Annotated in this window: 55 protein-coding genes (2 of these 55 only partly in view); 11 read left to right on the top strand and 44 right to left on the bottom strand. The window is 30.6% G+C overall.

The features are described from left to right. Positions 1-8 carry the 3' portion of a peptide-methionine (S)-S-oxide reductase MsrA gene (gene msrA, locus AC1RRN_RS13410; protein ID WP_492967768.1) on the top strand. 601 nt of this gene lie to the left of the window's left edge, so 8 of the gene's 609 nt are visible here — the last part of the coding sequence; the start codon falls outside the window, past its left edge; the stop codon is at positions 6-8. Positions 9-69: 61 nt separating this feature from the next. Here msrA and AC1RRN_RS13405 read toward each other — a convergent pair whose 3' ends face one another. Further along, positions 70-507: an META domain-containing protein gene (locus tag AC1RRN_RS13405; RefSeq protein ID WP_492967767.1), complete on the bottom strand. Its 438-nt coding sequence runs from the start codon at positions 505-507 to the stop codon at positions 70-72. A 281-nt stretch (positions 508-788) separates the two neighbouring features. Between AC1RRN_RS13405 and AC1RRN_RS13400 the strand changes: the two genes are divergently transcribed. Then, positions 789-2,195 carry an aminopeptidase P N-terminal domain-containing protein gene (locus AC1RRN_RS13400; RefSeq protein ID WP_492967766.1) on the top strand — a complete coding sequence of 469 codons (1,407 nt, stop codon included), beginning with the start codon at positions 789-791 and terminating at the stop codon, positions 2,193-2,195. 127 nt (positions 2,196-2,322) lie between these two features. Beyond that, positions 2,323-3,282 carry a quinone oxidoreductase family protein gene (locus tag AC1RRN_RS13395; RefSeq protein ID WP_492967765.1) on the top strand — a complete coding sequence of 320 codons (960 nt, stop codon included), beginning with the start codon at positions 2,323-2,325 and terminating at the stop codon, positions 3,280-3,282. 81 nt (positions 3,283-3,363) lie between these two features. Here AC1RRN_RS13395 and AC1RRN_RS13390 read toward each other — a convergent pair whose 3' ends face one another. Then, positions 3,364-4,923, bottom strand: a complete 1,560-nt coding sequence (locus AC1RRN_RS13390; RefSeq protein ID WP_492967764.1) for an NAD(P)/FAD-dependent oxidoreductase — start codon at positions 4,921-4,923, stop codon at positions 3,364-3,366. A gap of 294 nt (positions 4,924-5,217) precedes the next feature. Here AC1RRN_RS13390 and AC1RRN_RS13385 point away from each other — a divergent pair, with 294 nt between their 5' ends. Further along, entirely contained in the window at positions 5,218-5,469 is a 252-nt protein-coding gene (locus AC1RRN_RS13385; protein WP_492967763.1) for a hypothetical protein, read from the top strand. Between the two features lie 61 nt (positions 5,470-5,530). On the opposite strand, the gene recQ is transcribed toward AC1RRN_RS13385, so the two are convergent. Beyond that, a complete protein-coding gene (gene recQ / locus AC1RRN_RS13380; protein WP_492967762.1) occupies positions 5,531-7,726 on the bottom strand; it encodes a DNA helicase RecQ in 2,196 nt (731 codons plus the stop codon). A gap of 87 nt (positions 7,727-7,813) precedes the next feature. On the opposite strand from recQ, the gene AC1RRN_RS13375 reads away from it, so the two are divergent. From AC1RRN_RS13375 to lptB, 4 genes are all read left to right on the top strand, one after another. Continuing rightward, on the top strand, positions 7,814-8,779 hold the full coding sequence (locus AC1RRN_RS13375; protein WP_492967761.1) for a KpsF/GutQ family sugar-phosphate isomerase: 966 nt from the start codon (positions 7,814-7,816) through the stop codon (positions 8,777-8,779). Continuing rightward, positions 8,779-9,597, top strand: coding sequence for a twin-arginine translocase subunit TatC (gene tatC / locus AC1RRN_RS13370; protein WP_492967760.1), 819 nt, complete (start codon positions 8,779-8,781; stop codon positions 9,595-9,597). The genes AC1RRN_RS13375 and tatC overlap by 1 nt, the downstream gene beginning before the upstream one ends. Continuing rightward, positions 9,590-9,943 (top strand): carboxymuconolactone decarboxylase family protein, encoded by a 354-nt coding sequence (locus tag AC1RRN_RS13365; protein WP_492967759.1) that lies wholly within the window; start codon positions 9,590-9,592, stop codon positions 9,941-9,943. The genes tatC and AC1RRN_RS13365 overlap by 8 nt, the downstream gene beginning before the upstream one ends. A 166-nt stretch (positions 9,944-10,109) precedes the next feature. Continuing rightward, on the top strand, positions 10,110-10,850 hold the full coding sequence (gene lptB, locus AC1RRN_RS13360) for an LPS export ABC transporter ATP-binding protein (RefSeq protein ID WP_026982881.1): 741 nt from the start codon (positions 10,110-10,112) through the stop codon (positions 10,848-10,850). 75 nt (positions 10,851-10,925) lie between these two features. Here lptB and AC1RRN_RS13355 read toward each other — a convergent pair whose 3' ends face one another. Together AC1RRN_RS13355 and AC1RRN_RS13350 are read right to left on the bottom strand one after the other, a co-directional pair. Beyond that, a complete protein-coding gene (locus AC1RRN_RS13355; protein ID WP_492967758.1) occupies positions 10,926-11,780 on the bottom strand; it encodes a glycoside hydrolase family 25 protein in 855 nt (284 codons plus the stop codon). Positions 11,781-11,791: 11 nt separating this feature from the next. Then, a complete protein-coding gene (locus AC1RRN_RS13350) occupies positions 11,792-12,502 on the bottom strand; it encodes a CDP-alcohol phosphatidyltransferase family protein (protein ID WP_492967757.1) in 711 nt (236 codons plus the stop codon). Positions 12,503-12,692: 190 nt separating this feature from the next. Here AC1RRN_RS13350 and AC1RRN_RS13345 point away from each other — a divergent pair, with 190 nt between their 5' ends. Together AC1RRN_RS13345 and AC1RRN_RS13340 are read left to right on the top strand one after the other, a co-directional pair. Further along, a complete protein-coding gene (locus AC1RRN_RS13345; RefSeq protein ID WP_492967756.1) occupies positions 12,693-13,760 on the top strand; it encodes a putative type IX sorting system protein PorV2 in 1,068 nt (355 codons plus the stop codon). 37 nt (positions 13,761-13,797) lie between these two features. Further along, on the top strand, positions 13,798-14,934 hold the full coding sequence (locus AC1RRN_RS13340; protein ID WP_492967755.1) for a lipoprotein N-acyltransferase Lnb domain-containing protein: 1,137 nt from the start codon (positions 13,798-13,800) through the stop codon (positions 14,932-14,934). Positions 14,935-14,939: 5 nt separating this feature from the next. Here the strand turns inward: AC1RRN_RS13340 and AC1RRN_RS13335 are convergent, their stop codons facing one another. The 24 genes from AC1RRN_RS13335 to AC1RRN_RS13220 all read right to left on the bottom strand — a co-directional run bounded on the left by AC1RRN_RS13335 (position 14,940) and on the right by AC1RRN_RS13220 (position 41,697). Continuing rightward, complete coding sequence (locus tag AC1RRN_RS13335) at positions 14,940-16,328, bottom strand: exopolysaccharide biosynthesis polyprenyl glycosylphosphotransferase (protein ID WP_492967754.1); 1,389 nt, start codon at positions 16,326-16,328, stop codon at positions 14,940-14,942. 61 nt (positions 16,329-16,389) lie between these two features. Continuing rightward, entirely contained in the window at positions 16,390-17,739 is a 1,350-nt protein-coding gene (locus AC1RRN_RS13330; RefSeq protein ID WP_492967753.1) for an O-antigen ligase family protein, read from the bottom strand. Beyond that, positions 17,739-18,821 (bottom strand): glycosyltransferase, encoded by a 1,083-nt coding sequence (locus AC1RRN_RS13325; protein ID WP_492967752.1) that lies wholly within the window; start codon positions 18,819-18,821, stop codon positions 17,739-17,741. Before AC1RRN_RS13325 ends, AC1RRN_RS13330 begins: the two co-directional genes overlap by 1 nt. Next, on the bottom strand, positions 18,818-19,936 hold the full coding sequence (locus tag AC1RRN_RS13320) for a glycosyltransferase (protein WP_492967751.1): 1,119 nt from the start codon (positions 19,934-19,936) through the stop codon (positions 18,818-18,820). Before AC1RRN_RS13320 ends, AC1RRN_RS13325 begins: the two co-directional genes overlap by 4 nt. Before the next feature lies 1 nt (position 19,937). Continuing rightward, on the bottom strand, positions 19,938-20,921 hold the full coding sequence (locus tag AC1RRN_RS13315; RefSeq protein WP_492967750.1) for a glycosyltransferase: 984 nt from the start codon (positions 20,919-20,921) through the stop codon (positions 19,938-19,940). Beyond that, positions 20,918-21,916, bottom strand: coding sequence for a glycosyltransferase family 2 protein (locus AC1RRN_RS13310; protein WP_492967749.1), 999 nt, complete (start codon positions 21,914-21,916; stop codon positions 20,918-20,920). Before AC1RRN_RS13310 ends, AC1RRN_RS13315 begins: the two co-directional genes overlap by 4 nt. After that, the gene (locus tag AC1RRN_RS13305; RefSeq protein ID WP_492967748.1) at positions 21,913-23,457 is read right to left on the bottom strand and encodes a glycosyltransferase family 2 protein; all 1,545 of its coding nucleotides are present in this window, start codon (positions 23,455-23,457) and stop codon (positions 21,913-21,915) included. Before AC1RRN_RS13305 ends, AC1RRN_RS13310 begins: the two co-directional genes overlap by 4 nt. Positions 23,458-23,460: 3 nt before the next feature. Beyond that, positions 23,461-24,615 (bottom strand): glycosyltransferase family 4 protein, encoded by a 1,155-nt coding sequence (locus AC1RRN_RS13300; RefSeq protein ID WP_492967747.1) that lies wholly within the window; start codon positions 24,613-24,615, stop codon positions 23,461-23,463. 4 nt (positions 24,616-24,619) lie between these two features. Continuing rightward, positions 24,620-25,501, bottom strand: a complete 882-nt coding sequence (locus AC1RRN_RS13295; protein WP_492967746.1) for a hypothetical protein — start codon at positions 25,499-25,501, stop codon at positions 24,620-24,622. Continuing rightward, entirely contained in the window at positions 25,501-26,934 is a 1,434-nt protein-coding gene (locus tag AC1RRN_RS13290; RefSeq protein WP_492967745.1) for an MBOAT family O-acyltransferase, read from the bottom strand. Before AC1RRN_RS13290 ends, AC1RRN_RS13295 begins: the two co-directional genes overlap by 1 nt. 25 nt (positions 26,935-26,959) lie before the next feature. Beyond that, positions 26,960-28,048, bottom strand: a complete 1,089-nt coding sequence (locus AC1RRN_RS13285; RefSeq protein WP_492967744.1) for a glycosyltransferase family 4 protein — start codon at positions 28,046-28,048, stop codon at positions 26,960-26,962. Then, positions 28,030-29,430 (bottom strand): hypothetical protein, encoded by a 1,401-nt coding sequence (locus AC1RRN_RS13280; protein ID WP_492967743.1) that lies wholly within the window; start codon positions 29,428-29,430, stop codon positions 28,030-28,032. Before AC1RRN_RS13280 ends, AC1RRN_RS13285 begins: the two co-directional genes overlap by 19 nt. Position 29,431: 1 nt before the next feature. Next, entirely contained in the window at positions 29,432-30,382 is a 951-nt protein-coding gene (locus AC1RRN_RS13275; RefSeq protein WP_492967742.1) for an NAD(P)-dependent oxidoreductase, read from the bottom strand. Further along, a complete protein-coding gene (locus AC1RRN_RS13270) occupies positions 30,363-31,061 on the bottom strand; it encodes an acylneuraminate cytidylyltransferase family protein (RefSeq protein ID WP_492967741.1) in 699 nt (232 codons plus the stop codon). Before AC1RRN_RS13270 ends, AC1RRN_RS13275 begins: the two co-directional genes overlap by 20 nt. Then, the gene (gene neuC / locus AC1RRN_RS13265; RefSeq protein ID WP_492967740.1) at positions 31,061-32,218 is read right to left on the bottom strand and encodes a UDP-N-acetylglucosamine 2-epimerase; all 1,158 of its coding nucleotides are present in this window, start codon (positions 32,216-32,218) and stop codon (positions 31,061-31,063) included. Before neuC ends, AC1RRN_RS13270 begins: the two co-directional genes overlap by 1 nt. 107 nt (positions 32,219-32,325) lie before the next feature. Then, entirely contained in the window at positions 32,326-33,342 is a 1,017-nt protein-coding gene (locus tag AC1RRN_RS13260) for an N-acetylneuraminate synthase family protein (protein ID WP_492967739.1), read from the bottom strand. An 80-nt stretch (positions 33,343-33,422) separates the two neighbouring features. Then, entirely contained in the window at positions 33,423-34,307 is an 885-nt protein-coding gene (locus AC1RRN_RS13255) for a glycosyltransferase family 2 protein (RefSeq protein ID WP_492967738.1), read from the bottom strand. A gap of 133 nt (positions 34,308-34,440) precedes the next feature. Next, complete coding sequence (locus AC1RRN_RS13250; protein WP_492967737.1) at positions 34,441-35,697, bottom strand: glycosyltransferase family protein; 1,257 nt, start codon at positions 35,695-35,697, stop codon at positions 34,441-34,443. Positions 35,698-35,699: 2 nt separating this feature from the next. Further along, positions 35,700-36,233, bottom strand: a complete 534-nt coding sequence (locus tag AC1RRN_RS13245) for an acyltransferase (protein WP_492967736.1) — start codon at positions 36,231-36,233, stop codon at positions 35,700-35,702. Between the two features lie 83 nt (positions 36,234-36,316). Further along, the gene (gene wecB / locus AC1RRN_RS13240) at positions 36,317-37,417 is read right to left on the bottom strand and encodes a non-hydrolyzing UDP-N-acetylglucosamine 2-epimerase (protein WP_492967735.1); all 1,101 of its coding nucleotides are present in this window, start codon (positions 37,415-37,417) and stop codon (positions 36,317-36,319) included. Further along, positions 37,417-38,340 (bottom strand): glycosyltransferase family 2 protein, encoded by a 924-nt coding sequence (locus AC1RRN_RS13235; protein WP_492967734.1) that lies wholly within the window; start codon positions 38,338-38,340, stop codon positions 37,417-37,419. The genes wecB and AC1RRN_RS13235 overlap by 1 nt, the downstream gene beginning before the upstream one ends. Then, on the bottom strand, positions 38,337-39,344 hold the full coding sequence (locus AC1RRN_RS13230; protein WP_492967733.1) for a glycosyltransferase family 2 protein: 1,008 nt from the start codon (positions 39,342-39,344) through the stop codon (positions 38,337-38,339). Before AC1RRN_RS13230 ends, AC1RRN_RS13235 begins: the two co-directional genes overlap by 4 nt. Further along, positions 39,344-40,585, bottom strand: a complete 1,242-nt coding sequence (locus AC1RRN_RS13225) for a glycosyltransferase (protein ID WP_492967732.1) — start codon at positions 40,583-40,585, stop codon at positions 39,344-39,346. Before AC1RRN_RS13225 ends, AC1RRN_RS13230 begins: the two co-directional genes overlap by 1 nt. After that, the gene (locus AC1RRN_RS13220; protein WP_492967731.1) at positions 40,582-41,697 is read right to left on the bottom strand and encodes a glycosyltransferase family 2 protein; all 1,116 of its coding nucleotides are present in this window, start codon (positions 41,695-41,697) and stop codon (positions 40,582-40,584) included. Before AC1RRN_RS13220 ends, AC1RRN_RS13225 begins: the two co-directional genes overlap by 4 nt. Positions 41,698-41,721: 24 nt before the next feature. Here AC1RRN_RS13220 and AC1RRN_RS13215 point away from each other — a divergent pair, with 24 nt between their 5' ends. Further along, positions 41,722-42,675 (top strand): beta-1,6-N-acetylglucosaminyltransferase, encoded by a 954-nt coding sequence (locus tag AC1RRN_RS13215; protein ID WP_492967730.1) that lies wholly within the window; start codon positions 41,722-41,724, stop codon positions 42,673-42,675. Here AC1RRN_RS13215 and AC1RRN_RS13210 read toward each other — a convergent pair. The 15 genes from AC1RRN_RS13210 to rfbC form a co-directional block, all read right to left on the bottom strand. Continuing rightward, the gene (locus tag AC1RRN_RS13210) at positions 42,668-43,606 is read right to left on the bottom strand and encodes a glycosyltransferase family 2 protein (RefSeq protein WP_492967729.1); all 939 of its coding nucleotides are present in this window, start codon (positions 43,604-43,606) and stop codon (positions 42,668-42,670) included. The two genes, AC1RRN_RS13215 and AC1RRN_RS13210, sit on opposite strands and share 8 nt — an antisense overlap. A gap of 2 nt (positions 43,607-43,608) precedes the next feature. Continuing rightward, a complete protein-coding gene (locus AC1RRN_RS13205; protein WP_492967728.1) occupies positions 43,609-44,724 on the bottom strand; it encodes a glycosyltransferase in 1,116 nt (371 codons plus the stop codon). Between the two features lie 5 nt (positions 44,725-44,729). After that, a complete protein-coding gene (locus AC1RRN_RS13200; protein ID WP_492967727.1) occupies positions 44,730-45,689 on the bottom strand; it encodes a glycosyltransferase family 2 protein in 960 nt (319 codons plus the stop codon). A 211-nt stretch (positions 45,690-45,900) separates the two neighbouring features. Next, positions 45,901-47,031, bottom strand: coding sequence for a dTDP-4-amino-4,6-dideoxygalactose transaminase (gene rffA / locus AC1RRN_RS13195; protein WP_492967726.1), 1,131 nt, complete (start codon positions 47,029-47,031; stop codon positions 45,901-45,903). 8 nt (positions 47,032-47,039) lie between these two features. After that, positions 47,040-48,047 carry a ketoacyl-ACP synthase III gene (locus AC1RRN_RS13190; RefSeq protein WP_492967725.1) on the bottom strand — a complete coding sequence of 336 codons (1,008 nt, stop codon included), beginning with the start codon at positions 48,045-48,047 and terminating at the stop codon, positions 47,040-47,042. 181 nt (positions 48,048-48,228) lie between these two features. After that, positions 48,229-49,287 carry a 3-oxoacyl-ACP synthase III family protein gene (locus tag AC1RRN_RS13185; protein ID WP_492967724.1) on the bottom strand — a complete coding sequence of 353 codons (1,059 nt, stop codon included), beginning with the start codon at positions 49,285-49,287 and terminating at the stop codon, positions 48,229-48,231. Positions 49,288-49,296: 9 nt separating this feature from the next. After that, a complete protein-coding gene (locus AC1RRN_RS13180; protein ID WP_492967723.1) occupies positions 49,297-49,842 on the bottom strand; it encodes a hypothetical protein in 546 nt (181 codons plus the stop codon). Between the two features lies 1 nt (position 49,843). Further along, positions 49,844-50,077, bottom strand: coding sequence for a phosphopantetheine-binding protein (locus tag AC1RRN_RS13175; protein ID WP_492967722.1), 234 nt, complete (start codon positions 50,075-50,077; stop codon positions 49,844-49,846). A gap of 10 nt (positions 50,078-50,087) precedes the next feature. Continuing rightward, positions 50,088-51,410, bottom strand: a complete 1,323-nt coding sequence (locus AC1RRN_RS13170; RefSeq protein ID WP_492967721.1) for a glycosyltransferase — start codon at positions 51,408-51,410, stop codon at positions 50,088-50,090. Then, positions 51,398-52,651, bottom strand: a complete 1,254-nt coding sequence (locus tag AC1RRN_RS13165; protein WP_492967720.1) for an ABC transporter ATP-binding protein — start codon at positions 52,649-52,651, stop codon at positions 51,398-51,400. The genes AC1RRN_RS13170 and AC1RRN_RS13165 overlap by 13 nt, the downstream gene beginning before the upstream one ends. Before the next feature lie 49 nt (positions 52,652-52,700). Further along, entirely contained in the window at positions 52,701-53,567 is an 867-nt protein-coding gene (locus tag AC1RRN_RS13160; protein ID WP_492967798.1) for an ABC transporter permease, read from the bottom strand. A 184-nt stretch (positions 53,568-53,751) separates the two neighbouring features. Next, positions 53,752-55,719 (bottom strand): polysaccharide biosynthesis protein, encoded by a 1,968-nt coding sequence (locus AC1RRN_RS13155; RefSeq protein ID WP_492967719.1) that lies wholly within the window; start codon positions 55,717-55,719, stop codon positions 53,752-53,754. Positions 55,720-55,803: 84 nt separating this feature from the next. Next, positions 55,804-56,688, bottom strand: a complete 885-nt coding sequence (gene rfbA, locus AC1RRN_RS13150) for a glucose-1-phosphate thymidylyltransferase RfbA (protein WP_492967718.1) — start codon at positions 56,686-56,688, stop codon at positions 55,804-55,806. 52 nt (positions 56,689-56,740) lie between these two features. Beyond that, positions 56,741-57,586 (bottom strand): dTDP-4-dehydrorhamnose reductase, encoded by an 846-nt coding sequence (gene rfbD / locus AC1RRN_RS13145; RefSeq protein WP_492967717.1) that lies wholly within the window; start codon positions 57,584-57,586, stop codon positions 56,741-56,743. Then, positions 57,586-57,671, bottom strand: partial view of a dTDP-4-dehydrorhamnose 3,5-epimerase gene (rfbC, locus tag AC1RRN_RS13140; RefSeq protein WP_492967716.1) — the final stretch only. Its footprint extends 463 nt past the window's final position; the window shows 86 of its 549 coding nt (coding positions 464-549); its start codon lies beyond the right edge, outside the window; it ends in the stop codon at positions 57,586-57,588. The genes rfbD and rfbC overlap by 1 nt, the downstream gene beginning before the upstream one ends.

Below are 57,671 nucleotides of genomic sequence, written 5' to 3'. Positions count from 1 at the left end.
AGAAATAAAACCACAAAAAAAGGGAAATGACTAAATTCATTTCCCTTTTCTTTTATATTGATTTTAAAACTATTGTTTTGCCACTTTTTTAAATCTCATCATAGGCACATCGCCCTGGATTAAATTTAGTTTTCCATCTTTATCAATAGAATAACTTGTTATTTTTTTCATTTGCTGCAAAAACTGTTGCTCTCCTCCACCATCGCAAAACATCATTGTTGCTGGTCCCGGTTCTCCAAAAGTTAAAGATTTTCCATTTAGGGTATATGGCGCACTATAACCGTTACATCCATTATTACCATACACTTTTGTTTCTTTCTGATCAAAAGTAATTTGTGGTTTTTTATTTGGATACAATCCTTCAAAAGCAATTCTTGGTCCGGAAATATATTCTAATTCCCAAGTTGTATCGTAAACATTTGCTGTGTTTTTGGCTTCTTTTGATGCCATACATGAAGTAATTAATAAAGTTAAAACTGAAACGACTGCGATTGTATATTTTTTCATAAAATTTACTTTTTAAGATTAATGTCTATTTTTTTTAGATTAAAATTGTTTTACAATCTATTCTCTTCTCAATATTCGTGCCCCACAGCCAGTTTTATAAAATTTAATATTCCATAAAAAGTCTCAGATTTCATTATTAATTTGCAATTTCTGATCTCTAAGTTACATTATTTTACTTAAAAAACTACAAATCAAATACTTAAATTAAAACACACGATTACATTTTTTTTGTAATTTGCGATGATCAAAAAACTAAAATCATCAATAAAAAACTAAAAAAAATGAAGCAATTTCTTTTATTGTTTACTTTATTTATTACCGCTATTCATATTCAGGCACAAGAAAATTTGCCAACAGATTATCTTTCAAAAGAATTCCATAAAGGCCGCCGTGAAGCTTTCAGGAATCTAATGCCCGCTAATTCGGTTGCCGTAGTTTTTTCTTATCCGGAAAGAGTTTTTTCTAAAGATGTTAGCTATAATTTTCATCAAAATCCTGACATGTATTATCTAACTGGCTACAAAGAACCAGATGCTGTTTTACTAATTTTCAAAGAAGCTCAGGGAACAGGCGAAACTTATAATGAAGTATTATTCGTTAGAGAAAGAAATGCCTCCAGAGAAATTTGGACAGGAAGACGTTTAGGTGTTGAAGGAGCGAAATCAAAATTAGGTTTCACAACTGTTTATAACGGAAAAGATTTTAAAGATTTTGCTATCGATTTCAAAAAATTTGATAAAATAATTTACGACAAAATTCCAACAGATCTTGAAAATAATCAAAGCGACTTTGATCTTTTAGGTCTACTTCAATCTTTTAAAACAAAGGCAGGAATTACTAACGGAGACAAAAATTCATTAGAAACTTTTACCAATATTACCAACTCTCTTCGAGAAATCAAAACTCCCGAAGAAATGGAATTAATGCGTAAAACCGTTAAACTTTCCTGTGTTGCCCACAACGAAGTCATGAAAGCCGTTGGTCCTGATATGAGTGAGAATGAAGCTGACGGAATTCATGCTTACATCCATAGAAAATACGGTGCTGAAGGCGAAGGTTATCCTCCAATTGTTGGTGTTGGAGCAAACGGCTGTATTTTGCATTATGGCGAAAACAACAGTACAAAAATGGACAATCAATTATTATTGATGGACGTTGGTTCTGAATATCATGGTTATTCTGCCGATGTTACAAGAACAATTCCGGCAAACGGAAAATTTACCGAAGAACAAAAAGCCATTTATCAATTGGTTTATGAGGCTCAGGAAGAAGTTTTTAAAATTTGCAAAGAAGGAACTCGTATTCAGGATTTACATACAAAATCAAGAGACGTTATCGCTGCCGGATTAATCAAACTCGGAATTATTACAGATCCTAAAGATGTTAGAATATATTATCCGCACGGCTGCTCACATTTTCTTGGTTTAGATGTTCATGACAAAGGAAATTATATGGGTAACCTAAAAGAAAATATGATTCTGACTGTAGAACCGGGGATTTATATTCCTGCAAATAGTAAATGCGATAAAAAATGGTGGAATATAGGTGTTAGAATCGAAGATGATATTGCGATTAAAAAAGATTCATACGAAAATCTATCTGCAGAGTCACCAAGAAAATGGGAAGATGTCGAAAAAATGGCGGCACAGAAAAGCAGCTTTAATGATATGAAATTCCCAAAAATATAATTTCAAAACAAATAGAATTCAAGACCTCGTTTAAAATAAAAACGAGGTTTTTTTATGCATTTTTAAGAAAAGCTTTTCAAACTTCAACTGAATTTTACCGTACTTTGTATCCTCAAAATTTAAAAAAATGAAAGCACTTACCTTCTCTTCTTTCGGAAATTCAGATGTTTTAGAATATATCGAAATTCCGAATCCGCAATTAAAAAACGATGAAATTTTAGTCGAAATGAAAGCCATCGGATTAAATTTTGCCGATGTTTACAGACGAAAGGGAAATTATCATTTAAAAGGAAATCCGCCTTTTATTGCTGGTTATGAGGGTGCCGGAATTGTAGTTGATACTAATAATCATCCTGAATATAAAGTTGGAGATCGTGTGGCTTTCGCCGATGTTCCTTTTGCAAATGCAGAATTGGTTGCTGTAAATATAAATCACGTTTTGCCTTTGCCGGAAAACATTTCTTTTGAAACCGCAGCTTCGATTTTATTGCAAGGTTTAACCGCGCATTATTTAGCAACTGACAGTCATAAAACTCAAAAAGGCGAAACCGTATTAATTCACGCAGTTGCCGGTGGAGTTGGGCAAACTCTGACACAAATCAGTAAACTTTTAGGCGCCAATGTTATTGGCTTAACATCTTCTGCAGACAAAGCAAAAGTTGCCATCGAGCAAGGTGCAGATCAAGTTTTTCTATATAATGAAGATTGGAAAGCACAAATTTTCAAAACAATCCCAAATGGTGTTGATGTTGTTTACGACAGTATCGGAAGCACTTTAGCAGAAAGTTTCGAAGTCACTAAAGAATGTGGACAAGTCGTTTTCTTCGGAATGGCGGGTGGTGATCCCGCACCAGTAGACCCAAGAATGTTAATGGACGGTTCTAAAACTTTAACCGGAGGAGATTTATGGAGTTATTTAAATTCAAAAGAAGAACGAATTAAACGTGCAACTCAATTATTCAATTGGATTTCAGCAGGAAAAATTACACTTTCAACTCCAACTTCTTTCAAATTGTCCGAAGGTAAATTAGCACACGATTTTCTGGAAAGTCGAAAAAGTACAGGAAAAATAATCTTGATTCCGTAATTTTTTTTCGCCACGAATTCACAAATTATTAAAAATAAAATTCGTGAATTCGTGGCGATTATTTTCACAACACAAATCTCTTTATTTCAAAGTCTCCGCAATCATAAGGGCACATTTTTCTCCATCAATTGCTGCAGATATAATTCCGCCAGCATAACCTGCTCCTTCTCCGCAAGGATACAAACCTTTTATTTGTAAATGCTCATAAGTAATTGGATCTCTCGGAATTCTAACCGGCGATGAAGTTCGACTTTCCGGCGCGTGCAAAATTGCTTCATTAGTCAAATAACCACGCATCGATTTTCCAAATTCTTTAAAACCTTCGCGTAAAATCTGCGATAAAAATCCTGGAAAAACTTGTCCCATTTCAACCGAAGTTGTTCCGGGAACATAAGAAGTTTTTGGAATATCAGCAGAAACTTTATTTTGTGTAAAATCGACCATTCTTTGTGCCGGAACCTTTTGAGTTTGTCCCGCCAAATGCCACGCTTTTTGTTCAATACTTTTTTGAAATTCCATTCCGGCCAAAGCACCAAATCTGGCAAAAGGTTTAAAATCTTCCAATTTCAATTCAATCACAATTCCGGAATTTGCTGTAACCTGATCTCTTTTTGATGGTGACCAGCCGTTTGTAACCACTTCACCCGGACTTGTAGCACAAGGCGCAATTACACCACCCGGACACATACAGAAAGAGTACATTCCACGACCGTTAACTTGTTTTACGATTGAGTATGGCGCCGGTGGTAAATGTTCGCCACGATAATCGCAACTGTATTGAATACTATCAATTAATTGTTGTGAATGCTCTGCACGAACACCTAATGCAAAAGGTTTTGCTTCTATAAAAATCTTCTTCTTATCTAATAATTCAAAAATATCGCGCGCCGAATGTCCCGTCGCTAATATTAATTTATTTGCCAGAATCTTGTCTCCCGTTTGCGTAACAATCCCTTCAACTTCATTATTTTTTACTAAAATATCTGTTACTCGGGTATCAAACAAAACCTGACCACCAAATTCGATGATTTTGTTTCGAATGTCTTCAATGATTTTAGGCAATTTGTTGGTTCCAATATGTGGATGCGCTTCAACCAAAATATCTTCAGAAGCACCAAAAGCAACTAAAAGTTCTAAAATTCTGGTAACATCGCCACGTTTTTTAGAACGCGTATATAATTTTCCGTCAGAATAAGTTCCTGCTCCGCCTTCTCCAAAACAATAATTCGAATCTTCATTAACCAAATGATCCACATTTATTGCTTTTAAGTCACGTCGGCGTCCGCGAACGTCTTTTCCTCGTTCAATTACTATTGGCTTTAAGCCTAATTCAATTAATTGCAATGCTGCAAAAAGTCCGGCCGGTCCAGCGCCAACAACTATTACTTCTTGTGCTGAAGAAACATCTTTATATAGAGGAAGTTCGATTTTAGTTTCCTGAAAAGGTTCTCCTTTTAAATATATAATAACTTTCAAATTGATTTTTATCGCTTTTTGGCGGGCATCAATCGAACGTTTCAAAATTGTAATATGCTGAATTTCGTTTGAAGAAACCTTAATTTGTTTAGACAAATAATCTTTAAGCAACACTTCGTTTGCAGCAGTTTCTGGAGTTACCTGAAGTAAAAGTTCTCTTGGCATTGTATCTTAATATTAGCTTTTCTTTCTATGAAAAGAAGACGCAAAAATAACATTTTAAACTGACTTTATATAATTAACCGCAAAGTACGCTAAGATTTTTAGGCTATTGTTTTACAAAAACACAAAGTTCGCAAAGCTTAATGTTGATCTAGCTTTGCGAACTTTGTGTTTTCTATGCGTAAAGTAAAATTAAATCTTAGCGTACTTTGTGGTTAATTATGTGGCAACTTTTCTCTTCTTCGTAAAATAGACTTTGTACCTTTGCTACTTTGAACCTTTGCACCTATAAAAATAATGTCTAGAAAAATAAAATTGATTTGGGATTTTCGTGGTCCGGCTTCGGCAAAAACAGCTGAACATCACGAAATTCATCTGAAAGAATATATCGCTATAGAAAAAATTCCGCTAAATATTACGGGTTTTAAAGTTATAAACGACATGCACGCAACTGCTTTTATGGTTGTAAACGAAGAAAACATGATTCCGGTAAGAGATGCTTTGAAACCGCATCGAGGAGAGATTTATGTCGAAAGTCAAAAGTCTTAAAGTCAAAAGTTTTTAGCATAAACTTCAGACTTTAAGACTTTCGACTTTTTAACTTTAAGACTTAATTAGCTACTTCACTAATAAATTTGATTCTCATCAAACGCAATTCATCAATATCATAATCGCCATCGAATTCTTTTAATGCATCTTCGATTTTATCTGATTCTGATTCCATGAAATAATCGTGAATTTCTTCCTGTTGATCATCATCAAGCATATCATCAACCCAATATTTGATGTTTAATTTGGTACCGGCATAAACAATCTGCTCCATTTCTTTGATTAAAGCATCCATTGAAAGCCCTTTTGCAGAAGCGATATCACTTAAAGGCAATTTTCTGTCAATATTTTGAATGATATATAATTTATTAGCAGAATTTACTCCGGTAGATTTTACCACCAAATCATCTGGACGAATAATATCATTATCTTCAACATAACGGCTGATTAGTGCGACGAATTCTCCACCGTATTTTTTAGCTTTTCCTTCTCCAACACCGTGAATATTAAACAATTCAGTTAACGTAATTGGATATTTTAAAGCCATATCTTCAAGGGAAGGATCCTGAAAAACAACAAACGGAGGAACGCCTAGTTTTTTGGCCACTTTTTTACGCAGTTCACGCAACATTCCCATTAAAACTTCATCAGCAGTTCCGGATGATTTTGAAGCTGTTACAATTGCTTCATCTTCAGATTCATTGTATTCATGATCTTCAGACATCATAAAGGATTCTGGTTTTTTAATAAAGTTCAAACCTTCTTTCGTGATTTTCACCACTCCATAAGTTTCAATATCTTTAGATAAATAGCCTGCCACTAAAACTTGTCGAAGCAATGCCATCCAATATTTTTCATCATGATCTGAACCTGAACCAAAAAACGACTGAGTATCTGTTTTGTGTGCTTTAATAACGGCATTAATACGACCAATTAAAGTAAACACAATTTCTTTTGATTTATAAATATGTTTGGTGTCGCGAACGATTTCCAATAATTTAACAACCTGATCTTTGGCTTCAACTTTATGTTTAGGATTACGAACGTTGTCGTCCATATCTGCGCCTTCTCCAGTTTCGCTGTCAAATTCTTCTCCGAAATAATGAAGAAGAAACTTTCTTCGTGACATTGAGGTTTCGGCGTAAGCCACAACTTCCTGCAAAAGAGCAAAACCAATTTCCTGTTCCGCAACTGGTTTTCCCGACATGAATTTTTCCAGCTTTTCTACATCTTTATAAGAGTAATAAGCTAGGCAATGTCCTTCTCCTCCATCACGACCGGCACGACCAGTTTCCTGGTAATAACTTTCTAATGATTTTGGAATATCATGATGAATTACAAATCTAACATCCGGTTTATCGATTCCCATTCCAAAGGCGATTGTTGCCACAACGACATCAACATCTTCCATAAGAAACATATCCTGATGTTTAGCTCTCGTTTTTGCATCTAAACCTGCATGATAAGGAACAGCACTGATTCCGTTAACTTGTAAAACTTCGGCAATAGATTCGACTTTTTTACGGCTTAAGCAGTAAATAATTCCGGATTTGCCTTTATGTTGTTTGATAAATCGAATGATATCCGATTCAATATTTTTCGTTTTTGTGCGAACTTCGTAGTATAGGTTCGGTCTGTTGAATGATGCTTTGAAGGTATTTGCATCAGACATATCAAGGTTTTTCAGAATATCTTCCTGAACTTTTGGGGTTGCAGTAGCGGTAAGTCCTATAATAGGAACCTGTCCTAATTGTTTAATTATATTTTTCAGATTACGGTATTCCGGCCTAAAGTCGTGTCCCCATTCTGAAATACAGTGCGCTTCATCAATAGCGACAAACGAAATGGGCACACTCTGTAGAAAAGCCACATATTCTTCTTTAGTCAAAGATTCCGGTGCTACATACAAAAGTTTGGTTAAGCCAGAAGTGATGTCTTTTTTAACCTGAGCAATTTCTGTTTTGGTGAGAGAGGAATTTAGCACATGGGCAATTCCGTTTTCTGAAGAAAGGCTTCGAATCGCATCAACCTGGTTTTTCATCAAAGCAATCAAAGGAGAAACAACGATAGCTGTTCCGTCCTGAATTAAAGCGGGTAATTGATAACAAAGAGACTTTCCACCGCCTGTTGGCATAATTACAAAAGTATTCCCTTTACCTAAAATACTCGTAATGACTTGCTCCTGCAAGCCCTTAAATTGGCTAAAGCCGAAATACTTCTTTAATTCCTTGTGTATTTCAATTTCGTTTGAATTCATTCTTTATATTAATGGATATTTTGTATAAATTTGCAACACATAAAGATACAACTTTCTTTTATACATACAAATTTTAAATATTCTGTTTTGATTTCAAAAGAAAATATATTGGCGATCGCCAAAAAAACTATACTGTCTGAAAGTGAAGCAATTATAAAGTTAATTGATTTTCTTGACGAAAATTTCTACGAAGCTGTTCAACGCATTTACGAAACCAAAGGCCGACTGATCGTTACCGGGATAGGAAAAAGCGCCATTATTGCTCAAAAAATGGTTGCTACTTTTAACTCAACCGGAACACCTTCTATGTTTCTACATGCCTCAGAAGCTATTCATGGCGACTTAGGAATGATTCAAAAAGAAGATGTCATTATTTGTATTTCAAAAAGCGGAAACAGTCCTGAAATAAAAGTCCTTGTTCCTTTATTAAAACGTTTCGGAAACATTTTAATTGCCATCACAGGAAACATAACTTCTGCTTTAGCTAAAGGTTCTGATTACGTTCTGAACACCACAGTTAAGATGGAAGCCTGTCCAATAAACCTCGCTCCAACAAACAGCACAACGGCACAACTTGTAATGGGTGATGCATTAGCCGTTTGCCTGATGGAAATGCGAGATTTTAAACCAGAAGATTTTGCCGTATATCATCCAGGTGGTGCTTTAGGAAAAAAACTATTGCTTCGTGTGAAAGACATGATTGAACATTCGTTAAAACCGATGGTAAGTCCGGATACTTCAATAAAAAAGGCGATTTTTGAAATCTCAGAAAAAAGATTGGGCGTAACAGCTGTTATTGAAAATGATAAAATTATCGGAATTATTACTGATGGAGACATCCGAAGAATGCTAAATGACGTAGATACTATTGCTGACTTAACTGCAAGAGATATTATGTCTAAAAATCCTAAATTAGTTTCTTCGGAAACCATGGCAGTTGATGCCCTGAACATTTTAGAAGATTTCTCAATAACGCAACTAATTGTTGCTGATAACGGCGAGTACAAAGGAGTATTACATTTACATGACATTTTAAAAGAAGGAATCGTATAATGGCAAAAAAGAACCTTGGCGAGATGTCATTTTTAGATCATCTTGAAGAATTAAGATGGTTATTAGTTAGAAGTACAACTGCAACAATGATAATGGCACTTGTTACTTATTTCATTAGTGATTATTTATTTGACAAAATCATTTTAGGTCCAACCAGACCTAGTTTTTTTACTTACAGATGGTTTTGTGATTTATCACATCAATTGGGTTTTGCGGATAGCATCTGTATTACCGAACTGAATTTCATTATTCAAAACACAGAAATGGAAGGTCAGGTAAACATCTTTGTATGGATGTGTATTTTGGCCGGTTTCATCTTAAGCTTTCCTTATATTTTATGGGAAATCTGGAAATTTATCAGCCCTGCATTATATGAGAAAGAAAGAAAAAATGCGAAAGTATTCATATTCACATCCTCTTTACTTTTCTTTTTAGGGGTATTATTTGGCTATTTTGTTGTTATTCCAATGTCGGTGAATTTCGTTGCGACCTTCTCTGTGAGTGATGTTGTAAAGAACCAATTTACACTTGACTCTTATATGGGAATGGTAAAAACAAGTATCCTGGGTAGTGCCATCTTTTTTGAATTGCCAATCGCTATTTATTTCTTAACCAAATTAGGATTAGTAACACCTGATTTCTTAAGAAAATATTGGAAGTATGCCGTGATTATCATTTTGATTATTGCCGCAATCGTAACTCCTCCGGACGTAGTAAGCCAGACCATTGTAGCAATACCAATGTTACTTATCTACGAAGTGAGTATCCTGATTTCAAGGATTGTTTATAGAAATAAATTAAAAGAAAAAAATGTCTGAATTAATTCAAGAATTTAACGACTATCGTTCTAAAATGAACGAAAAATTATTAGCTGACAACAACAAAATTGTTAAGCGAATTTTTAATCTTGATACCAACGCGTATGCGGCGGGAGCTCTTGATGTAAAAACAAAAGAACTTTTAGGATTAGTGGCATCAACCGTTTTGCGTTGTGATGACTGTGTAAAATATCACTTGGAAACTAGCCATAAAGAAGGCGTTACAAAAGAAGAAATGATGGAAGCAATGGGAATCGCAACTTTGGTTGGAGGAACAATTGTAATTCCGCATTTAAGAAGAGCTTACGAATTTTGGGAAGCTTTAGAAGAAGAAGCTTCTAATTAGAAAATGAGATAATTAGTCAATTAGATAATTTCAATAGGATATGTTAATTCCTTTACTTGATTGATTAATTTTAACTTATTTTGCCTTTCTGAAAGCTAAAAGATAAATTTTCCCATAAAGTCAATTATCTAATTTTCTAATTGACACATTATCTAATTAAACAAAAATGAAGCTAAGAGCCGATAATTTAATCAAAACCTATAAAGGACGTAGTGTTGTTAAAGGAATTTCTGTCGAAGTAAATCAGGGAGAAATCGTGGGGCTTTTGGGTCCGAATGGTGCTGGAAAAACAACTTCGTTTTATATGATTGTGGGATTGGTAAAACCAAATCAGGGAAACATTTATTTAGATGATTTGAATATTACCGATTACCCAATGTACAAACGTGCACAACAAGGAATTGGTTATTTGGCACAAGAGGCTTCCGTTTTTAGAAAATTAAGCATTGAAGATAATATTCTGAGTGTTTTGCAATTGACTAAACTTTCAAAAGAAGAGCAGATTGCTAAGATGGAAAGTTTAATTGAAGAATTCAGTTTAGAACATATTCGTACGAACCGAGGCGATTTACTTTCGGGAGGAGAACGCCGTCGTACTGAAATCGCACGCGCTTTGGCAACAGATCCAAAATTTATTTTGTTGGATGAACCTTTTGCAGGAGTTGATCCGGTTGCGGTTGAAGATATTCAAAGAATTGTAGCACAGCTAAAAAATAAAAACATCGGAATTCTAATTACCGATCACAACGTACAGGAAACTCTCGCGATTACGGATAAAACATATCTAATGTTTGAAGGAGGAATTCTGAAAGCAGGAATTCCGGAAGAATTAGTAGAAGATGAAATGGTTCGCCGTGTTTATCTTGGACAAAACTTTGAATTGCGTAAAAAGAAACTTGAATTCTAAAAAAAAGTGGTCAGTGTTCAGTTTTCCAGTAATCAGTTTTTTACTGAACACTAAAAAACTGAACACTGAATACTATTATTCTACTGTAATAAACTGTAATTGTTCTAAATCGCCATTATAAATATTTACATCAACACGATGTTTTATTCCTGGCAAAGAAGCTTTTTCTGTAAACTGCCAGAAAAGCCAATCGTCTTCAATTTTTTCTCTGTAGAAATTGTAATTGGCTATCCAAAACAAATATTCGCTAAATTCTTCTTTTAGGAAATCAGCATAATATCTTTCTCCTGAATAAATTATTGGACGAACCTGATAATGTTTTTCAACTTTAGTCAACCAGCGTTTTAATCCCTTTTTTAAACTATCTAAAGGTTGGTTTTTTGGTAATTTTTCGATATCTAAAACCGGAGGCAAATCGCCTTTTTGCAATTTTACGGTTTTAATAAAAAGATTCGCCTGCTCAATAGAATTTTCGTTTGGACGATAATAATGATAAGCGCCGCGCATAATTTTATTTTCTTTTGCGCCTTCCCAATTCTTTTTAAATTGTCCATCAACGCGGTCATTTCCGGCAGTTGCTCTTATAAAAACAAATTGCACCGGATATTTTTCGTCCAGAATTTCAACTTCTTCCCAATCTACTTTTCCCTGAAATTCAGAAACATCGATTCCGACAACTTTTCCTTTATGATTTTCAAGAACACGGATATTTCGAACATCTGACAAATGTTTATCGACCTCATCTTCATCTAAAACTTTTTCTGATTTAAATCCTAAATAGTACGCCAGTCCTTTTCTGTAATGATAGACGATTCCGATAAATAAAAGCGAAAAAAATAGTACTAAAAGTCCTCGAAAAACCTTGCTTAGAAAAGATTTTCCAGCTGGTTTTCTTGAATATGTTTTACGATAAGTTGTTTTTCTTGCCATTACAATAGGAACTACTTCTTCAAAAACAAATTATTAATAATAGACAATAAAACATAAAAGACAATAATCAAAGGAATCGCAATATAATGAAGCAAAATAACCATCAATACCGAAATAATCAAAAACACGATTTGAAGTGCATTTTCCTTAAAACTAAATTTCTTGATTTTTAAAGAAAATAACGGAATTTCGGCATTCAAAATATAAGCACTACATAAAGTAATTGCCAATAAAACCCACTGATTGGTTAGAATCTCTAACATCAATAGCGAATCAGAATATTTTAAAACCAAAGGCAAACTCAAAATAAACAATGCATTTGCAGGTGTTGGTAAACCAATAAACGAATCTGTTTGACGAGTGTCAATATTGAAATTTGCTAATCTGTAACAAGAACCTAAAGTCACGATAAATCCTAAAAAAGGAATTGCAGGATTGTTTCCCAATTCATGAGCACTGTTCGTAAACAAACTATACATAACATAACCGGGCGCAACGCCACTGGTTACCATATCTGCCAAAGAATCCAGCTGTAATCCCAGCGGACTTGAAACTTTGAATAATCTGGCAAAAAAACCATCAAAAAAATCAAAAAAGATTCCTAAACAAACCATATAAAAAGCCATTTCGTAATTGGCTTCAGAAATAAAAACAACTGCAATACAACCGCAGAAAAGGTTGATTAATGTAATTAAATTAGGAATGTGTTTTTTAATATTCATCTTTATAAAATTTGATAATGGTGAGGAACAAATTTAGTATAATAACTGCATGTACAAGTCGTTTTTATAAGAGTTTTTTATTTGAAATTTTGACTTATGCAATATTTCACAAAAGGAATAAATTAGCTGAGTAAAATATTATATTTTTGATAAAAATTAAAACAGGCCTCAGTCTGCAAAAAAATATACGTTGAAGAAAACCTTACTGCTTTTATTATTTTGGAGCTGCACGCAACAATATGCACAAACTGTTCGAAAATATTCGAATGAATTTATGAATATTGGTGTTGACGCAGCTGCATTAGGAATGTCGAGTGCCGTAGTTGCTTCAACAAATGACGTTAATGCAGTTTACTGGAATCCAGCTGGTCTGACACATCTTGAAGATCATCAGATATCCTTAATGCATGCCAATTATTTTGCCAATATTGCGCAGTACGATTATATTGGATATGCGAGTCCCATTGATGACAGAAGTGCCTGGGGGATTTCGATGATTCGTTTTGGAGTTGATGATATCATGGACACAACTGAATTAATTGATAGTCAAGGAAATATTGATTATAACCGAATTCGCTTGTTCTCAACAGCAGATTATGGTTTTACCTTTTCGTATGCAAGAAAGTTGCCTGTAGAAGGATTTCAATATGGTATTAATGCAAAAGTGATTCGACGTATTATTGGAAAATTTGCGAATTCATGGGGTTTTGGTTTTGATTTCGGATTACAGTTTGAACGAAATGACTGGAAATTTGGATTGATGCTTCGTGATATTACGACAACTTACAATGTCTGGAATATAGATGAAGAAGAATATGCGAAGATTGCCAATGCTATTCCGGGAGAAAATAATGAATTACCGGAAAGTACAGAAATCACTTTACCAAAAGCACAATTAGGAGTTTCAAAGAAGTTTGACTTTCACAATGATTACAGTCTTTTGGTTGCTACAAATTTGAATATGCGTTTTGAACAAACTAACGATATTATCTCATCAAAAATAGTAAGTATTGATCCGGCAGTTGGTTTTGAGTTTGGGTATACCGATTTGGTTTTTCTAAGAGCCGGCGCTGGAAACTTTCAGAATGTGATGCAATTAGATAATACTGAAAAAGTAAATTTTCAACCTAATATTGGACTAGGGTTTAAATACAAAGGCATTCAGGTTGATTATGCTTTAACTGATTTAGGAAACCAAAGCACGGCTTTATATTCGAATATTTTTTCGTTAAAAGTAGATTTAGGTATCTTTAGATAATTTTTACAAACCATTAAACTTCTTAAAATTTTAAATTATGAAAAATGTCATTTTCAAAAAAACACTTTTTAGTTTACTATTATTACTAAGTTTTATTGGTTTCAGCCAAAATTTGCCTTTGTCGAAAGATGCCAAAATAAGTGTTATTACCTGCGGATTAGGCAATGAATCTTACTCTTTTTTTGGACATACAGCCATTAGAGTCGCTGATCCCGCCAACAATATTGATGTTGTTTACAATTACGGAACTTTCGATTTTAGAACCCCAAATTTTGTTGCGAAATTTGCCAAAGGTGACTTACAATATTTTGCAACTGCACATTCCTTTGGAGATTTCATGAATGATTACACTTATGAAAAAAGAAGTGTTTTTGAGCAGGAATTACTTATTCCGCTAGAATTAAAGCAAAAGCTTTTCGATAAACTAAATAAAACTATATTCTCTGAAGATCGTTTTTACACCTATAAATTTATCGATAAAAATTGTACTTCAATGGTTGTCGATGTTATTAATTCAAGCCTGAATGGAAATGTTATTGTAAAAAAAGGTAATACAGATATTACTTATCGCTCCATTTTATTTCCTTATTTTGATGGACATTTTTATGAGAAATTAGGAACCAGTATTATTTTCGGAACCAAGGTAGATCAATTGGGAACTAAAATATTTTTGCCTTTTGAATTAAAAAACAGCTTAGAAAAAACTTCTTTTCAAAATCATCCTTTGGTAAGCAAAAGCCAAACTTTGTTAAGTTTTGAGAAAGAAACACCAACTTCATGGTGGAATAATGTATATACCTATCTCTTTATACTTGCCTTTGTCATTTTGGCCCATAATAAAATAGTAGACAAAATCTATCTTTTGATTTTATCTTTAATGGGAATCTTCTTTGTCGTTGTGGGATTTTATTCTTTTCACCATGAACTGGCGATGAATTATAATGTACTTTTATTTAGCCCTTTTTTATTGATTTTGATTCTTTTATCAATTCTTAAAAACAAAAGGTGGACGTATCGATTTGCTGTTTTACATATCATCTTTTTAATTGCATATAGCCTCTTTATGATCAATAAAGCTCATTTCTTGATTGTTTTACCAATGATTATAACAAGTGGTTTTGTTTTAGTAAGAGTTGCAATCAGAAACAAAAAACGTATTCCTATTATTATCTAATGACTTTACTGTCCGCGATAAAATAAGACCGTGGTAATCGTTTTGAAAGTAATACTCAAATCGAGAAAAATACTTCTATGTTTAATATAGTACAAATCGTATTGTAGCTTTATTAAACTTTCCTCGATCGATTCTCCATAAGAATAATTTACCTGCGCCCAACCGGTAAGACCTGGTTTTATAACATGTCTTGTTTCATAGAAAGGCATAATCTTAGCAATTTCATTGACAAAGTAAGGGCGTTCAGGTCGTGGTCCAATAACAGCCATATCGCCCTTTAAAACGTTAAAAAACTGAGGTAGTTCATCTATTCTTGACTTACGCATAAATTTACCAAAAGGCGTTATTCTTTTATCATTAGACGAAGCAAAAGGTCCATTAACGTCAGAGTTTTTGACCATTGTTCTAAACTTATAAATCTTAAAAATAACGCCGTGCTTTCCTACCCGTTCTTGCGTATAGAATAAGCTTCCTTGGTTGGCAAAAAGATTTCCAATAAAAATTAAGGGGATAAAGCCAACACAAAATATCAAGCCTACTGAGGAAAGAAAAAATTCGATTAAGCGAATTAAAATCAGATATAGTTTATTACTATTGCTCCGGCTAAAAGGGAAAAAACGGTAAAAATCACGCTCGATATAATGTACAGGGATTCGTTGTGTTTTGCTTTCGTATACTTGTGTATATTCACGAATAATATTTCCAGACTCTAATAGATGTAGCAGTTGTTGATATAAATCAGCCGTAATTCCGTCTGTTTTTTGTGATGCAATTACGATCTCAGAAACATTGTTTTTAGCCACAAATAATTCTAAGTCATTCTTTCTAATTTCTTTTACATAATGAAACCCAGTGCCTTCTTGCGAAGCTAAATCAGAATTGACAAACCCTAAAATTTTATAATGCGGATCAACATTTTCAAGTCCCAAAACTAATTCTTCAACCTGATTGTGATCACAAATTAAAATTACATTTTGCGAAAAACGATGTGAAGCCAAAAAATATACATAAAAAAAACGCCATGCCAGTAAAGCACCAAGGATAGTAAAATAAAAAACCAGAATAACCAAACGTTGTTTTGGAAGTTCTGGCGATAAAATTGGTGTAAATAAATAAACTAAAATTGAAGTAGTTGTAGTAAGAACGACACTTCGAAGTATTTGAAACTGATTACTTGCTACCTGAAGATCGTACATTTCGAAAATTGCCCCAAACACAGTCAGGTATACAATTAACATAATTGGTCTGAAATAATGTGCCGAATCTAAATTAAAATACTGAACTTCAAATAAAAAATTCAATAGAAACAATGCCGATAAAACAAAAATAATATCAAAAAGACGAAGTAGTACTTTCCTTTCCGAAATTTCGAAATGTATTCTTTTGGATACCATGGTTTTCTATGTAGTTTTGGGGAGACTATATTTCAGGCAAATGTATTATAAAAAAAAGAAATTAAGTGTCTGATTTATTAGCTTTTTCAGGAATTTTAACGTGAACTGAAAGGAGTGTAAGAGCATACACAAAAGCCGGTGCAGCTGTTCGCATTGCAGCATGGTTTATGGTTAATAACCAAAAAACAAAAAAAGACAAAAAGTACAGGTGCTGCCTGTTATAAATGTATAAAACAAAAGGCGTTATAAAAAGTATCAAAAGTCCCAAAACACCAAATAGACCATGCTCGGCCAACATTCGGGTTATTTCGTTATGTGAAGCAACTGCAGTACCAAAAGTTTTTTGTCTCATTTCTTTTCCCATTCCAACACCAACCCCCGCTATAGGATTATCTAAAAAATAGGTGATTTCGGACTCAATTATTTGCTCTCTCCCACTTAATTGACTTTTTTTCTCCCTCCCTCTTGCATCCTGATTTGCATAACGTTTACCTATCAATCCGCTTGTTTGAATGGAACTATAAGTCCAGATACCAACTCCCATTAAACCGGTCATTATAAAAATCGGGATGAATTTACTTTTACCTTTTGCATTTGAAAAATAATATAATAAAACTAAAAGGCAAACAATCATAAAAACTCCAGTTATTACCCCTCCTCTTGAGAAAGTTACAATTCCCCTATAGCTTACAAAGAGCAACAAAAATCCATTTAAAATTATTTCTTTTTTAGTTTTCGAAAATAAGATTAATTGGGCAAAAAAGATAAAAATTCCTAATCCTAAAATAGTAGAAACCTGATTTGGTCCAAATCCTCCAGATGTTTCAAAATTAGACTGTGTTCCTGTTACTACATCTTTTACACTCGGATTATATAAAAACAAATAAACTGTTGTTGTCAAGATTGGTAATCCCATACTGAGCACAATATTTTGCAAATCTGAAAATAAAACTTTTCTCTTAAACATATAGATTGCACAAATAGCTAAACATACTGGTCCTGATAAGTTAAAAAACAATGCTTTTTTTACGTCTATATTGTAGTCGCCTATTGTTGAAACTATCACAATTCCAGGGATGAGAAGGATTAGAAAAAACCAATAAATGAGTGCATTTAAAGAAAAATTGCTGTACATCATGCCCAACAACATAAAAAACATGACGCTTATTTTAACATATTCATTGTTAAGATTTCCACCAGTCATTCTCAAAAAAACCTCAATGCCAACTAAATATGCTGATATTAGGAGTACTTCATTGTTCTTGTTTTTAGTCTTACTTACGAAATAAAAGCCTATTATCGGAATTAAAAATGCCAGTATTTTAGACAAAAAAGGTACTACAAAAATGATCAAGGCAATAATGCAATGAATTAAAACAATATGAATATAAGACAATCTAAAGTTTTTCATTATTTACTTTTTTTGTATGCTAAAATTAGCTTTTCAATTACTGATTCTTCAGAATAATTTTGAATAACCGTTTTTTTAAATTTCTCAGCTAAAGTATTTCTTAAAATTTCATTGTCAACTATTTTTTTTAATTGATTTTTAACTTCTAATTCTGAAAAAGGATCAAACAATAATCCATCAATCTCATTCTGAATAAGAACAGAACAATACCCAACGTTGGTAGAAACTACGGCAACATTTTCTAAAGCATATTCGAGTAAAGTTACCGGAAAACCTTCTTGTGTTGAAGCTAATACGCCAACTGAAGCCTGAGATAAAATATTTTTAATATCACTTTTCTCACCATATAAATAAATATGATTCTCCAAACAATATGCTTTTATAAAGCCTTTTAGTGCTTCAGAATAAGAATCAAAATAATCTCGACCTATTAAATGTAAACTCCAACCTGATTCAAATAGTTTTAAATCAGCATAAGATTTTAAAATTAAAAAATGATTTTTAGGATTTTTTAAATTAGCCAGAAAAACTATTCTTTTTCCATCTGATCCTTTTAAGTGTGTTAATAATTCACTTGCAGACACATTTTGAAATCTGGTAAAGTTGGGAATAAAAATTACTCTTGAACAATTCATGTTTTTCTCATTCCATTTTTTTAACTGCAGATTCACTACTAAAATAGAAGAAAAAAAAGCTGATAAAAAAACCAAAATTATATTCTTTTTTTTACTTTCTTTTGATCTTGAACCATAGTGATCGTGCCAAAATATTTTTATTCTTGGCAAAGTAAGCTTTACCAAAACGGCTATAAAGAATGAAGAACTATGTGAATGTATGATGTCAATTTTATTTTTGACCAGATATTTTCTAAAGCGAAAAACAGCACTCAGATCTACACGCTTTTTTCTTTGCAAAAATAGATAAGCAACATCCGAATTTATTTGATTTTTTAAACCACCTTCTTTTCTTGTTGCAATTAAACCTGAAAAATCTATATTTTTAGCCAGCGCATTAGCATAATTTATTGCCATTCGTTCTGCACCGCCAATTTCTAAAGAATCTATAATTTGCACAACTCTCATTTTATCAGCAATTTTTTTATTTCGGATTCAAAAACTTCGGTTGTATATTGCTGTGACCAGCTTGCTGCTAGTTTACTCTTTGACAAAAAGTTATCTTCGTTTTTTATTATGTTCTTAATTTGAACTGCATCTTTTTCTAAGTCCATTTCAAGCAAAATACCCCTATTCCCGTAATCAAGCATAAAAGGCACACAAGACACCTCTGTCGCTATTGGTACACATCCCCAAAACATACCTTCAGCAATGGCTTTGGGCCAGCCTTCACTTTTAGATGGCAAAACAACAAAATGGCTTTTTTGATAGGCTTTTTTAATTGTCTCCTGGTTTTGATTTCCATTTAAAAAAATATAATTTTCTAGCTTATTTTTCTTAATATATTCTTCCAAAGCCATTCTTTCACTTCCTTCTCCATATAAATTTAGAACTGCATTTTTATTCTGCTTAATACATTGTTCAACTAATTTTATAGCATACATTGGGTTTTTCCCAGAAACAAGAGTTCCTACAAAAATAAATTCTACCGAATTCTTAAAATCTGTTTTATAAGGCAACGCTTTTTCTGATTCTGAATATGTAGCTGTAAAAAAAGATTTTATATTCTTGGACTGATTCTCCCAATCTCCATATACTAGAACTTTCATATTTCGAGTTAGAAAGGAATTATTCAAAATTTTCTTTTGTAATTTATATGTCCATGGCTGAATACTATTCGAGTCCCAATTTCCAGCGTATTTGGTGGTTTTTATTTTTCCTGGAAATAATATCTGAACTAAACTTCCTATTAAACCAACATTTCCTGGACAACGTAAATGAATATGATCAGCATCTTTCATTGCCCAAAATATTTTCCAAAAAATTATTGGTAACTTAAAGAGTGAAACTATATTAGTCTTAGAACTCGTAAAACTAAAATCAGGAACTTTTCTAAAATCAATCTTATTATGATTATAAGCAATATCAATTATTTCCGGGTTTCCGTTTAACAGAGGCCCAACTACTATGAGTTCATCAACATATTTTAACCAAATATTCATTTCACGCACATAAGGTGCATAACCAAAATATTGATTGTTACTTTTAATATGATTAACATGAGTAATTATTACAAATTTCATTTTATGTATTTTCCAGTAATCTTGTAATAACTTTTTTTGGCGCTAAATATTGGTCAAAATAATTTTTACTTTCTAATTCCAGTTTTCTTTTAAAATCAAAATTTTTTATTATTTTTTCTATTGCTTTGTTAATATCATCACTATCATTTACATAAATGACATCCACATTATCTAACAAATCTTTTGGCAATACATTATGGTGAGGAGTTGTAATAATTGCTTTACCTAAAGCCAAAAACTCAGCCAATTTCCAACCGTGACAGGAAAGAACTGCTGGAGTACTAAATACAAAAGCAGAATTTTTGATTTTTTTAATATAGGTTTTTAAAGGTATTTTTTTTGAATACACTAAATCATCAAAGCCCAAATTATCTCCATTACTTCTCGCAGCAAATCCTCCTTCAAAAATAATATTCGAATTATTTTTACACGATTTTATAAATAAAGCACGATTTCTATTCGTTTCATTTTCCTGTTTCCAAATACTATTTATAAAAAAAACTTGATTGTTAGATGATTGAACTGGATCATATTTTTCTAATCTTAATCTTTTATACTGCCTCCAATAATTGGCAATAAATTCTCTTTTGTTTGAGATAGAATTTTTAAATCTAATGAAATTTAAAATCAAATAGCTAAATGTTTTAAACAAGTTCCAAATCTTAATACCAAAACTAGGACCAATAGCAATAACCTTTTTGCTATTCTCAACAGGTAAATGATTCAGATTATAATTTACCTTCCCGTATATATCACACCATTCAAACTCAATATTATTAATTTGATTTGAATCTTTTGAATCAATAATGATTTTCTTCGAATAATTATCATTTTCAATAATAAAGGCAAAAGTACCCTGATTGAATTTAGGAAACTTTGAAATATTAAATTCAAAATCCTGATAAATTTCTTTTATCCCCTGAATATAATAGCCATCATAAAAAACATTACAAAGACCGTATATATAGATTTTTGATTTCATCATACCTCACCAGGTTTTTTAAAAAACAAACTCCACCATCCTATTGTCCTTCCTAATGCTTCTGTAAAAGCAGCTTTTTTATTTTTATCAGTAATAACATTTGTAAAACGAATTAAGGTAAGTAAAATGGTTATTGCATTCCATTTTAATCTGGCTTTAAAATCTGGCTTTGCATTTTTAATGCGCCAAACATACCAGCCATTTCTCACAACCATTTTACCATATTGATATTGATTTGGCCGTCCGGATACAGCGTGAAAATGATGCAATTTAGCCTTTGTATTCAGATATAATCTTCCGGTTTTAGCAACTCTTAAAGTAAAATCGGCATCTTCATATAAACCGTAGCCTTCAAAATAAGTAGAGAATGAAAGTTTTTCAAAAATAGATTTTCTAAAAGATGAAACACCTCCCATTAATTGTTCTACTTCATAAATCTTATCACTAGGTGGCAGAAAACCAACACTTCTTCCATGCGAAAATAATGGCGAAAAACCAGGCATGCAATCGCTATCAAGATTTAGTTTTTTTCTAAGAATAAAACGACTTCCATCTTTTCGTTTCCATCCATCAAAATAAAATTCATTAATTTTTGGAATATAATTATTCTTTGTTTTTTCCCATTTTATTTCATTGTATATGTAGCCTCCAGCTCCTAAAGCTTCTGGAAAAACTTCATACGTATTTAGTAAATTCTCAAAATAATCTGGTTCTAAAATCGTATCATCATCTAAAAAACAAACAATTTCAGTATCATCGGTAACTTTTTGAATTCCAAAGTTTCTTTGTTTTGTGAGACCGCGGTTTTGATCATCAACTAAAAAATATTTTAAATTCTTAAATTGATTTGAACTTAAAACGGCTTCTGTTTCGCCATTTTTAGATCCATCGATAATTAAAATTTCATCTGGATATAAATTTTGCATCTGAATCGATTTCATCAACTTAAGCAATGGTTCCGGACGCATGTAAGTACAAATGATTAGGGAAAATTTCATACTTTATTAATTAATTCATTTGCCCAATACAAACTTTGTCTCCATTCTTTTTGAAATTTAAAAAAATATTTTATTGGATTTTTAATGGATTGTCTACTATAATATTTAAAAAACAAAATTATTTGATATCCTTTTATTTGTTCTTTAGTTTCATGCAATATTTTATAAATTATTACTGTGGGAGATGGTTTGGGTTTAATTTTATCTTTATTCCAAGCTAAATCTGGTTTTGTTCTAAAACCTCCTACAGGAGCTTTTAAATGTAAAATTTGAGGAGTAGGAAAATGTAAAATATCATATCCTTTATTTCGAATCTGCATTCCAAAGTCACTATCTTCTCCAAATCCAAACTCGTATTTTAAATTAAAAGATATATTTTGAACTACTTCTTTTTTAGCAATACTGCATCCTGACCCAAATGACACCCATTGAAAGATCTCTTTATTAATCGTTTTTTGATTCTTTTGTAAACAACTAAAAGTCGCGACCTTGCTTTTATATTTAGCAATCAAACTAAAGGAAGCTTCTATAAAAGATTCTTCTATTCTAATATCATCATCAGCAAAAAAAAGCCATTCGCTTTCAACTTCCTTAAGTGCCAAATTTCGAGCATTACAAGCTCCTGCCTGATTTGTAAAAGTATGTTTAATTTTAAAAGGCCAAACTTCAGAGACTAAATAGTCCAATTCTGAAACACTTTCTGGTAAAGGATTTTGTTCCACTATTATTACATTATTAGGCAAATAGGTTTGTTTCGATAAATCTTTCAAAAAATCATACAAATATTTTTTTCTTCCAATAGTTGGAATTATTACATCGATTGTTTCAGAATCGTTTGTTTTCAACAAAGAAAAAGCACTTATTTTATCTAAACTTATGTTTTTATCATTTCTATTTTTAAAAAACCAACTATACATCAAAGCTAAAAGTGGAAATTTAAACTCAAAAACCATTAAATTAAAAAATAGTAAAAATGTCCATCGCGTTCTGTAGTGCTGTTTTACAAATCTAAAAAGGGTAAAATTTGAATATTTTTGAGCAACCTTTAGGTCAATATCTTGTATAAACAATTTTCTTTCTGAATAACATAATAATCCAAGTGGCATACAAATTTTAGCTACTGAATTTAGATAATAATTAAAATTTGAATCAGGTCTTATTTTCTGATTGATTTCAATCAATATTTTGGCGTGAATGGCTCCTGCTAAACTGCTCATTTGCCAAGTTGGATAAGTTACGTCCTTATTGATTTTAATAAAAGGAGATTGGTCGATATAACCTATTTTTCTACCTAAAAACTCATTATGATTTGGATTATATGACAACATCATTTTATCATGATGAAAACTTTCTTTTATTCCCTCTAAATTAAGATAGTTTTGATAATTTTTATCACACCAAACTATTTTTGATTCAGGATACTGCAAAGCTAATTCAGTTATTACTGTTGCAATTTGAGCATTACTATTATGCGTTAAAACTTCATTATCTTCTGAAGTAATTTGAACTACATGTTTATTATTATGGTAAACTATTATCAAAATTTAAATTTTAACTGATTCATAAAATTCAATGTTCTTCTTTACTAAAACTTTTGTATCAAAACATTCTTCCACTTTTTTTCTTGCGAATTTTCCAACTCTGAGACTTAACGTTTCATCATCTAAAATAGTTACAATTTTTTTTGCAAAATCATAATGACGTTTAGGATCTATTAAAAAACCATTTTCTTTATCATCAATCACTTCGTATGCCCATCCTATATTTGATGCGACAATTGCTTTTCCCATGGCCATAGCCTCCAACCATGAAACTGGAAAAGCTTCAGCAAAGGAAGGAAAAACACAAATACTTGCCTCTTGTATTTTTTGTTTTATTTCAACATGAGGAATAGTCCCCAAATAGGTAACGTTACCAATGGCTTTATCAGAAAACAACTTCTGCATCATTTGCCAGGTAGATGAATTACCCGAAATAATATCAGGAACATCTTTACCAATTAAAATTAATTTGATTTCAGGATTGTTTTCGATTACTTTATTAAAAATTAAAGGCAGTTCTAAAAGTCCTTTTTTACGAATTAAACTTCCAAAATATAGAATGCTTTTTTCTTTTTGACTATAATTACTATAATTAGTGTCTATTTCAAATAAACTAGTATCAATAAGATTTGGAACAATTGTAAATTCTTTATTTAAGTCAAAAACTAAATTTGTCAAATCTGCGGTAAACTGACTTACTGATAATAAAGCATCTGCCTTTCTTAATGCTCTTTTTTCATGAAATTTATTTATCCATTTTACAGGTCGATTATCCAAATGACAGAAGTAAGTATCAGAACCATGTAATCGAATTATAATTGGACATTTATTTGGTTTAATAAATGATGTAATTCCAGTCCAGTCAGGTGCTTCTATTAAATCAATTTCCTGGGTAGAATATAATTTATTAATTATTCTTTCTAGTTTTTTTCTTGTCAGAAACCAGGATAATCCCTTGAACTTTATATTTTTAATCTGTTGAATTAAAATTCCATTATCATCAAAAACAGCATCTTCTTTTTGGCCATAAACCAACACTCGAACCGAAATACCTTTTCCTAAAAGTCCGATCGCTAAATTTTTAATACTTGTACCTATACCTCCAGAATTACCTGTTTTAGAATGTGGATATTCTGGTGTTAAAAAGGCTATTTTCATGGTTTTACTTCTTAAAAAAATCTTTTAAAATCCTTGCTGTAAACATATTTGCTCCTGTATCAGTCATGTGTCCGCAGGACGAAAAATATTTATTTTCTACAACTACATTTTCATAATTATGAATTTCGGGATATGCTTTTTTAACTTTTTCAAAATAATTCATACCAACAACATTTTCGCACATTGGCGTCATAACTGCAATAAATTTTATATTGTTTGCTTTACAAATGTTTTTAATTTCTTCATAATATTTATTGTGAGGTAAAGGATTCAAATTGACAATATTATTCTTCATATTGCCATTTTTGTGCTTTTTTAATGGATAAAATCCAAGATTATCTAAAGCATTTGTTGTTTGATGCGTTACGATTTTATAAGTTTCTCTAAATCCTATTTTTGCATCATATTTTATATATCGGTAAAAAGGAATATAATAAAGCTCTTTAAAATTTTCCTGAGATGCAAAATGATTTTTTATAACTTCAGAATTATAAATAAAGGGTAGAAATTTAGCAGAGACGCCTTCAGACTCCTGATCATTAGATAAATTTAAATCAGCTTCGAGAATGACGTTTTTAATTGTATATTTTCTTTCAATCATCAATTTTAGCATTAAAGAAGCTTCAAACAAATGCCCGCCACTCATACCGTAATTAAAAGTTTTTAATCCTTTATCTTCAAACATCTTCGAAACAAAATGATTATTTGCTCTCGACGATCCTAAAATTACGACATCATATCGCTGTGGTTCTGAATTGAAAACATTTTCTATTTTTCCTCTATTTTTAGATTGCAGAAACACTTTAGTATATAATCCGTCCAGAGCAACCGCTAATAAAGCTGTTACGATTAAAATTTTGGTTGTATAAATTAAAAAGCGTTTCATTAAAACTGAAAATATATAAATTCTTTATAATCTGAAAAAGTTCCAAAAGCCATTATGGTAAGAATGGCCAACGCGACTTTTAACAAGCTTCTTTTTCCTGAAAGAGGTTCGATTTTGCTACGATTAAACCATTCGACCAAAACAAAAAGACCAATCATTGCTAATAATTCATAACTATAGCGTTCATTATCTAAATATTGAAAACTAAAATCTCTACTAGTTAAAATTCTTTTTAGGTATAAAATCGCATCATTAATTGTTCTGGCTCTAAAAAACACCCAGGCTATGCAAGTCAATAAAAAAGTATAGAAAATACTAAGTATTACTTTAACCGAATCAAAATCAAATTTTAGCTGAATTGTATCTATATTATTTCGATTACTATTTGATAAAAGCAACGGTAAAAAATAAACGGCATTAATGAATCCCCATACTATATAAGTCCAATTTGCACCATGCCAAAAACCACTAACTACAAAAATGATAAAAGTATTTCTGATTTTCATCCAAAGTCCGCCTTTACTTCCTCCTAGTGGAATATAAAGATAATCTCTAAACCAAGATGAAAGCGAAATGTGCCAACGACGCCAAAATTCAGCAATATCTCTGGAAAAATAAGGATAATTAAAATTTCGCAATAAATCTAAACCAAACAATTTTGAAACTCCCAACGCAATATCTGAATATCCTGAAAAGTCACCATAAATCTGAAAAGCAAAATAAACGGCCCCTAGTATTAGAGAAAATGAATTCATTGTCGTGTAATGATCAAAAATGGCATTAGCATAAGTCGCACAAGTATCTGCAATAACCACTTTTTTCACTAAACCCCATATAATTTGATATATGCCTTCTTTGGCTTTTTCTAAATCAAATTCCCGTTTTACTTTTATTTCCGGTAATAAATGTGTAGCTCTCTCAATTGGGCCAGCAACTAAAAGAGGAAAATAGCTTACAAACAAAGAATAATCTACAAAATTATATTCAGCCTTTATTCTTTTGAAATAAATATCAATAACATACGATAAACCATGGAAAGTATAAAATGAAATTCCGACTGGAAGGATAACATCTAATAAAATTGGACTTGCATGAACTCCTACTGAACTTAATAATTCAGAGAATGAAGCTGCAAAAAAATTGTAGTACTTAAAAATTCCCAGGAAACCTAAGTTGACAATAATACTTAACCAAAACCAAAATTTACGGCTCTTATCCGATTTTCCTTTCTCGATTTGAATTCCGGTATAATAATCTAGAAAAGTAGAGAAAACCAATAAAAATAAGAACCTCCAATCCCAACAGGAATAAAAATAATAACTGGCAACAATTAATAAAGCATTTTGTGTGCTTTTAGTTTTATTGAAAACAAACCAATACAAGAAAAAAACGATTGGTAAAAAAATAACAAATGCTAATGAGTTAAAAAACATCTTTAAGATTTATGGAATTTTAAATTTAATAGACTTCTTTTAAAATTAATTTCAAATGATTGTCTACCATTTTCGGCAAAGAAAAGGAATTGGCAATTAATTCTCTTGTATTAGTAGATATCTTTTTGTTACCTAAATAAACATCTTCGAGAATTTGTTTTAATTCCTGAATATTTTTTGCCTGAAAAACATATCCATTTGTTCCTGATGAAACAACTTCAGTATTTCCGCCAACATTTGTTGTAATTACAGGTACATTTGCCGCAAGACTTTCTAAAATTGATAAGCTGAAACATTCCATATGTGTGGGTTGTAACAAATAGTCATATTGAGAAAAGATTTCATTTAGATTTGGCTTATTACCCATAAAAATGAAGCATCTCTCTAATTTATACTGTTCAATTTTTTTTAATAATTGTTCCTTATATGAACCATCTCCATAAATTATTATTGAAATTTCTTTTTTAATATCATTCGAAAGAAATGAAACCGCCTTAATTAAATCTTGTATTCCTTTTGATTCCCTGAGATGAGAAGCTACTAAAAAAGTTGGCTTTTCACTATTCCGATACTCTCTTGTCAATATCGTGTCTAATATAACTCCGTTGTAAATTGTTTGTGTTTTTGATTTTAAATGAGAACCAAAATCTTTTAAAATTTGTTTTACAGTATAATTAGATACGCCGACAAAAACATCAATATATCTCGAAAACAAAATCCCTTTTATTTTTTTATTTATCTTTTTTTTGAATGAATATCCATTTAAAGGTCTTGGATTATGGTCGACAGCAATAATTTTTGCGTTTGATACTTTCTTGATTTTATAAAAAAATGGTGTGCATAGTTCTACAAAATGAGTGATAATATAAGTGTATTCTGTTTTGTTTTGTTTACAAAAAGAAAGGAAATTATTTTCAACACTCTCAGTAGTATTTGTATAGATATTTAAGGAAGTGTAATTTCCATGATTTGATTTATTTGGAAAAAACCAATCAATTTCAATACCTAATTCCTTGCACTTTTTATCAAAATTCCAGAAAAAATAATCCATTCCTCCTACTCGTTCCGAGAGGAGTTGATAATTACAAAGAATGGCTATTTTTCTTGACTCCATTTTCTTAAAGTTGTTGCAATTCTTTCTGAAGTTCCTTCAAGTGGTTTTCCTATTTGAAGTTGAATTAATTTTTTTCTGGATTCTAAGTCTGTATCTGGATTCTTAATATATAATACTATTGAATCTATTAGTTCCTGCTTATTTTTAACAATTCTGGTTGCATTTGACATTATCACGTTTTTTATATGTGCATAGCGCAAAAACCTTTGATCGTCATACAGACCATTTTCTAAATTCCCAAAGGCGGGATTAATTACAGGTTTATTAAATTGCATAAAATCAAGACTCATGGTAGAAAGCATATTAATATTCAAATCTGAAAATTCTAAAATACTCCTCAAATCTATGATATCTTCAATGGTAGGGACTCTTTGAGACCATTCTTCCTGATGATTTTTTCTTAAAAGTTCCCACTTAGGAAAATTCCACTTGATCGAAGGATACTTTTCGAACAAATCTCTAAATCGTTTTCCATCTTCAGCTGGAGAAGTTCTAACCAAAAAGTTAACTTCGGGAATTTTTTTATCTATAATAGCATTGGCAATAGTATCAATATACAAGACATCATTCTGACTTGTAGAAACATCACCACAACTAAAACAAATAGTTTTAAGATTTACATTTATATTAAATTTATCTGCAAAACTAACCTTATCAGTCTTATATCTATCTAACACATACGGTTCGAACTGAGGAGTTCCTACAACTTCAATTTGATCATTAGAAACAGAAGAATAAAAATGTAGAAGTTCTGATTTCATCAAATCGCTCCAAACCAAATAATAATTAAAATTTCCAGACATTCTGCCTTTAGAAGCTAAATTATCCCAACTAAAAATAAAAGAAGCAGTTTTTATTTTAAATTTTTCAGCCTGATATATTAATGGTGCTATAAAAGGAGGCCTTTGATGCGTAAAGAACAAAATATCAACATTCTCGCTTTTAAGAATGATTGCATATTCTTTAACGATTGTATTGTTTTTAAAGGACCATTGTTGCCATTTATTGAATCTTTGAATCCATTTTTCTGAATTTAGAAAGGAAGAAATCTTAAATATAAATCGTGTTGAATAGCCCCTAATGCTTTTTGCTTTTGATTCATTTTTTTTCAAATTCGAGCTTATTCCCTCATTTTCACTTTTGTGAAGTTGTAAATGGGCTACTTCTTTTATTTTTCTAAAAAACCAAGTAGGAAATTTTTCTTCAAAAACAGGCAACTCAATAATTTTAAAAACCATTTCAAGATCTTTGTAAGCTTCCTTTGGCAAACAGGAAAATATAGTTATCTCAGTAAAAGATTCCTGAGCCTTCTGACAAAAATCAGTAAGCATGAAATTTCTAAATCCAACGCCATCTGTGATAACTATTCCCAGTTTACTCATCTTAATTTCCATTTATCATTTTAAAAAGCTTCCTAACCACAAATTCCTCTGTCATTTCCATTGACTCATAAGTTGCTCCAGCAATATGTGGCGTTAATATCACATTATGGTTTTGTTTTGCCAACATCACTAATCTTTCATTTTCCAAATTATTCTTAGAATTAATTTCGTTTTCTAAAACATCAGAAGCATAACCTTTTATCATTTTTTTTTCTATCAGTTGACATAAATATAGTTCATCAACCACAGCACCTCTTGAAGTATTTATTAGAAACGCATCACTTTTAATTTGATCCAATAACGCTCGATTAACAAAATGAATGTTTTCATTGTTTAATGGGATATGTATCGAAATTATATCGGCCCAACTAAACAGTTCTTTTGGATTATTAAAACTTTTACAATTTGTTTTTTCTATATTTTTAAGATCATAAAAACCGATTTCCATTCCAAATGCTTCTGCATAATTGGCTACCTGAAAACCTACTCTTCCTAATCCTAACAAACCAATTTTTTTTCCTTTAAGATTATTTCCTTTAAACAGGTCTCTTCTCCAAAAACCATTTTTAACGTCGTCAAATGCTTTAGTCACATTACGCATCAAAATTAAAATTAATCCCCAAGTATGTTCTGCTGTTGAAGGAATTGAACTCAAAAAATCATATTCTCCTTTCAAAGAAATAACTTCTCCGCCTTTACTTTCAAAGTAGTCTACATCAATATGATCTAAACCAGTTGTAGCAGTTAAAATATACTTTAACTGAGGAGCAGAATCAATAATTTTGGCACTAATATGAAAGCGAAGCCTTATGAAAACAACATCAGCATCTTTTAAGTAATCCTGCAAAGAATTTTCATCCTGGACATCTAACAAAATCACTGTTCCAATTTCTGAAAGTAACCTTAAAGCTTGCTTACTAAAATCTTGAGATTCAACTACAACTATTTTCATTTTTCCAATCTTCATACAACATTTCAGCTATTTTAAAGTCACGAAAAGAATCAATATTCACTAACCAATTTTCATCCATCACATACGCTTTTTTATTTTCAACCATAAAAGATTTTTCTTTTAAAAAAGCTTTTACCCGTACTGCATAAAAACATCCATTTCTAAAATACACAGGCACCAGATCTTGTCTTCTTTTACTTTCTCCCTCATTTATAAAAGGAATCAGCTTATTATCTTTTTCTAAATTATACATTCTTGCTGGATGATAATCTTCTAAAGGAACTACACTAATAACCCCATCAATAAATTCGTCTTTTTCAAACATTTTTATTATGTTCTCCAGATCAATTGAAGTTCTAAGTGGTGACGTTGGTTGCAATAGAACTATTAAATCATATTCTTCTTCGAGTTTCTGATAAACTTCGGCAACAGCAGTTACAACATTACTTGTGTCTTGTGCTAAACTTGCATTTCTTTTAATAATTTCTGCCTCAAACTTCAAAGCAATATTTAAAATCTCATCAGAATCTGAAGAAACAATTGTTTTCGTAATCTTATTGCATTTTTTAGCACACTCGATTGCATGAGCTATCAAAGGTTTTCCTCCTAATAATTTAATATTTTTCCCCGGTACACCTTTGCTCCCTCCACGTGCTGGAATAATGGCTAAAACTCTCATTAATACATAATGGTTTTATGAAACTGCAAAGGCAAATCAGCAAGTAATTCGGCTATTTGTATACCTGCTTTTCCGTTTCCATAAATAGAAGATGAAATAGTTTTTCCTTTTTGTACTAAAGAAACAATTGCTGCTTCTATCTCTTCCTGTGAATAATCCACATCTACACTGTTTCCTCCGCGATCTCTTCGATTTTGACGCGAACCAATATTAATTACAGGCACTCCCAAGAATGCACATTCTCTAATACCAACACTAGAATTACCTATCAGGCAATCGCTATGTTTCAGTAATTCTAAGAAATCTTTTCCTTCCATGTTCTTGAAAAAATGGACATTTGGCAATTGATGTTGCTCTCTAAAAGCTCGTATTCCTGTTGAAGTACCGTCTGCTCCTGCATCAACATTAGGCCAAAACCAAAGTGTAGGTTTATTTATTTTATAAATAGCTTCTAATGTGGCTTCTATATGTTTTCGGGAATCTTTGTATTCTGTAGTAACGGGATGCTGCATTACAACTAAATATCCGTTCGATAGATCAGGTGTTGCTCCCACGCCTCCATATTTTTCATAAGGATTAAATGGAAGTGATTTACTTTGAATGATCTCTTCTGCTAAATCAATAGAAGGACAGCCTGTATTAAAAACCATTGCTGGGTCTTCTCCTAATTTTATAACTCTGTCTTTAGCACTCTCAGAAGCTACAAAATGATAATCAGATAACTTAGTGATTGCGTGACGTACTTTTTCATCAATATTTCCGGTAACTTCACCTCCTTGTATATGTGCTAAAGGAATATTCATATAAGAAGCTGCAATAGCAGTTGCCATAGTTTCAAATCGATCAGCTACCGTTACTACTATATCTGGTTTTAAATTATCAAAAACGGTAGATAATTCCAAAATACCAATTCCAGTGGTTTTTGCCGCAGCAGTCAAATTTTCTCCTTCTAATACATTAAAAACCTTAGCCGAAATTTTAAAACCATCTTTTTCAATAAAATTCACGGCAGAACCGTATCGATCCAATAAGGCTGAGGCCGCTACTACTAAAAGCAGTTCTAAATCCGGATGATTTTGAATAGCAGATAATACTGTTTTTACACGACTGTAAGAAGGACGCGCCGTGATAACCACAGCTATTTTTCTTTTTGGCATTTTTAATTTATTAAAGGGCTAAAGTAGGTAAAAAAGAGGAAAGGTTAAACGTAATTTTTTAGTATTATCTATCCAATTTTATAGGATTAACAGAACTTAAACCTGGTTTATAATAAATCAGCTTCATTCAAAAAATCCCATTGTTTTAAATCTTTATTCAATGTTTTCCCTATTATTTCCTGAAAACGAGAAGCATCTATTCCTAAACCTTTTGGCTTTTTTGATTCCAAATCATCAAAAGACAAAATATGATTTTTAGGCAAATCTTTGTTTACTGCCAATGATTTTTCAAAAATTTGCTTTAGTGAAGAAAAAGCTTCATTACTATTTTTATCAATGTTATTTGATAAAGCAGTGGCTATATTCCGAACAGCAATTACCAAATCTTTAGTCTCTGAAATTGTCAAAGAAGACATTGAATCCGGACCAAACATTTGCCTGTCAAATACAATATGAAGCTCTAGAATAGTGGCCCCAAGCGCAGTTGCAGCTATACAAGTTTCTATTTTTGCAGAATGATCTGAAAAACCAACGGATACATTGTAACGTTTTTTCAACTCCTGAATAACATTCAAACCATATTGTTCTGGTTGTGTTGGATAAGCTGTAGTACATTGCAAAATTGAGAAATCAACATTTCTTTCTTTCAAGAAAGCAACTGTCTGATCTAACTCGTTATAAGAACTCATACCTGAGGACAAAATTACTGGTTTGCCAGTTTGGGCAATTTTTTCTAAGATCAAAAAATTATTAACTTCGCCTGAACCAATTTTGTAACATTCAACACCTACCTCCTCCAACCAGTCTACAGCCAAATTGCTAAATGGCGAACAAATGAAATCTAATCCAACCTCATCACAATGTTCTTTAATCTTTTTCCATTGTTCCAAAGAAAACCCCATACGTTTCCAATAATCAAATCTTGTCTTGTCTTCTAATGAAAACTTTACACGAAAAGGCTCCTGTTCACTACTTTCAGCTTCTGCAATGTGCATCTGAAACTTTACAGCATCGACGCCAGTTTGCGCTACAGCATCAATATAAGAATGTAAAATCCCTAAACTGCCTTCATGAGCCTGGCCAATTTCGGCAATTATATATGGTGATGTTTTTTTTGATAGCATATTTAAGTTTTCTTTTTTATAACAAAAATACTTTATTGCTGATATTTTTATTCCATTTTTGATTTCTAATCGTAAAAATTTTAAAATTTTAAACTGGATAAATTTCTCATTTTTAGAATTAAAGTTTTATCAACAGCATTTCGATATCTTAAAATTTTAGGGATATGAATTAAAACCACAAAAATTGTTTTAATATATTTTTTGAAATATACCTTATCAGTCAAGGCGTATTTTTTAAAATTATGCCAATACATCTTTACTATATTTAAAACAGGAAGCGGATAATAAACCAAAAAATAATATGTTGAATTTTTTAATTGCTTTTCGAATCTAAAGTAACTATGGTTCCCTAATTTTCTTATTTCTTTATTGACTCTATGATTTATTTTAATTTCATTTGAGTACAAAATATCAAAACCTTTAGACATAACCTCAATAGACAAGCAGGATTCTTCTCCATAAATATCGATCCAAACCGGAAAACCATTGGTGAGGTTATAAACTGATTTTCGAATAGCAAAACCACAACCAATAAATTCAGCAGTTAGGAATTCTTTCTTTTCTTTTTCAGATATTTCTATTGCTTCTGAATCTGATTCAAAGATTCCTTTTATTTCTTCAAAAGCAATAATACCTACATTTGGATTTTTATCAAACAAGTTTTCTGTTATAGAAACAAAATCAATATTTAATGGATGTGCATCATCATCTAAACCAATTAATATTTCAGAATTTGCCACTGGGTAAATCTGATGTCTTGCTGCAGAGGCTCCTATTGACTTTGTAGAAACAAACCATTTTACCCAAGTCAATTCATTTTGAAGACATTCAGAATCATCTGTGCATCCATCCAAAAAAACTAAAACTTCAACTTCAGATTTAACTATTAACGAATCTAATATTGTCAATGTCTTAAGTAAATCTTCTTTTCTGTTTTTTGATACGATTAATATTGAGGCTCTCATTCTTGTAATTTATGGATTTTATTCAAAACGATTATAATCTTTTACTTCATTAGTTACCATTGAAACAAAAAATTTAGGGTAATAATCACACACGTTTAGAAATTAAAATTGTATCACGAATCTGTTCTTTGAATTAGGTTTGATATTGATTAGCTAACATGCTATTCAATATCTCTTTTAAATGCCCAGAAGAAACATATTCGACTAAATCTCCTCTATTTAAATTTAAATTAACCGAATTTTCTTTCCACAACAAATAAAGTTTTTTTATTAATGATGCGATTCGCTCTATATCATCTACTTCTGACCAAAATTCATAATCTTTCCCTAACAACCTTCTTGTTTCACTATAATAAGGAGCCAGCAAAAGAATAGCCTTATTTGCTTCAACACAATGAGGAAATTTAGCGGGAAGAAAAGGACTAATTTCTCCTTTTGCTTCTAAAATTATGTTAATAGCTACATTCTTCTGTAAATTATAGACTTCGTCAAAGGGTTTGTTGCCATTGTGAATATAAATTTCAGAGCTATTTTTTTTATAATTTTCCAGCATTTCAGTATGATAGGAGGCATTGCCTAATAATAGAAGTTTTGCATCTGTTTTTGCTTCTGGATTTTGTTCTAAAAACAAATTAAAGCCTTTTATCAAACCTTCAGGAGAGCGTTGTTTCATTAAATTTCCGGCATGGAGCAAATTAAATTTTGAAACATCAAAATAAGATGGGAAAACAGTATTTTCAATTTCATATTTTTCATTTTGATGAGGAATAATAATTCCTGTTTTTTCAAAATTGGGAAAATAACTGCTCATCCATTCTTTTAATAATTGACTAGGAAAGGCACTATATCTCGCTTTTACAGCAACTTCATTAAAGAATTTTTCTTTTTGTTGATAACTTGATTGTACCCAATTGTATGGTCTCGGATAAAAATGAAATGGGAATGGATCATGCACATATGCGATCCATTTATTATGTAAATATGGTAATTTAAGAACTGCATAATGTGATCTAAAACTTGCTCCCTTACTTAAAGTCAATACGAGATCTGGCTGAAATACAATTTTTTCTATTGCTTTTTGAATACTGTTGGTATCGTTAAAAAAAGTAAATGAAAAACCAAATTGTCGTTCCAAAAAGGGAGCTAGATTGACTTTCAAATTTCGGCTTATAACGCGTTGCAATCTGCTTAAAAAATAGTTTACACTTGTTTTTATTTCAGGAATTGCATAAGTACCTATGTTTTCTAATTTAATATCTTTTAGTGTATAATGATAAACCAAAACTTCGAATCCCTCTTTATACAAATTATTAATTAAGGCAACATTGGCTTTAGATCCACTACTATCTTCTATGTTTATCGAATCTACAACTATGAGTATTTTTTTCATTGTTACCAATTTATTCTCCAATCAACATCTTGTTTTACTACTACAGCAGGATTACCTGCAATGATAGTTTTATTCTCTAAAAAACTCTTTGTTATCACACTTCCTAAGCCAATTAAGTTTTCGCTTTCTATAAATACTCCAGGCGCAAAACATGAAGCTGACCCAATATAAATGTCGTTTTTAATTTTAATTGATAAATCTTTGGTTTTTAATTTTGTATAAATGGAACCATGTGTCCAAAATTGGCTGCCTTTACCAGCAATCCAGGTGTTATTTCCTATTTCTATATTATGATACAAATCGAAATAATGATTATTTATAATTCTTGAGTTTGTACCAATAGAGAAATTAGCACTTCCTTGAAATACATTCCCAGAATGAATTGAAGTATTTTGTCCTATTGACAATTGATTGCATAAAACTAGATTATTATTTGCAATATAAACATTATCTCCAATTGTTACTTTATTGCAGTTTATTATGACTTTGCCAATTTTGACATTTTTCCCAATAGAGTAACCGAACATCTTTTTCAATAAAAAAATTCTGAATGAGTTAACGGGTATATGCTTTATTGTTTTTAAAAACAAAGATTTTCTTTTCCTCTTATTAAACATAATTAACGACTTAAATAACTGACTATCTTATCTGAAGCATCGCCATTTCCATAAGGATTTCCTAGATTTTCAAAACCTTTAAAATCATTTAAAATTTCCTTTATTTTGCTTATTATTTTATCTTTATCTGTTCCTACCAAAGTTGAAAATCCTGCTGTTACACCTTCGGGCCTTTCAGAAATTTCTCTGGTTACCAAAACAGGTTTTCCTAATGATGGCGCTTCTTCCTGGATACCTCCAGAATCTGTTACAATTAAAAAAGATTGCTGCATTAACCAAACAAAGACAGGATATGAAACAGGAGGAATTAAAAGAATATTTTGTTTGTCAGACAATAAATCATAAACCGTTTTTTTGACATTTGGATTTAAATGAACCGGATATACAATAAAAACATCTTCTCTTTCTGAAATGTCTAAAAGTGCTTCACAAAGATTTTTTAAACCCGATTCAAAGTTTTCTCTTCGATGACCTGTCACTAAAACTATTTTTTTATTTTCAGGAATTTCTTTTTTTAATTTTTCAATTTCGGGATGGCTATAATCCGGTTTACCAATTTTATTTGTTGTCCAAAGTAAGGCATCAATTACGGTATTACCTGTTTGAATAATATCTTCTTTTAGAATTCCTTCAGTTAATAAATTTTCTGTCGCTTCAACTGTTGGTGTAAAATGTAAATCTACTAGTCTACTGGTTATTTGTCTGTTAACTTCTTCCGGAAAAGGTGCTTTTTTATTATAAGTTCGTAGCCCGGCTTCTACATGACCTACTTTAATACCTAAATGGAAAGCTGCTAAAGCTACCATTGAAGAAGTTGTCGTGTCTCCATGTACTAAAACTAAATTTGGAGATGTTTTTCGAAGAACATGATCCATCTTAGATAAGATTAACGCACTTAAATCATTTAAAGATTGATTTGACTGCATTACATCTAAATCAAAATCAGGTTTAATTTCAAAAAAATCTAAAACCTGATCCAGCATTTCACGATGCTGAGCTGTTACACACACAATAACTTCAAAATTTTCTTTTTGAAGCTTATGATATAATGGTGCCATTTTAATGGCTTCTGGACGTGTACCGAAACAAAGTAGAATTTTCATTACTTAAATCTTTTTTTTATTTTATAAATGGGCAAACGTAAAGGATAAGATTGATAAAAAAAGATCCATTTTAAACTTTTAAAAATACTTAAATTCAAAACATTCAATATTCTATTAAACAAATTATACTCTTTGAAACCGATAGAAATAGTAATGAAATATTGAATCAATGAATTTGTAAGTAATTGTTTTTCTTTAAGATTTTGAACGACTAAAACAACTGCATCGGCTTGAGAATTCATTCTGACAGGATTATTTTGAAAAAATTCACCAGTATTTGAATTGTCGTGCTTTCTTCCGTAAAACAAACATTTGTTTATAGAAATACCTTCAAATCCTGAAGATATAATTTTGGAATATAGTTCCCATTCTTCAGCATACATTAAATGTTCTACAAAACGATTCTTTTCAAAACATATTGCTTTCCACATTACGGCGCATGAATTAAACGGTAATTCATGAGTTAAGATTCTTTCAACATCATTTACCCCAACTTTAAATGAAGAATATTCTTTAGAATAATCAAAATTATAATGGAATTCATTAAAAAAAACCTCTCTCTGATATCTACAAAATGCAACTTTATTTTTATTTAATTCAGTAGTACACAATTCTAAATTTTGTGGGTGCACAATATCATCATCATCAAAAAATATGATATAATCACCTTGTGCTAAATCAATTCCGTAATTTCTACATCCAGGTAATCCTTTTGCATAATTTTTAGGCCGTTTTAAAAACTTAAAACGAGAATCTTTATTTAAAACTGGAGTAATAACTTCTAAAGTATTGTCGGTTCCTCCGTCATCAATTATTAAACATTCAAATTCTGAATAGGTTTGATTCTGAATTGACAGTAAAGATTCCAAAATAAAATGGCTTCTATTATAAGTCGCCATTATTATAGTTACTTTTTTTTTCATTTAAAAAAGGAGTACTTTATTAAAGTTTTTATACTGTTTTTATCTAAAAATGGATAATAGTTTTTAAATATGAAAAAACAATACAACTTATTTTTTTTTCTATCAAAATCTGATACCATCAGCATGATTATCTGACTCAAAAAAACTTTTCCGGTTGCTTTTTTATTTTGAAAGTTTTTATTTTTTGAAATTTTTTCTTGAAATTTTTTAATAGTAGAGTAATTTTTTATAATCCACTCAAATTTTATTTGTTGAGAACTTAATATTTTAGTTTGCAGTTCTGAAAAAACTTCAAAATCGTGATCTATGAAATTTCTTGAAAATTCAATATACATAGTTTCTATATTTTTTTTCCAAATAATTTGTTTATCACTAACTGTTTTAATCTGGTTGGTTAAACTATCTTCATGTTTCCTATAATTGTACAAAAACTGATCAAGTTTATAATATTTACTATGTAAGATGGCGCGTAACCAAAAGTCATAATCTTCAATTAAAAATAAAGTTTCATTATAACCATTGTTTTTTTCAAAGACATTTCGTCTATATAAAAAACAAGATCCAATAACATTTCCAAAAATTAAATTTTCTACTCCTAATAACCTAACTTCTCTTATTCTGTTGCCTAAATTATCAATTAAGAAAATATTACTATAAACAATATCTGCTTCATTCTCCAGCAATGCTTTTAAAAGTTTTTCTAAGGCATCAAGCTCATAAAAATTATCATCGCTTGTCCAGGTTATAAAATCTCCACTTGCTTCATTATGACCAATATTTAAACTTGCTGGTAACTTCTTATTTTCAAAATTACTTACAACCTTAATCCTATCATCTTTTTTTGCATATTGGTTAGCAATACTTAAAGTGTTATCAGTAGAACAATCATTTACTATGATTAGCTCGATATTTTTAAAAGTCTGATTGAGGCAACTCTCTATAGATTGAGAGAGATATTTTTCACCATTGTAGACAGGAAGAACAATAGAAATTTTTAAACCCATCATGCTCTAAGTAATTGTAAATATTCTTTTTCCCAAACACTATCAATATAATTTTGTGAAAAATGTTGTTTTATAAAATCTTTTGTATTCATACTCATTTCTATTCTAAGTACAGGATTAGAATATAATAATTTGATTTTTTCTGACACTTCTTGTATATCATATTCTTTACAAATTAATCCCGTTTTTTTATCTTTAATAGTATACTTTACGCCACCCGAATCAAAGGCTACTACTGGCAATCCACAGGCTTGAGCTTCAAGAGTAGCTAATCCCTGCGTTTCTCTCCTTCCATCTCCTAATGCAACAGCCGTTAACACATAAACGTCGTGTTCCCATAATTCCTGTCTAACTTCTAATTGGGATTTTTTCCCTTTCATAAAAACCTTATCTTTAAGTTGACATTTTTCAATTAAATCTTCTAGATTTCTACGCTCTGCCCCCTCACCAATGATTGTCAATGTTACATCTATCCCTTTATTAATTAAATCTGCCACAGCCAAAATACAAAAATCATGACCTTTGACCTTGTCTAAACGACCAACTGTTATTAATTTTAGTGTATGATTAACTGTTTTACTTTCTTTTTTTGGATAAAAAAAATCAGTATCGACACCTACAGGAATAGTTGAAAGTAAATCTTTTGGACAACCTAATTCAATAATTTTATTAGCTAAATAAGAAGTGTTGGCAGTTATTAAATCTGCATACTTAAACAAATTGTCATAATAACCATTATTAGGTATATAACCATTTATAGGAAAAAATGCGTCATGTCCATGAAAAGTAACAATTACTGCGGGTTTAAAACCTGTCTTTTTTAAAATATCTAAAGGTTTAGAATTGGTTCCATATTGAACGTGAAAAAGAGCAACATTCTTAAATCTTTGAAAAAAAAGCCATTGATATAAGTGTGTCAGACTAAATTTAGAAAATTCTTTATAATATTTTACTATAGAGCTTAAATCTGTAAAATTTAATACTAGTAAAACAATCCATTTAATTAAACGTACAAATCTATTTTTTGGAATATTATAATCTTCAATAATTATTTTATCAAGTAAACCATAATCCTTAATTAAAATAGAATTAATTGCTGTATCATTATCAAGAAACTTTCTAATCAATATTTTTACTTCATACCCAAGCTTTATAGCTGTAATAATCTGTGCGACAATAAATGTTTCTGAAAGGTGTGGAAATTCAGGAACTTTAAAAATTATTTTTTTTGACTCATTCATTTTAAGATCCTCTTTCTAATTTCTCGTTCTTTTAATATTAATATAAATAAGAGATCACTCATTGATAACTTAAACAGCATCTTTATTCTCCATTTTTTTGTTATACCTATGGATGTTTTTTTAAAGTAAAGAGAAAAAAGAATTGATCTCTTTATAATTTTCAAAACTTTCTTCAACTCAATTGGAGAATAGATATGAGTTTTGTTATTCAAAAAAATTAATTGATTAAGCCATTTCAAAAATAACTTGAAGTCCTTTAGCTCAATAGTTCTATCCAATAATAACATTTTTGTTATTATTTCATCCGAAAAAACTTCAGTATTATATTGCAACTTTTTAAATAAAAACAATTTTATATCTATGTCTCCTTTTATTTGAGCAGTTTTATAAATCATAGAAACTTGTGACTTATGAACTCTATAATGATACAATACTTCCTGAATATTATAAAACTTTCCAGACCATGCCATCTTTGACCAAAAATCATAATCTTCTACATGCAATTTTGTTTTATCAAACCTGTAATTTGTGATCCATAATCTCTCTAGCATAACGCTACCTAAAGACATTGAACATGACAATAGAAGTCTCGAAACAATTTCATCATGATTTTCTTTGTGGAGTATTAATTTATTTGAATAACCAAACTCTTTAAGCCAGCAACCACAAGCTTTTATATTGGGATTATTTTTTAAAATTTCATATTGTTTTTGAAATCTATCAGGCAAACTAATGTCATCTCCATCCATCCGGGCAATATACTTTCCTTTTGCCTCTTTAAAACCTATATCTAAACTATCTATAAGACCTGTATTTTTAGTTTTTTTTACTATTCTTATTCTTGAATCTTTAATAGATTCTATGACATTAATAGTATTATCAATTGAACAATCATCAATTACAATAATTTCAAAATCTTGAATAGTCTGATTTAAAATAGAATTTATAGCTTCTTTAATATAGGAATCAACATTGTAAACTGGTAGAACAACCGATATAAGAGGAATATTTGAATCATCAATAATTCTACTGTGATTACTCTCTATAGTTTCTTCTATATTACTTTTTGTATCAGGATTAATTAGATTTTTTTTTAAGGAATTAAAATTCATATTTTTGCTTAAACATCAATAATTATGTATATAAATTATATTCTACTAGTTCATAAAAACCCTACTCAGGTTAAGAGATTGATAACAAAATTAAATGATGATAATGTGAACTTTTACATACATGTTGATAAAAATGTAAATATAGATTTTTTTAAAAAACAGATTATAGGGCAAAACATTTTTTTTATTTCAGATAACAAAAGAGAATACGGAATTTGGGGAGACCTTGGAATTGTGAAAGGTACCATTGAGGCCTTAAAACTAATAAACAAACATAACAATAGTGGTTTTTGTGTATTACTAAGTGGTCAAGACTACCCTTTAATGACGAGACAAAAAATAAAACTTTTTTTTACACAAAACATAAATACTATTTTTATGCATATTTTCCCTCTTCCTCATGAAGGATTTGGAAAGTATGGAGGTCTAGACCGAATCAATTTTTACAAAATACAGTTTTCCAAAAACAGGCAAGATTTCATTCAACTAATTCCTTTTTTCAATAAGTTTTTTTTTAATAAAAAAAATTTATTGAACTTCACTAAGTTCTTTAAAATTTCTCCTTTAAAAACCATAAAATTTTTATTCACTAAAAGAACATTACCCGCTAAGTTAAAACCATATTGTGGCGGTCAATGGTGGGCCATTCCTACAAATACTGCTCGAGATATTTTATTGTTTTTAAAAGACAATCCGAATTATATTAAGCAGCATAAATACACATTATTACCGGATGAAATTTTTTTTCAGACTATAATAAAACATTTAGAAAAAAACAATCCCGATTTAAAAACAGAAGTGAGCATTACCTATGTAAATTGGGTAAGAAAGAACACTTCTCTTCCTGTCACATTTACAAACACTACTTATGATCAAAATGAGCTCAAAGAACAATCTAAAACAAAATTATTCGCAAGGAAATTTGACATAGAAACAGATGAAGAAATTCTAGATTGGATAGATGAAAATCTTATTTAATTTTGTTTACTAATTTTTCACCTTTACCAGTAATAAAAACCAACAAATATCCTGTAATCAACAATAGAAGATTTTTAAGCTTATAAAGATGTAAAGTTTCTAAAAGTATTTCAGGCAATAAATTCGAAACATACTTATTTCTCATCAAATAAAAAGAATGATTTATACAACCCTTGAAATAATTCTTTTGCTGGTTTAAATTTAGTTTAGTTTTTAGCTCCTTGTATGTATAAAATTTTGCAAACAGCAAATTTTTATGAAATTCACTTTCAGATTTATGTATGTTATCTTGAATTGAGTTTTCATGCAATCTTCTATAGGTTAAGATTTCATCGATAAATATTCCATTATTAGAAATGCTAAGCATTTTAGCAAAATAGTAATAGTCCTGCCAGGATTTCATTTTCTCAAAAAAGCTAATTTGCGACGCTACCTCTCTAGATAGCATACAATCATAAGTATACCAATGGATATGCCTTATTAAAAATAAAAACAAATCAAAATTATTTTCTGTAAGATTATATTTGTATGGAGATTGAAAGGAATTGTTTGTAAAATTTTGAGTCTTGGAAATAACAAAGTCACATTTAAATGAAACTATAGTATCAAGCTTCTTCTTAATTTTATCTTTATCCATTAAATCATCATCGTCAAACCATTGTATATATTCTCCTTTACTCAATTCAAATCCGTAGTTTCTCGCAGCATTACCTCCGGCCATTCTATTTTTGGGTCTAATGTGGTATTGAAAACGACTGTCTTTTTCTTTATAATAATCAATTATAACTTTACTATTATCTGTACTCCCATCATCTACCACTATGCACTCCCAGTTTTCGTAGGATTGCATAAGTACTGAATTAAGTGTCTCTTCAATCAGATTAGCACGATTATAAGTTGGAATTATGATTGACACAAGAGGATTATTCATCATTATTTTTTAATCGTTCTTTCAATTAAATCATCAATAACATTTAGATATCTCTTTAATGTAAAATCGCTTTTTATTTTCTCTTTTCCTTTATTCCCTAATGCTTTAGCTAATGTTTTATTTTTCAAAAGCACTATCATTTTTTCAGCCATAGCCTCTACATCATGTTCTTCTACTAAAAACCCTGTTTCATTTTCAACAATTACATCGGGAATACCAGCATGTTTTGTCGAAATCACAGGCAATCCAGCAGCACTCGCTTCCAAAATTGCAACCGGAGTTCCTTCCTGATCACCATTTAAGGCAGTAACAGAATGTTGTACAAAAGCCAATCCTTTGGATAAGTATTCCGCAAACTGAGTCCTATCAATGACACCTGGTAACAAAACTGCATCTTGTAGTTTTAATGTTCTTATTAAATTAACACAGACCTCTAGTAATTCTCCATTACCGCCTATAACCAGTTTCGCATCAGGAAATAAATCATGTACTTTTTTAAAGGCTAATATCGTGTAGTAAGGTGCCTTTTTATTTACAAAACGCCCTACTGCAATAAATGTTGAGTTACTAAATTGAGGAACAATATTCAAAAACAAATCATTAGGCCCATAGGTATTGTATATTATTTTTTCTTTGGGACAACCTAATTCAATTAATCGATTTTGCATCGCAAATGAAACTGCAATAATATAAGTGCTGTATTCAAAAACATTTTTATAATAATTACAATTTTTAATTACAGTTTCAATGGAAGCATCATAACCATGAAAATGTGTTATTAAAGGGATATTTAATTTTTTGCAAACATTCACAATTTTATCAGCTGTAGTTCCATACTGTGCTAAAACGACTTGTATTGCGTTCTTTCGAAGTGAATTCATAAAAGCCGTTTCCGAAGCTGAAAGCGTTTTAAATCCTAGTTTACGTTTTATTTTTATTGACCATACAATGGCACGATTACCTAATTTACCAAATCTTTCTAAAAATTGTGGCACTTGACCTCCATAATAATAAAAAACTTCTCCTTTTAGTCCTTCTTTTTGCTCCTGAATAAAGGTTTCGGAGTAGATATTTTGAGAAGGAGAAACTAGAGCTATTCTATTTTTTTGCAATTCCATATAAATTATAATACAAATTTGAATTTCTGTTTAAGCATAGACAATTTAGATTTACTTTGAATATACATCTTTATAAAAGAGAAAAAAGATATATTCTCCAATTTTATATTATAAAAAGATTTTCCCAAAATTGCCCGAAAACTATGCAAATTAAACCATTTAGAATATAACAATTGTTCTGATTGTAAATTCACAATTTGAACTGAGTGCAACAAGGAGCGTATTATTTTTTCTTCAAGCAATCGCATTTTTTTCTTATATAAATCGCTATGATTGCGAGTTATAGATTGATGTTCCCTAAAATAATTCAACGTTTCAGACAGAAAACAAACTTTTGATTTTAAAGCTAACTGTATCCAAAAATACCAGTCTCCACACATTTTCATCTGTATTAAAGATGTTGAAAAAAAAGAATCTTCTACCAATTCTTTTTTAAAAATAACTGCACTTGCATTAGGAATAACATTAAAAAAACTCAAATACTGTTCTACAAATTCTTGCCCTTTTTTTACGAAATCCGTTTCCCATATATTAGGCTGAAATCGATTTGTGTAATTGATTCGATTGTTTAAATAAACTCCATTTTCATTAACATCATTTGTCTGACAGTAAGCAATACCAATTGAAGCATCCTTATTGATATAGTTCATCAATTTTGTTAAAAAAGTCCATTCACAATAATCATCACTTTCGGCAATCCAAATGTATTCGCCTTTAGCCAATTGAATTCCTCTTTGCCATTGTCTAAAGGGACTTCCTGAATTTTCCTTATTAATTATAAAATGTGATACTTTGGGATGATCAATATATTGTTCTAAAACAGTTACACTATTATCGGTGCTTTTATCATCTAGAAGTATGACCTCAAAGTCTTGAAAAGTTTGATTAAATATGCTATCTAATCTTTGAACCAAAAAAGTGGCATGATTGTAATTAGGGATAATTATGGAAACTTTTGGATTCAAATTTTATTATTTTTAAGAATTCGCTAAATTAATTCTTTGTTGAATCATCGCATTTTCAATGATTATGAACAATCTTATATTATCTATTACACTCAAAATCTTAGCAACTTTTAATGTTAAATAAATCATTCATAAAAATTTTACTTTTAGAATTAATTCTAATGCTTAAAAAAATGATTTATAATAATTGTAAATTTCCCTACCCTATTTATTACTCAATAATACAATTTACAATTTTATCAATATCATTTTCACTCAATTCATAGTACATAGGAAGACGTAATAATGTGTCTGTAAAATTATCGGTATTAGCGAGAATTCTGTCATCGTGTTTAGAAGCATAAAAAGAGCTAGAATGTAATGAGATATAGTGAAAAACCGCCAAAATGCCTTGTTTTTTTAATTTTTCTATATATTTAGTTCTTTCTTCCAAATTATCAAGTCTTATGTAAAACATATGACCATTATTAGTTGCATAATCTGGTATTTCGGGCATTTTTATGTTTAAAATATCTGCTTCACCTTTTAATCTTTCATAATAGTATTGCCAAAGACGTTTGCGTTTTTTTTGTATTATTTCTAAATTTTCGAGTTGCGCCCAAAGAAAAGCGGCAATAATTTCAGATGGCAAGAAACTAGATCCAGTATCTACCCAGCCATATTTATTTATTTCACCTCGAAAAAATTGCGCCCTGTTTGTTCCTTTTTCCCAGATTATTTCTGCCCTTTCTGTAAATCGTTTGTCATTAATTGCGATCATTCCTCCTTCTCCTGAAATTATATTTTTGGTTTCGTGAAAAGAAAATGCGGCCATATGTCCAATAGACCCTAAAGGTCTTTTTACTCCGTCTCTACCAATATAAAAACTATCAATGGCCTGTGCAGCGTCTTCGATAACCAAAACATTATATTTACTGGCCAATTCCATTATTTTGTCCATATCACAGGCAACACCAGCGTAATGTATAGGCACTATTGCTTTTGTTTTTGGAGTAATTAAAGCTTCAATATTGTCTGCATCAATATTTGGATTATCAGAATAAGAATCTGCAAAAATAATTTTTGCCCCTTGTCTCACAAAAGCCAATGCGGTTGAAACAAAGGTGTAACTTGGTACAATTACTTCGTCACCTTCTTTAATATTAGCCAAAATTGCAGCCATTTCCAGAGCATCGGTACAAGATGTTGTTAACAATGCTTTTTTGAAACCATATTTTGTTTCGAAATATTGTTGACATTTATTCGTAAACATTCCATTTCCTGAAATCTTGCCAGAATGGACAGCTTGCTCTATATATTTTAATTCACTGCCTATTAAGAATGGCTTATTAAAAGGAATCATTTATTGTATTATAAAATTTTTATTATTGTTCCTGCCCATGAATAGCCCACTCCAAAACCAGCCAACAAAACATTATTATTTTGCTTTAACTTTTTTTCTTTTTGAGCATAATACAAAGCAATTGGAATAGTCGAAGAAACAGTGTTTCCACAATTATCTAAATGAATATAAAATTTTTCATTTTGTATTTTACATTTCTTTTTTAAAGTATCAAGCATAAATTTATTTGCCTGATGCAAAATAAATAAATCAATATTTTCTTTAAGCAAATTATTCTTTTGAATTGTGGTATCAATCAATTTAGGAACCGATTCTAATGTAAACAAAAAAATTTCTTGTCCGTTCATATATAAATAATCATCAGAATGATAATTCCCATACTCATCTAAAAAAGCTTCTTCATTGGTTTTCTTATTTTTTAAGCCTCCATTTCTAACAATTAGATTGTCTGCTCCTTTTCCGTCTGTACCGTATTCAAAACTACCAATTTCAGCAAAACCACCTTCAGAAGAGATTAATGTTGCTGTTGCTGCATCTCCAAAAATAGTTTTATTGCTTTTATCTTTTGGATGAATAAATTTACTGTAGGTTTCTGATGTTATAAAAAGAATATTTTTAGCCTGATCAGAAAAAATCAAACCTTTTGCCAGCCCAATTCCATAAACAAAACCGGAGCATCCTAAGTTTATATCAAAAGCACCAATGGACGTTTTTAATCCTAATTTTTCTTGGATTACACAAGCAGTTGTTGGTAAAAAATAATCAGGACTTTGAGTGCAGAGTATTAAATAATCAATTGTCGATTTATCAATATTATGTTCTTTAAATAATTTTTCAGCTGCTTTTACTGCCATGTCTCCAGATGTTTCATTTTCTGCAGCAATAAATCTGGAATTAATACCTGTTTTTTCAGCTATTTTATTAATACTCCATTCTGGAAATTCTTTTTCAATTACATCATTACTTAACTCATAATTTGGTAAGTAATACGAAATAGCCTTTATATGTGATTTCATTTTAAAAAGGAAATTATTCTTGTTTTTTTTAAATAAGGCTTGTGTTGATAAATATGTTTCTCACAGTCTTTTAAAATTATAATCTCTAATAATAATTTATTATTGAACATCATTAGGATCTACTTTTAAAATTCCAATAGTCAAAATTATTTTGTTTTCAAGAGAAAAAGTAAACTTTTTATTAAATTTCTATTAAATCAAGTACTGCTAAATTTTCTGTGGTGAGATAACAACTTCCCCAGGACAGCCCTACACCGAAACCACAAAGCAAAAGTTTATTTTCATCATTTCGTAATTGATTCTTTAATTCAGTTACCATTGTAATTGGGATTGATGCAGAACTTGTATTCCCAAATTTATCTAATGAGTAAGGAACTTTTTCTTTTTCTAATTTTAACTTTTTACGAATCATTTCGTTCATCATTTTATTAGCCTGATGAAAAATTGCAAAATCTATTTCTTCAATATTTATGTCCGTAAAAGCGAATAATTCCTTTACTGACTTTGGTGCTTGTGTAATTCCAAAGCTAAATACGTCCATTCCATCTAAGGACAATTCACATTGATTCCTTTTAATTCCTTCTCCATAATCAACGATTTCAAGAGAATTTTCATTAAATGGTTTTCTAGAACCTCCATCATTTACAATTATAGATTTATAACCGGATCCGTCAGAACCAAGGTTAAAATGCATCATAGAATTAATTTCTTTTCTTTCGAGAATTGATGCTGAGGCTGCATCTCCAAAAAGTAGTGCTGTACTTTTATCATTATTCCCAACAATTTTGCTAAGTGTGTCTCCACAAATAAGCAATCCTTTTTTTATAGCCGGATTTTGCATATACGAAGCAATAGTACTTAATCCGTATATAAAGCCCGAACAGCCTAATGGCAAATCAAAAGCTAAACATGCATTTGACAATCCTAATCTGTCTTGAATAATTGGAGCAGTATTTGGGATATTTGCATAATCAGGTGTTTGAGATACAAAAACTAAAATGTCGATATCGTTTTTATCAATATCCATTTCTAAAATTAATTTTTGTGCTGCTTCAAATCCTAAATCAGATGTTGTAGTTGTTTGATTGGCGGCTCTATATTCTGAAATACCAGTAGTTGAAACAAATTTACTTATATCTTCTTTAGAAAAAAAAACGTTATCAAGATTGTTTTTTTTTGTTTTGGGTACAGCAACTGCTATTCCTGTCAAAGCTACATTTTGGATGCTAAAATTAGCCATAATCTTATCCTAGTTAATCTCTAAATACTTAATAAGTCTGCTTATTTTTTTATTCGTGTAAAAATCTTCTTTTGTCAACATTAATTCGAAACTAATTGAATCTGTTTCTAAATTAAGAATTTTAAATCCCATTTGTTGATTAAAGACCAAAGCTTTTTTATTAGATTTTAAAACATGACATTTTAAAATCTCCAGCTTTAGTATTTCAAAAGCAAAGTTTATTATTCCAATAGATCCGCGCATTGAGCTGTCGGATTCCCATACATTACTGCTACTTAAAAAAACTCCTGATTCTCCTATTCCTTTCTGGAAATCTACATCCTTAATATTGTACATGCCAAATGGAATTTGATTCATGTAAGTAACAAAATAATAATTTGTTTCTTTGTCTAATTGATTAAACCAGATTTCTTGTTGTTGTGGAGTAATAATTTCCTGATATTGCATAAACAAACGGACATCATTAGAATTTCTCCAGCCCCTTACCATTTCTAAATTCTCTTGAGATAGTGGCTTAAAAATAACTCCAAACTTAGAAAATTCAGAAATTTTCATTTTATTTTAAACTTATTTTATCAAAAAGATCTTTTACGGTAGTTGACGTTCTAATATCATCTCCGGAAAGTTTGATATCATATTCATCGTCTACCATCGCAATAACTATTAATGCCATTAATGAACTCCACTCTTCCAAATCTCTAAATTTTGTTTCTGCGGTAATACTTCCTACCTCAGCTTGATCTAATAACAATTCGAAATCTTGAATAAATTTTGTAATTTCTAAATTCATAATCTTTTATTTAAGCATTAATTATTTCGTCAAATATTTTAGCAGCAAACTCAAAAGAAGAATACTCTTTGATTTGATTAACTGCATTTTTAGAATAAGAATTATATTCTAAATCTGTAAGATCAAGTATTTTTTTAATACCCAAACTTAAGTCATGACTATCTTTCAATACAGCTTTATAACCATTAAAATCATTAATAACCATATTATTTACCACTCCCATATCAAATCCGACTACTGGAGTGCCACATGCCATCGCTTCTGATACCATCATTGGTCCTGAATCTTCTATAGAAGAGTTTACAAATAGATCTACAGCCTGGTACAGCAAAATCAATAATCTATAATCAGTAATGTAATTGATTTTTTGTTTTTCAAAATTTAAAGTTTTAAACTCTTCTGTCACTTCTCTAGAAACTACGACAATAACAATTTTATTTTTTTGCTCAATTGTTAATTGAGATTCTAAGCTTTTTAAAGCTTTAATAAAATATGAAAAACCTTTTCGAGGATCGTGTGAATTTTGACTCCCTGCCAATATATAAAACTTCGATTTGTCAAAATCAAAAATTCGCTTGGCTATATCTTTATTTTTTGCATTAAATATTTCTGTGTCTATTAAACTATTAATGTTATAAAACACTTTTTGATCTTTATAGATTTTAGAATCCTTAGCTTGCTTTAGAGTCCAACCAGAACCAGAAATTATATTAAAGTTTCCTTCCTTCGCATTTTTAAGTTTGGTTTCGAAATTAATTTTTGCCAGGTCTCGACCATTTTCTCCTATAATTGCAGGACATTTTTCATCGCATCCTTTTATATAACCATCGCAATCCCAAGCATAATGACATCCTCCAGTAAAATGATTCATATCTACAGTTATATTAAAAATTTTGGCACCTGTATACCGATACAAATTTAATAAGTCAGTGCTATTAATGAAGTCATTCGTCATCCCTGAAATGATAATTTCAGGGATGAAACCTATTTGTGCAATTACATTCTCTGGAGATATATTTGCTTTAGCTTCATCTCTGCTTTTAAAGGAATATTTATTATCAAAATGAATTGTATTTGGTTTTTCTTTTAATTTTTTTTTTAGTTTATGTATAATTTTGATTAGTAATCGTACTATTATGGATCTTTTAGGAATTTGCTTTTTATTTTCATAATACTTAACAACAAACTCGTCACTTTTTGTTTTATGCTGTACCAACATACTAACAGTATGTCCTTGATTTTTAAAAAAATAACCTAATTTATAAATTGCCTCATAAGCACCACTTACATCTCCTGTCGAGAGCAATAAAATTTTTTTATTTAAATTTCCCATTTTACTGGTATCTTAAAAATTCCATTTTCTGTATCTCCATCTTTAAATTCTTCTTGAGCCAGATTTATAATATTTAGCCTTAATTTTTCCTGAGGAAGGTCTAACAATTTGATTTTTGGTATATCTAGCGCAAAGCCTACCATATAAGAATTTGCTATTAAAGAATTCCCGGGTACTTTAACTACCCACTTAATTAATCCAACAAAATCTAATGCTCGACGATTTATAAAAATTACATTTTCATATTTATCTAAAATTGAAAAATTTAAGCGGGCATTTTCTTGAATAAAATTATTTCTAAGAGTTATATTAATAAAAATATCTTGATTAGCAAAGTACTCAATAACTTTCTCATCATTTTCATTTCTGAGTTCAACTTCTAAAATTTGTGCTTCTTTACTAGTATCTTCTTCATAAATTATTTTGCTAAGATTTTCCTCTGTTGAATTTATTTCTAAATATTTTGATAATGCATCATCAATATTGCCGTCAAATTTGACTTTCCCATGTTCCATAACAATCCCTCGATTGCACAATTGTTTTACCGCCGACATATTATGACTCACAAACAAAACAGTCCTTCCTTCACCTCTAGATATATCCTGCATTTTACCAATTGCTTTTTTCTGAAACTCAGCATCACCAACAGCCAAAACCTCATCTATAACCAAAATTTCAGGTTCAAGAAAAGCCGCAACCGCAAAAGCCAGACGAACAGTCATTCCACTACTATATCTTTTTACTGGTGTGTCAATATAACGTTCACAACCAGAGAATTCTATGATCTCATCTAATTTTGAAGTGATTTCCTTTTTTGTCATTCCAAGGATAGCACCATTTAAAAAGATATTTTCCCGCCCGGTCATTTCACCATGAAAACCAGTTCCTACCTCGAGTAATGAGGCTATACGACCGCGAGATTTTATAGTTCCTGTTGTGGGTGCAGTAACTTTTGAAAATATTTTTAACAATGTCGATTTTCCTGCTCCATTTTTACCGATAATTCCTAAAACTTGTCCACGTTCGACTTCAAAGTTAATATTCTGCAATGCCCAGACATAATCTGAAGTTCCCTTAGTAGAGCGATCATTTGTATCCCCAATTTTTAAATAGGGATTTTCTTTGCCACGTATCTGATGCCACCATCTGTTAAGATCATGACTTAATGTACCCGTACCTACTTGTCCTAAACGATATTGTTTAGAAATATTTTCAGCCTTTAAAATAATATCTTTTTTCAACTTTTAAGTATAATTGTAAATTATCGAAATGAGATTTTTGCTAACTAATTTAAACCGTATCTATAAAGCTCTTTTCAGTTTTATTAAAAACTAAAAGTCCTAAAAAAAATACTGCAATAGTAAATACAAGAGTGTAAATTAATCCTAAAATGGAAATTTGTCCAACATCTAGAAGCATATAACGAGAAGTTTGTATGATGTAAGCTAATGGATTATATTCTACAAGCCATCCAAATGTTGGTAGCTTATCTTTGATTAATTCCATTGGATACATCACTGCTGATAAATACATTAGCAACTGTATTCCAAAACCTACTAAATTACTAATATCGCGGTATTTAGTTACCATTGAAGAAATTAACATTCCTAATCCAAGACCTAGAATTCCCATCATAACAATCAAGATAGGGAAAAATGGAACCAGAATATTTAAGTGTAAATCTGATCCTTTAAAATAGTAATAACAATAAAAAAATACAAAAATAAAAAATTGTATTCCAAATTTAATCAAATTAGAAATTACAACTGACAGAGGTGTAATGATTCTTGGAAAATAAACTTTGCCAAACATACCGGCGTTCCCTTTAAAAGTATCTGATGTTCCATTAAGGCAAGCTGTAAAATAATTCCAAACTGTTATTCCTGCCAAATTAAACAAAAATGGAGGAATTGTTCCTGTATTTATACCTGCAACATTATTAAATATTATAGTAAATGTAATCGCAGTAAACAAAGGCTGAATTAAGTACCAAAGAGGTCCCAAAACTGTTTGTTTATAAACTGTAATAACATCCCGTTTTACGAAAAGAAATAGTAAATCACGGTATTGCCAGACTTCTTTAAGGTTTAGTGAAAAAAATTTATTTTTAGGTGTTATTTCAAACAACCAGTCCTTCGAGTCATTGTTGGTATTCATTGTTTTTTCGATTCTTATTATAGTATTGGTTATAATTGAATAACCACTGTATTGCTTCTTAGACATCAAAAATCTTTCAATTTAACAAGATTTTTAGTCTTTCGAAAAATCCCAAAAAAGCAAAAAGGCGTTTTTACAAAACACCTTTTATTATCATTTATTTGAATTAAATTATAACTCTATTTTATTTATCCAAAACTTCAAAAGCAGAATTCATACTTTTAAATTCGGGGACAATTTTTTTCATTTTGGCCACGATATCATCATTATCGTAGAAATCAGCAATACCAATAAGTTCATCTACCTCAGTATGCAAATTTTCATATTCATCCTGAATTTCCTGTGCTATCATGATTTTGTTATGATATGTCGGCAACGTTTTAGAAGTATCATTTAATAATTCTTCATAAAGTTTTTCACCTGGTCTTAGACCTACTATTTTTATTTTGATCTCTTTGTCAGGAATAAAACCTGCTAATTTTATCATTTTTTTAGCCAAATCGATAATTCTTACCGGCTTACCCATATCAAAGATGTAAATTTCACCTCCATTACCCATTGCTCCAGCTTCTAAAACTAGTTGACAAGCTTCAGGAATTGTCATAAAATAACGAATAATATCCTGATGGGTTATGGTAACTGGTCCACCTTCCGCAATTTGTTTGGTAAACAATGGAACAACGGATCCGTTTGACCCTAACACATTTCCAAAACGAGTCGTAATAAATTTTGTAGCCCCTCCGTTATTTTCACGTTGATTTTTCAGGAAAAGAGATTGAACATATTTCTCTGCAATACGTTTACTTGCTCCCATAACATTGCTAGGATTCACAGCCTTATCTGTCGAAACCATTACAAATTTCTTGACATGGTACTTGCATGATAGGTCGGCTAAATTCTTAGTTCCTTTTATATTTGTCAGGATTGCCTGTGAAGGATTTTCTTCCATCAAAGGAACATGTTTGTAAGCCGCGGCGTGAAAAACAACGTGTGGATTATAATTTTTAAAAACTTTTTCTAATGCTTTTTTACTTCTTACATCAGCAACTACTGCAACAATCTTAGTTTCAGAATTCATTGCAAAAGTTTCTAAACATAAATTATGCAATGGTGTTTCAGCATGATCTAAAATAATTACAACCTTAGGATTAAATCCAAGAACTTGTCTTACTATTTCACTTCCGATTGATCCTGCTGCTCCGGTAATAAGAATTGTTTTTTCTTTCAATTGTTTAGAAATTGATTTGCTATCTAAAACAATAGGTTTTCTTTCTAATAAATCTTCAATTTGGATATTCTTAACTTTCTGAGAAATTTCTTTTTGATTTTCCCAATCTGAAATCAATGGGACAGTATATACCCTGTAGTTGAATTCTAAACATTGATCAACAATAATTAATTGCTCTTCTTTAGATAAACTTTTATCAGCTATAATTACACCTTCTGCAGCTACTGAACGCATTAGTGCAGGTAATTTTTTTCGGAGAATCAAAATCGGTAAATCCAACATTCTCTTAGAAGCATTTTGATTATTTTTATCTACAAATCCAACAATTTTAAATCGGGAAGGAGTTTCGAATTTTAATGCATTTGCAACAGAAATTGCATTAGCATCTGTACCATAAATTACTGTTCTAATCAGTTTTGTACTTGCTTTTTCTGAAAAATATAATTCAAAAGTTTGCTTTACGATTACACGATATAAAAACAAACCACAAAATGACAAAACCAAATTAATAAAAAGTGCAGTATTTAAAAAAGCTTTATGTCCTGTGTACAATTCAAAAACAAGATTAAAAAACAAGAAAAACACCAAAACAGACATTTGGGAAAATAACAATTTTATAGCATCAATGTAAGAAGAGTGCCTGATAATTCCCGAATAGGTTCTAAATAACCAAAAGAAAAATATATTTACTATTAATAAACTACCAACAAAATAGAAATCATGTGAAGTAATAATATATCCTAACGCTGTACCTTCAAACAGCATGTAAGTAAATGTAAAAGAAAACGCCAAAACCATTACGTCTATAGCAACAATTATCCACCTAGGCAGATAACTAAGGTTATTGATGTGCGCCCTTAGATTCCTTGGAGAAAATGAATTATGCAACAAATCTGCTACTTTGGTTTGTTTATCTGTATTCAATTTTAATGATTTTGATTCTGCAAAATTTGTATGTCTTACAAAAATACAAATTAAAGGTATTAAAAAATTATTTCTTTTAGTATTTTAGGCTTTAACACCTTTTCTCTTTTGTTTTAAAAATTCAATTAAGTAGGAACCGTATCCTGACTTAACCAAAGGTAAAGCCAGATTTTCTAACTGATCATCCGTTATAAATCCTTGTCTCCATGCAATTTCCTCAATACATCCCACTTTTAATCCTTGTCTTTCTTCCAAGACCTGAACAAATTGTCCTGCTTGCATTAAACTATTAAATGTCCCTGTATCTAACCATGCTGTACCTCTGCTTAAAATACCAACCTTAAGGTTTCCTTTTTCTAGATATACTTTATTAACATCTGTAATTTCATACTCTCCACGGGCGCTAGGTTTTATGTTTTTTGCAATTTCTACAACTGAATTGTCATAAAAATATAATCCTGGTACTGCATAACTTGATTTAGGTTCTTCTGGTTTTTCTTCAATCGAAATAGCTTTAAGATTTTCATCAAACTCTACGACACCATATCTTTCTGGATCTGAAACATGATATGCAAAAACAACTCCACCCTCAGGTTTTGTATTTGATTTCAATAATTCCTGCATATTAGACCCAAAAAAAATATTATCTCCTAATATCAAAGCAACATCATCATTCCCAATAAATTCTTCTCCAATTACAAAAGCCTGTGCCAGACCATTAGGGATAGCTTGTTCTGCATAGCTAAATTTACATCCAAGAGTATCTCCGTCTCCTAATAATTTTTTAAAATTTGGCAAATCATGTGGTGTCGAAATAATTAAAATTTCATTGATACCAGCCATCATCAAAGTAGATAATGGATAATAAATCATAGGTTTATCATAAACCGGCATCATTTGTTTGCTCATTGCTAGTGTTAAAGGATGCAAACGGGTGCCAGAACCTCCAGCTAATATAATTCCTTTCATCTGTTTGATTTTATATTTTAGATTCCTAAACCAGGAAACTTAAAATGTTACTTTATTTAAACATTTTTCTCAGGCTTTCTTTATAATTTGGCACATTCAAATTATAAATCTCTTTAATTTTTTTCTTATCTAATAATGAAAATTCCGGACGTTTTGCCGGGGTTGGGTAAGATGATGATGGAATTCCACCAACATTACAATCGTATCTTCCCAATTCTTTTATTGTCAATGCAAACTCATACCAGCTTATTTCACCTTCATTTGAATAATTATAAATTCCAGGTATCCAATTAGGAAATTGGATTATATCAATCATCGCCTGTGCTAAATCAGCTGCATAAGTTGGCGACCCAATTTGATCGTTTACAACATTAATTTCATCTCTTTCCTGCATCAATCGCTGCATAGTTTTAACAAAATTATTACCAAATTTACTATATACCCAAGAGGTTCTTATAATAATTGAATCGGGATTTTCTTTTAAACAGGCAATTTCGCCAGCTCGTTTACTTTCACCATAAACATTTATCGGATTTGTTTTTGCTTCTTCATTTAATGCCACAGAAGACGATCCGTCAAAAACATAGTCAGTAGAAATATGAATTAATTTCGTATTATTTTGTGACGCATATTTTGCAATTAATTCAACTGCTGAATAATTTATTGTAAAAGCCAGATCTTTTTCAGTTTCAGCTTTATCAACAGCTGTGTGAGCACCACAATTAAAAATTATATTTGGGTGAAGATTTTTTAATTGAGACTCTAGTTTCTCTAAATTATCTAAAGTTATAATCGTTCTGTCAGCAAAAATCCATTCATAATTTGGGTAATTGGCTGATAAAACTTTTAGTTCAGAACCTAATTGCCCATTTGCTCCTGTTACAAGAATTTTTTTCATTAAAACAAACTATTACAATTATCAATAAATGGAAGAATTTGATCTTTTTCAGAAACAATTGCCTCTTCTAAATTCATTCCCCAAT

The sequence above is a fragment of the Flavobacterium sp. GW821-FHT11G01 genome, from assembly GCF_058808175.1.
Note: the sequence above shows the minus strand (reverse complement) of the source record. Positions and strands in the feature narration are given on the sequence as shown.

Excerpts from the sequence above, each read along its gene's own strand:
- AC1RRN_RS13295 (WP_492967746.1), bottom strand. The coding sequence starts at position 25,501 with ATGAAACGCTTTTTAATTTATACAACCAAAATTTTAATCGTAACAGCT.
- AC1RRN_RS13275 (WP_492967742.1), bottom strand. The coding sequence starts at position 30,382 with ATGAAAATAGTTGTAGTTGAATCTCAAGATTTTAGTAAGCAAGCTTTA.
- AC1RRN_RS13330 (WP_492967753.1), bottom strand. The coding sequence starts at position 17,739 with ATGAAAAACTTTAGATTGTCTTATATTCATATTGTTTTAATTCATTGC.
- AC1RRN_RS13225 (WP_492967732.1), bottom strand. The coding sequence starts at position 40,585 with ATGAATGAGTCAAAAAAAATAATTTTTAAAGTTCCTGAATTTCCACAC.
- AC1RRN_RS13350 (WP_492967757.1), bottom strand. The coding sequence starts at position 12,502 with ATGAATATTAAAAAACACATTCCTAATTTAATTACATTAATCAACCTT.
- AC1RRN_RS13320 (WP_492967751.1), bottom strand. The coding sequence starts at position 19,936 with ATGAAATTTGTAATAATTACTCATGTTAATCATATTAAAAGTAACAAT.
- AC1RRN_RS13285 (WP_492967744.1), bottom strand. The coding sequence starts at position 28,048 with ATGGAGTCAAGAAAAATAGCCATTCTTTGTAATTATCAACTCCTCTCG.
- AC1RRN_RS13390 (WP_492967764.1), bottom strand. The coding sequence starts at position 4,923 with ATGCCAAGAGAACTTTTACTTCAGGTAACTCCAGAAACTGCTGCAAAC.
- AC1RRN_RS13250 (WP_492967737.1), bottom strand. The coding sequence starts at position 35,697 with ATGAAAAAAATACTCATAGTTGTAGATTCGATAAACATAGAAGATAGT.
- AC1RRN_RS13405 (WP_492967767.1), bottom strand. The coding sequence starts at position 507 with ATGAAAAAATATACAATCGCAGTCGTTTCAGTTTTAACTTTATTAATT.
- AC1RRN_RS13185 (WP_492967724.1), bottom strand. The coding sequence starts at position 49,287 with ATGGCTAATTTTAGCATCCAAAATGTAGCTTTGACAGGAATAGCAGTT.
- rffA (WP_492967726.1), bottom strand. The coding sequence starts at position 47,031 with ATGATTCCTTTTAATAAGCCATTCTTAATAGGCAGTGAATTAAAATAT.
- AC1RRN_RS13180 (WP_492967723.1), bottom strand. The coding sequence starts at position 49,842 with ATGAAAATTTCTGAATTTTCTAAGTTTGGAGTTATTTTTAAGCCACTA.
- rfbD (WP_492967717.1), bottom strand. The coding sequence starts at position 57,586 with ATGAAAAAAATTCTTGTAACAGGAGCAAATGGGCAATTAGGTTCTGAA.
- rfbA (WP_492967718.1), bottom strand. The coding sequence starts at position 56,688 with ATGAAAGGAATTATATTAGCTGGAGGTTCTGGCACCCGTTTGCATCCT.
- AC1RRN_RS13160 (WP_492967798.1), bottom strand. The coding sequence starts at position 53,567 with ATGAATACCAACAATGACTCGAAGGACTGGTTGTTTGAAATAACACCT.
- AC1RRN_RS13335 (WP_492967754.1), bottom strand. The coding sequence starts at position 16,328 with ATGGTATCCAAAAGAATACATTTCGAAATTTCGGAAAGGAAAGTACTA.
- AC1RRN_RS13365 (WP_492967759.1), top strand. The coding sequence starts at position 9,590 with ATGTCTGAATTAATTCAAGAATTTAACGACTATCGTTCTAAAATGAAC.
- neuC (WP_492967740.1), bottom strand. The coding sequence starts at position 32,218 with ATGCCAAAAAGAAAAATAGCTGTGGTTATCACGGCGCGTCCTTCTTAC.
- AC1RRN_RS13215 (WP_492967730.1), top strand. The coding sequence starts at position 41,722 with ATGTATATAAATTATATTCTACTAGTTCATAAAAACCCTACTCAGGTT.
- AC1RRN_RS13355 (WP_492967758.1), bottom strand. The coding sequence starts at position 11,780 with ATGGCAAGAAAAACAACTTATCGTAAAACATATTCAAGAAAACCAGCT.
- AC1RRN_RS13310 (WP_492967749.1), bottom strand. The coding sequence starts at position 21,916 with ATGAAATTTTCCCTAATCATTTGTACTTACATGCGTCCGGAACCATTG.
- AC1RRN_RS13230 (WP_492967733.1), bottom strand. The coding sequence starts at position 39,344 with ATGGGTTTAAAAATTTCTATTGTTCTTCCTGTCTACAATGGTGAAAAA.
- AC1RRN_RS13270 (WP_492967741.1), bottom strand. The coding sequence starts at position 31,061 with ATGAGAGTTTTAGCCATTATTCCAGCACGTGGAGGGAGCAAAGGTGTA.
- AC1RRN_RS13235 (WP_492967734.1), bottom strand. The coding sequence starts at position 38,340 with ATGAAAAAAAAAGTAACTATAATAATGGCGACTTATAATAGAAGCCAT.
- AC1RRN_RS13300 (WP_492967747.1), bottom strand. The coding sequence starts at position 24,615 with ATGAAAATAGCCTTTTTAACACCAGAATATCCACATTCTAAAACAGGT.
- AC1RRN_RS13190 (WP_492967725.1), bottom strand. The coding sequence starts at position 48,047 with ATGAAATCACATATAAAGGCTATTTCGTATTACTTACCAAATTATGAG.
- AC1RRN_RS13220 (WP_492967731.1), bottom strand. The coding sequence starts at position 41,697 with ATGAATTTTAATTCCTTAAAAAAAAATCTAATTAATCCTGATACAAAA.
- tatC (WP_492967760.1), top strand. The coding sequence starts at position 8,779 with ATGGCAAAAAAGAACCTTGGCGAGATGTCATTTTTAGATCATCTTGAA.
- AC1RRN_RS13170 (WP_492967721.1), bottom strand. The coding sequence starts at position 51,410 with ATGGGAAATTTAAATAAAAAAATTTTATTGCTCTCGACAGGAGATGTA.
- wecB (WP_492967735.1), bottom strand. The coding sequence starts at position 37,417 with ATGAAAATTCTACTTTGTTTCGGTACACGTCCAGAAGCCATTAAAATG.
- AC1RRN_RS13260 (WP_492967739.1), bottom strand. The coding sequence starts at position 33,342 with ATGCTATCAAAAAAAACATCACCATATATAATTGCCGAAATTGGCCAG.
- AC1RRN_RS13210 (WP_492967729.1), bottom strand. The coding sequence starts at position 43,606 with ATGAATAATCCTCTTGTGTCAATCATAATTCCAACTTATAATCGTGCT.
- AC1RRN_RS13395 (WP_492967765.1), top strand. The coding sequence starts at position 2,323 with ATGAAAGCACTTACCTTCTCTTCTTTCGGAAATTCAGATGTTTTAGAA.
- AC1RRN_RS13340 (WP_492967755.1), top strand. The coding sequence starts at position 13,798 with ATGAAAAATGTCATTTTCAAAAAAACACTTTTTAGTTTACTATTATTA.
- AC1RRN_RS13325 (WP_492967752.1), bottom strand. The coding sequence starts at position 18,821 with ATGAGAGTTGTGCAAATTATAGATTCTTTAGAAATTGGCGGTGCAGAA.
- lptB (WP_026982881.1), top strand. The coding sequence starts at position 10,110 with ATGAAGCTAAGAGCCGATAATTTAATCAAAACCTATAAAGGACGTAGT.
- recQ (WP_492967762.1), bottom strand. The coding sequence starts at position 7,726 with ATGAATTCAAACGAAATTGAAATACACAAGGAATTAAAGAAGTATTTC.
- AC1RRN_RS13255 (WP_492967738.1), bottom strand. The coding sequence starts at position 34,307 with ATGAGAGCCTCAATATTAATCGTATCAAAAAACAGAAAAGAAGATTTA.
- AC1RRN_RS13175 (WP_492967722.1), bottom strand. The coding sequence starts at position 50,077 with ATGAATTTAGAAATTACAAAATTTATTCAAGATTTCGAATTGTTATTA.
- AC1RRN_RS13400 (WP_492967766.1), top strand. The coding sequence starts at position 789 with ATGAAGCAATTTCTTTTATTGTTTACTTTATTTATTACCGCTATTCAT.
- AC1RRN_RS13205 (WP_492967728.1), bottom strand. The coding sequence starts at position 44,724 with ATGGAATTGCAAAAAAATAGAATAGCTCTAGTTTCTCCTTCTCAAAAT.
- AC1RRN_RS13385 (WP_492967763.1), top strand. The coding sequence starts at position 5,218 with ATGTCTAGAAAAATAAAATTGATTTGGGATTTTCGTGGTCCGGCTTCG.
- AC1RRN_RS13315 (WP_492967750.1), bottom strand. The coding sequence starts at position 20,921 with ATGATGAAATCAAAAATCTATATATACGGTCTTTGTAATGTTTTTTAT.
- AC1RRN_RS13280 (WP_492967743.1), bottom strand. The coding sequence starts at position 29,430 with ATGAGTAAACTGGGAATAGTTATCACAGATGGCGTTGGATTTAGAAAT.
- AC1RRN_RS13290 (WP_492967745.1), bottom strand. The coding sequence starts at position 26,934 with ATGTTTTTTAACTCATTAGCATTTGTTATTTTTTTACCAATCGTTTTT.